This is a genomic window from Tolypothrix sp. PCC 7601, from assembly GCF_025677855.1.
In the GTDB taxonomy this organism is placed as follows: Bacteria; Cyanobacteriota; Cyanobacteriia; order Cyanobacteriales; family Nostocaceae; genus Aulosira; species Aulosira diplosiphon.
This window is the reverse complement of sequence record NZ_CP064879.1, coordinates 8,881,407-8,939,077: the sequence shown is the minus strand read 5'-3', so window position 1 is coordinate 8,939,077 and position 57,671 is coordinate 8,881,407. Positions and strand designations below refer to the sequence as shown.

Here is a 57,671-nt window from a genome sequence, read left to right as displayed (position 1 = left end):
AGTTTGTCATACAAAAAACTTCAGGAATTATTTTGCATTAATCATGAGTAATGTCAACCAGTTGTTACATCATTGGCTAATACAGTCTGTGTCTCAGGAAGCACTGGCTTGGTTAGAACAAAAGCAAATACAGATTGCTAACGGTGCGCCTGAGAGGATATTTTATACTTCTTTTAGTGCTGTACCGCGTTATCTGGGTAAAAAGAATTTACAGCTAACATCCCAGGACTTAGCAGCAGCTAATGAATTAGTTCCTGGCTGGTCGCCTGGTAATTGGACTGTAGATCAAGCTGGTAGAATACTTTTAGTTTTAGCTTTACCCCACGATCGCACTGAAGATTATCTGCGATCGCTCGATAAGGTTTTTAGTGTTGCGGATATGGGGGAGTTGATTTCCCTGTATCAAAGTCTACCTTTACTGCCGCATCCAGAGTTACATCGCCAACGTGCGGCGGAAGGGATTCGCAGTAACATGACTAATGTATTCCAGGCGATCGCACTTAACAACCCCTATCCAGCCAATTATTTAGATAATATTGCTTGGAATCAGATGGTGCTGAAGGCTTTATTTGTGGGTAGTCCTTTGCATCAAATTTGGGGTCTAGACCAACGTGCTAATTCTGAATTAGCAAGGATGTTGGTAAACTATGCCCATGAACGTTGGGCTGCTAAACGTCCAGTATCACCAGAATTGTGGCGGCCAGTAGGAAAATTTGCCGATAATGCAATCATTGCAGATTTAGCCAAAGTATTAGCAGAGGGCAGCATTGCCGAAAAACAAGCAGCAGCCTTAGCTTGTTCGCAATCCCCTTTATTAGAAGCACAAGCACTACTATCTCTTTATCCAGACTTGCACTCAGCCATTGCCGAAGGTGAACTTACTTGGAGTAATTTTAGCCGCGATCGCGTCACAGTCTGCAAATAAAAAGCTTCCCCCTAAAAAATATGGGCACAGGGTAGAGACGCGATGAATCGCGTCTCTGTTACGCCAAGTCTCAGTACAGCGATTAATACTGCGTTATTCATTTTGAATTAGGAATTTTGAACTATTTATGATGTTTATCGATCCCCACATTCATATGTGTTCCCGTACCACCTATGATTACCTGATCATGCGGGAACATGGTATTGTCGCAGTGATTGAGCCATCTTTCTGGTTGGGACAACTCCGCACAACTGCTGGTTCCTTTAAAGATTACTTTAGTAGCTTGGTTGGGTGGGAACGCTTTCGCGCCAGTCAATTTGGGATTCAACATTACTGTACTATCGGACTCAACCCCAAAGAAGCTAACAACGAAGCCTTAGCCGCAGAAGTGATGGAATTGCTACCACTGTTTGCTTGTAAAGAAGGTGTGGTGGCGATTGGGGAAATTGGCTATGACGACATGACAGAAGCAGAAGATAAATACTTTTGCGAACAATTAGCCCTAGCTAAAGAACTGGATATGCTGGTAATGATTCATACCCCTCATCGTAATAAAAAAGCAGGGGCTAGCCGCAGTATGGATCGTTGCATTGAATATGGACTAGATCCATCACAAGTAATTATTGACCACAACAACGAAGAAACCGTTGAAGAAGTTTTAAACCGAGGTTTTTGGGCAGCTTTCACAATTTACCCTAAAACTAAGATGGGTAACGCTAGGATGGCAGACATTGTTCGTCAATATGGAAGTAATCGCATCATTGTAGATAGTAGCGCCGATTGGGGTGTGAGCGATCCCTTAGCAGTTCCGAAAACAGCACAGTTAATGTTAGACACAGGAATACCGGAGAAACACGTACAAGCTGTTTGCTATGAAAATGCCCTAGCAGCTTACGGTCAAACAGGACAAATGAAAGCTTCAGACTGGCTAGATGCGCCATCTGCTGACCAGTGTCAAATGTTCAACGGGAACTCAGTATTGCGGGGACAAGAACCGGGGATTAAGTCTGTTGCAGATTATGTGTTGATTGAGTAGGGATTGGGGATTGGGATTGGGAGAAGAGGAAAATGAGGGGGATGAGGAAGAAGAGGGAGCAGAGGAAGCAGGGGTGCAGGGGAGAATAGCCATTACTCATTACTCATTACTCATTACTCATTACTCGTTACCAATTACCCATTACCAATTACCTAATGACAAACACCAAATAATTAAGGACTCACAAGTGAATATTGTTGCAAGTTTAAATTTACCCAAGTGGCGCGGGTATTTAGAGTTGATGCGCCCGGCGAATATTGTGACTGCTTGGGCTGATATTTTAGTTGGTTTTGCGGCCTGTGGTTCTGGGGTAATTTTTACTCAATTAATTAATGGACAAGCAACGGCTGATGGTTTAATTCCCTTAGCTTGGTTGTTGCTGGCTACAACGGGATTATATGGCGGTGGTATCGTTTTTAACGATGTTTTTGATGCCGAATTAGATCAGCAAGAACGCCCATCAAGAGCGATTCCTAGCGGACGTGTGTCTCGCGAGAATGCGGCTTTATTGGGGATGATATTATTTGCGATCGCAATTTTTGCGGCTGCTCAAGTATCTTTGTTGAGTGTCACCATTGCTATATTCATTACTTTCGCAGCGCTATTGTATGACTCTGTAGGGAAGCATCATCCCTTTTTTGGCCCTTTAAATATGGGTGTGTGCCGTGGTAGTAACTTGTTATTGGGTGTCAGTGCTTTACCTGCTATGGTTGGGGAACGCTGGTATTTAGCGCTCATTCCTGTACTTTACATTGCCGCTATCACCGCAATTAGTCAAGGCGAAGTTCACGGTGGTAAAAGAATTACGGGAATAGTAGCGTTAATTTTAATTGCAATAGTATTGACAGCAGTTTTAAGTTTAGGCTTTTTCGCAGAATATACAGTAATTGCAGCGTTACCATTCGCAGCTTTATTAGCGGTGCGAGTATTACCTAATTTTATCCAAGCTGCGCGTGAGCCAGTACCAGAAAAAATCCGCAATGCGGTGAAAGTTGGTGTGTTGTCTTTAATTATTTTAGATGCAACCATTGCAGCTGGTTTTACTGGTTTAACTTACGGTTTATTAGTATTAATTTTGCTACCAATTTCTATGTCATTCGCCAAAATGTTTGCTGTTACTTGAAGTTGCAGGAGTGTAGCAACGCACCACAAATAAATTAAAAATGCAAGGTGCGTTAGCCTACGGCGTAACACACCCTACGGAAAAAATATTTTTACATAACAATAAAGGTATTTATCTCATGAAAATTCCACGTGTAGGGTGTGTTGTCGCGCAGCGCAACGCACCGCAAATAAATTAAAGATGTTAAAACCTAGGTATTTGTATTATGAAAATTACCGCTAATAGCAACTTTCACCTAACTTATTGCTCAAATATCCATCCTGGTGAAAGTTGGGCAGAAGTTTTCGCCAATTTAAAAAAATATATTCCTGAACTCAAATCTCGTTTATCGCCTGAAGCAGCTTTTGGCATTGGTTTACGGTTAGCAGATACAGCCGCAAAGCAACTTTTAGCAGGTGAAAATTTAGCTCAGTTTCAAGCTTGGCTAACAGAAAAAGATTTATATGTTTTCACTTTAAATGGCTTTCCTTACGGAGGATTTCATCGCCAATTTGTTAAAGACCAAGTTTATGCACCAGATTGGTCAAATCAGGAACGAGTAGAGTATACATTAAATTTGACAGCAATTTTAGCGGCTTTATTACCTGATGGCTTAGATGGGGGAATTTCTACTTTACCTTTATCATATAAACCTTGGTGGTCAGATAAAGAAGAAAAAAAGGAGATAGTTTTCAAGACTAGCTGTCTGAATATTGCAGCAGTTGTTGCTGAAATGATGAGAATTCAGGAAACTACAGGTAAGTTATTGCACATTGATTTAGAACCTGAACCTGATGGGTTAATTGAAAATACTTCAGAAGTAATTGAATTTTATCAAAATTGGTTATTGCCTATAGCTGGTAATTATTTAGCTGAACAATTAGATATTGAGTATAGTTTAGCGGCAAGTAAATTGCTAGACCATGTAAGAATTTGCTATGACACTTGCCATTTTTCAGTAGAATATGAGCAACCTGAGTCTGTATTTGCACGCTTGGCATCAGCAGGAATTAAAATTGGCAAGATGCAAATTAGTGCTGCAATTCAAGTAAAGATACCATCTGAAGTTGAGCAACGCAGTTTAATAGTTGAGCGCTTACAACCTTTTGCTGAATCAACTTATTTGCACCAAGTCATAGAACGTCGTGCTGATGGAACGCTACATCATTATCCTGATTTAATGACGGCTTTACCGCAACTGCAGCAATCGCAAGCTGAAGAATGGCGCACTCATTTTCATGTGCCAATTTTCATTCGTGATTATCAAATTTTGCAGTCTACACAAGATGATATTGTGACAATTTTACATTTGTTGCAGCAAAATCATGCTTGTCAACATCTGGAGATTGAGACTTATACATGGGATGTATTGCCATCAGCAATGAAAATAGATTTGCTCACTTCTATTCAGCGAGAATATGAGTGGGTATTAACAAATTTTTCTGGTAATTAATAGGATATTAAATTTATGCAGAAAACAGTTGTTCTTAATGTTGTCGGCTTAACACCTAGTTTACTGGGAGAAAATACGCCATTTTTATCTGCTTGGGCTGCTAAAGGTCAAGTAGTACCAATTACGCCAGTATTACCTGCTGTAACTTGTTCTGTTCAAGCTACTTATTTAACGGGAAAATTACCTGATGAACATGGCATTGTTGCTAATGGTTGGTATTTTCGTGATGATTGTGAAATTAAATTCTGGCGACAGTCTAATAAATTAGTCCAGTCTCCTAAAATTTGGGAAATGGCTAAATCTATTGACCCTAATTTTACTTGTGCTAACCTTTTTTGGTGGTACAACATGTATTCTGCTGCAGATTATGCGATTACTCCGCGCCCCATGTATCCCGCAGATGGCAGAAAGTTACCTGATATTTATACATATCCTGCCAATATTCGTGAGTCAATTCAATCAGATTTAGGTCAGTTTCCACTGTTTAATTTTTGGGGGCCGAATACATCAATTATTTCTAGTCAATGGATTGCTAATTCTGCTCAGTGGGTTGAGGAACGCTATAGCCCGACATTAACATTAGTATATTTGCCACATTTAGATTATTGTTTACAAAAATTCGGTCAAGATAAACAGCAAATCCAAAAAGATTTACAAGAAATTGATGCTGTTTGTGGTGATTTAATTAATTATTATCAAGCCAGAAATACTCAAGTAATTATTCTTTCAGAATATGGCATTACCCCAGTATCTCAGGCGGTAGATTTGAACCGTATACTCAGGAAACATGGTTTAATTGCTGTTAGAGAAGAGTTAGGGCGAGAATTACTCGATCCAGGTGCTAGTATTGCTTTTGCTGTCGCTGATCATCAGGTAGCTCATGTATATGTTAACGATCCGGCGTATATTCCCAAAGTGCGCGATTTGCTAGAGTCAACTGCAGGGGTAGCGCAGGTATTGGATGAAGAAGGGAAAAAAGCTTACCATCTTAATCATCCTCGTTCTGGGGAGTTAGTTGCGATCGCACAATCTGATGCTTGGTTTACCTATTACTACTGGCTAGATGATGCTAAAGCACCTGATTTTGCTAGAACTGTGGATATTCACCGCAAGCCAGGTTACGATCCTGTAGAGCTTTTCCTTGATCCGCAGCTAAAATTTCCTCAACTCAAAATTGCTTCTAAGCTGTTGCAGAAAAAATTAGGTTTTCGCTACTTGATGGATGTCATTCCTGTTGATGCTTCTTTAGTGCGTGGTTCTCACGGTTGTGTGAGTACTTCTCCCAGCGAGGGGCCGATGTTTATTAGCCATCAAACTCACCTCATGAATGAAAACGTAATTCCTGCAACAGATGTTTGTTCTTTGATTCTCCAGCATTTAACAATGTAAATATCTTGTCAAACCTTTGCGTAGGGCTTCCCACAAGATACCTGAGGCTGGGGTATATGAGATGGTAATGTAAGTTTACGTTGCGGTAGTATTTTGGTGTAACGGTCAGTGAGAAATCGATTGAATTTTCTATCTAATTTTTTCAATAATCTTTTTAGCCGCTTATTCTCATTCCCGAAGCTAACTAAACGTACAAAAGGTTTAATAATTGTCGCTACTCTTCTCACACCTAATTTTTTGTATTTGGTTTGGAAATAGCCATCTTCGGATAAATTCCATTTGCTGCGGAGACGTTGTAAACTGCCTAAAGTCCAAGCATCACTCCACCGCAGCATATAAAAGTGTAAATCACTCCATTCTAGAGGAGGCCCTGGTACATAAGTTACTAAACTTTCAGGTTCAAAATAAATTTTACCACCTGCCTGTCTGACAGTCATACAAAAATCTAGGTGTTCTTTAGTGTTGAGCATCTCTTCATCTAAATAGCCGATTTCTGCAAATATTTCTGTACGAACTAAAGTGCAATGAAACTCTGCCAATTCGGTTTCCGTTCGCCGCAGTTGGGGAAGTAATTCTGGTACTTGATGACCTTGTTTATACATTTTCTCACGCAGATGTCTTCTGCCTTTAATATCAATGACAATGTGACTTTCTCCCCCGGCAAAATGTACTCTTTGATGTATAGGTTGCTTTTCGCACATTAAAGGGCCGACAACGGTTGCGCCTGTGGTTTCTGCACAATTAACTAAGGCTGCTAACCAACCAGGAGAAACGATGACATCATTATCAATGAATACTAAATATTTAGTATCTACATAGCTTAAACCGATATTTCGTGCATGGTTGGGAGAAAGATAATAATCTGTGCTAATTAAGGTAAAATTCTTTTCTTGTGCCTTGGTTTCTAAATATTGATGGACTTTATGTGGCGAATTTCCATCAACATAAACTAATTTAAAAGGAATAGTTGTATTTTCGTAAATGCTTTCTAATGATGCTTGCGTACAGCTAAAACGCTCACGGGGTACAACAACTAAAGTAACGATTGGTGATGGCATTGTTGATGACTCCTTTTGAATAATTAATATTGAGATGTAATTAATGACTTCTCTATCAGATTTTCTGTGGTTAATTCACCTTGTAAAAGCTGTTGATAAATGGCGACTAATTCATCATTTAGCTTATCCATGTCGTATTTTTCTTCTACACGCGCACGTCCAGCTTTACCCATTTTTACCCACAATTCTGGATGCTCAATTAAGTAGGATAATTTAGAGGCGATCGCATTTGCATCTCGTTCGGGAACCAAAAACCCCGAAACCCCATCTGCAACTAACTCTGGAATCCCGCCATGTAGCGTACTAATCACAGGTAAACCCATCGCCATCGCTTCTTTTAACGTATTCACTGGCGCATCTTGATTCCCATCTTTACCCGTGACGCTAGGCGCTACAAAAATATGGCATTGATTGAGAATTTCGACAATTTCTTTTTGCTGTTTCCAGCCTAATAATTTGACAATCTGCTGCAAATTTAATTCAGCAATTAGTTTTTGTAAATCTTCTTTTAATTCCCCATCCCCAATAATATTATATTCAAGATGAGGGTGATATTTAGCTACTTGAGCGATAGCTTTAATTACATATTCAATGCCTTTTTTCTCTACTAAACGTCCAGTAGTAGCAATGCGGATAATTCCATCGTGGGGAATTACACGTTCTTTAAAAAAGAATTTACTACAATCAATTCCTGAACCGTGGACATGAATTTTATTAGCATCACAACCCAAAGCAACTGCTTTATTTTTGAAAAATTCACAGTTAGCTAAAAAGAAATCTGTTTCTTGAAATAATTCCTGATAAACCTGTTCCCCCCATTTAGGGAGAAACTTGCTAATATCTGAACCGCGAAAGGTGGAAATTAATTTACCTTCAATTAAACCTAGCTGGCGAAACCACACACCAAATACGCCTAAGGTGCTAAATTGACAGTGAATGATGTCGTAAGATTTCTTTTCTAAAAATGGTAACGCTCGATAGAGCATTTTTAATGATTTGGCTTGGCTAACATAGCGAGAAGTATTAAGTAACTGGAGACAAACACCAGGATTTTTGTAAAAGTTGAGCAACAGTAAACTTAAACCTTTTACCCAGCGCCATAACTGATTATTTGGGCGAGAGTGAGCGTAAATTGTCCGTTCAATGAGATGATATTTTTCAACTGCTGGGTGTAATTTTGATAAATCTTGAGGAAAACCATCCAGAGAATAAATATCAACATCATGTCCCCGTTCTATTGTGCCAACAATTTGATTTAAAATAAACGGCTCAGATAGCACCGGGAAATGTGCTACAAAAAAGGCAACTTTCATAATTTTATATTAGATGTGAGTTAATTCTTTAGTTGGCTGTTGCAGATTTTGTGGCGGTAATTCTGGCTGCAGCATTTGTTGATAAATGGCGACTAATTCATCATTGAGCTTATTCATATCATATTTTTCTTCCACACGGGCACGTCCAGCTTTACCCATTTTTCCCCATAATTGTGGATGCTCAATTAAATAGGATAATTTAGAAGCGATCGCATCTGCATCTCGTTCGGGAACTAAAAAGCCAGAAACCCCATCTGCAACTAACTCTGGAATCCCGCCATGTAGGGTACTAATCACAGGTAAACCCATCGCCATCGCTTCTTTTAGGGTATTCACTGGCGCATCTTGATTCCCATCAGCAGCCGTTACACTCGGCGCAATAAAAATATGAGCATTATCGAGAATTTCGACAATCTCTTTTTGTTGTTTCCATCCCAACAATTTGACAATATGACCGATATTTAATTCAGCAATTAGTTGTTCAAAATGTGGCTTTAATTCCCCATCCCCAATAATTTGATATTCAATATGAGGGTGAATCTCAGCTATTTTCGCAACTGCACGAATCGCATATTCAATACCTTTCTTTTCTACCAATCTTCCCGTTGTCGCAATCTGCACTTTGCCATTGCTAGGAAAATAACGCGGTTTAAAAGCGAATTTTTTACAATCTAAACCAGAGCCATGCACCACCATTTTATCAGGATTACAGCCTAAATTAATGGCGCGATCGCCAAAAAATTTGCAGTTGGCTAAGAAAAATTCTCCTTCGCGAAACAGTTGATCATAAACATTTGCACCATTCTCCTGCACATACTTACTAATATCAATACCGCGAAAAGTCGTAATTAATTTACCAGAAATTATCCCCGCCTCCCGATACGCCAGGGCAATTGGTGATAAAGTACCAAATTGACAGTGAATAATATCATATTTACCATCTGCCAGAAACGGCACCAGGCGATAAAAGGTTTTTAAATTTGCCACCTCATAGTGATACTTTCCAGGTTGAAAAAACCGCAAACTTTTCCAAGAACCTCGATGCATATTTTGCAGTAGTAACCCAATACCTTGAAAAAATCGCCAAGTAATATTCTCAGGCACAAGCGGAGGAAAATAAGCACAATCCATCAACTTATATTCCTCAACAATGGGATGCATCTTCCCCGTATAATTTTTAGGTAATCCATTCACAGGATAAATATGTACCTCATGCCCCCGATCAATTAACCCCGTAATTTGATTTAAAATAAATGCCTCAGACAAAGCCGGAAATCGCCAAAGAATAAATGCTACCTTCATGATTAAACCTCCGCGCCCCTTAGCGTAAACCTCTGCGATACTTTGCGTTTAAAAACCCTCCTTCTCCCCTCCCTTTCCCAACTCAGATGATGATTCAAATTCATCGCCTCTAATTTTGCTGAACCTAACGAACCATCAGCAAAATTCAGTACACTTATCCCACAATTAGACTGTTGCCAACAATGATAAAACGCCGGACTTATCCCCAAAGCCGTGCTAATTAACGCCCGATTTGTTCCCCCATGCGCTATTACCAATAAAGTTTGCCCGAGATGTTTTGGTAACACTTCCTGCCAAAATTCCTGTACCCGTTGATATAAATCCAACGCCGGATAAAACTTAGTTTCCCCATCTATCTGTATGTAAAATTCATGAGGACGTTGTTTCCAAACTTGATAAGCTTCTGGGAAAGTTGCGCGTACATATGCAAATGCCAAACCTTGCCAAATTGGTAAATCATTTTCGCGTAATTTATCGCTGATCAAAATTTCCCTTGGCTGTACCGCCATAACTGCAAAAATTTCCTTAGCAGTTTCCCGCGCCCGTTTTAAAGAACTAATATAAGCAGCATCAAAGGCAATTTTTTGTAAAAACTTACCTGTAATTCTCGCATCCCTGCGCCCAATTGCTGTTAATACAGATTCATCACTACTTCCTTGATATAAACCCAAAGCATTAAATGTACTTTCTCCGTGGCGTAGCAAAATCACGCGAGTTCCGGTGGATTTTTCAAGTTTAAAATACATGATGGTTGACGGTTGACGGTTAACGGTTGACTGGAAAAAATAGATTTATAGTAAAAATTGGAAAACTCTTTTTCCCCTGCTTCCTGGCATTTATAGGGATGACACCGTATTATTTGGATCTACAATGCTTTGCATTCTATATAAAGTGGAGTAAAAACCACCTAACCTCAAGAGTTCTGCGTGGGTACCTTGTTCTAAAATGCTGCCATCTTCGATATAGAGAATCATATCTGCGTTCTCTACGGCTTTGAGGTTATGGGAAATAATAAAAGTTGTGCATCCTGCAGTTAATTTCGCCAGTGCAGCGTTGACGATATATTCGCTTTTTTTATCTAAACCTGTAGTGGGTTCATCTAGAATTACTATTGGTGCTTGACGAATAGCAGCACGTGCGATCGCAATTCTTTGTCTTTGTCCTCCTGATAGTGTACCACCGCGATCGCCCAAAATTGTATCGTAGCCTTGGGGCAATTTCATAATAAATTCATGGGCATTGGCTAACTTGGCGGCTTGTTCTACTTCTATATCCGTAGCCCCTAATTTACCGTAGGCAATATTTTCTCTAACAGTAACTGCAAATAACACACTATCTTGCAACACCACGCTAACTTGCTGCCGCAGAGAATTTAGAGTATATTCGCGGATATCTTGCCCATCAATTAAAATCCGCCCAATTTCTGGATCATAAAGCCGTAATATTAAACTCAGCAGCGTTGATTTACCACCACCAGAAGCCCCAACTATAGCGATTTGCTGTCCCGGTTGCACAATCAAATTAATATCTTTTAAAATATTTTTTCCTGTGTCGTAGCCAAAGAACACATTTTCAAACCTAACTGCACCAAAGAAAGGATGGGCTGGCTTCGCTTTGGGTAAATCTTGAACATGGGGTTCATAGTCCAAAATTTCTACCACTCTTTCCCCGGAAGCTGTCGCTTTGGCTATTTGTCCGATTTGGTTAGAAAGTTTTCGCAACGGTTCAAAAGCATTTCTTAAATAAGTCATAAATACTAACAATTCCCCTGGGCTAAGTTCCTTGTGTAACACCACATGAGAACCCCGCCACAACACCACAGCCACCACAATCGCCATCAAAATTTGTACAGCCCTTTCTAATGCGGCTGACAGTCTTAAAGATTCAATCGCTTCATCTAAACTCTTTTGGTTTTGGGCTGAAAAAATGCCATGCAATTTTTCTTGTAGAGATAGAACTTGCACAACTTTTATTGCACCCATAGTTTCCCCTGTGGTTGCGGCTAAAACACCTTCAGAATCACGATGTTTTTTAGCAAATTTACGAATCCGGCTAATCATGTTGCGGCTTAACAACATTAATAATGGGAAAATTGTCATAACTACTAATGCCAATTCCCAATTTAGCCAAAACATAATTCCCAACATCCCCACCAGAGAGACTGTATTGGTAAATAAAGGCAAAGCTGTTTTTACCGTAACAGTCCGCATCTTTTCAATATCAGCAGTCACACGGGCGATTAAATCGCCGCTTTTAGATTTTTGGTGAAAGGATAGAGAAAGATTTTGTAAATGATGAAAAATATCACCCCTTACCTGCGACAACACCCGCACTACAGCTAAAGACATGCCATAGGTGCTGAGGTATGCAGCTATGCTACCCACTCCCGCAATTACGACAATCGCTATTACGGAAAAAGTTAATAATAAAGCTGGACTAGATGTATAAGTTTCAGTAAAATTTGCTGAGTTATTGTGAGCAGGTATCAAAATATAATCAAAAACATATTTTAAAGGCCAAGGCTCAAGTAAGCGTAAGCCTGTTTCAATTAAGAGGACTAGAAAAGAACCAGCGATTAAAAGTTTTTGTTGATGAATATAAGGTGAGAATTTATCTAATATCCGCAAGATGCCGGGGATAACTCCTGTTAATTCTTTCTCTTTGGCACGTTGACCCATTAATTATGCCTCTTTATTAGTTATTTTGGAAATTTTGGCTTGTCAATCAATGTGTTTTAGACAGAATAATTAACCGCCGATACACGCCGATGCTATTGTCATCTAGCAACCGCAGAAATTTGCAAAAAGTCTTTGAGGAAACTAGCTGTGTTATCTGCACCTTGCAAATCAAATTTATCAGCACTATCCAAAAGTAAATTTCTATTTAAATTAGTAATAATTGTCTGTGATAAATGAGCATCTGTTAAAGCTTCTGGCAAAACATAATCAACAATTCCCAACTGTTGTAATTTTTGTGTTCTTACTAATTGTTCTTTATCTTCATTTTCATGACCAATTGGCACCACAATAGCCCGCACACCTGTACTCAAAATATTCATAGTTGTGTTATAACCACTTAAGCTGAGAGAAATATCTGCGCTTTGCATATAAGCTAATAGTTGTAACGTATATGTTTCTATCTGAATATTTTCTTGTTGTTCAGCAGCTTTGATTAACTGCTGCACCTTCGATTCTGCCATGAAGGGCCCGGTAAATATTTTGATAATATGTGGTATTCTTGTCTCTAAAATTGGGCTCGCTGCGATTACAGTTTCTAAAAGTTCATAGCCAATTCTCCCACCGCCAACACTTACTAAAATTTTAACAACTTCTGGATTTAACTCACCCCATAGTTGATGCTCATCAATATTCTTTGCTAGAGGTTGAGTAACAAATCCCGTATGAAAAATTTTAGATTTAATATCTCGATGTTTACTAAAGGTTTCAGAAAAAGTCTGAAAATTAGCATCAGCATGAAATAGCAGTAAATCAAAATAGCGATTCATTAAATAGCAAATAGTTTCCTCTTCCTCTGGAAGGCTTTCTTTGCCAATGACATCACGTAAACTGCAAACAATTTTAGTATCAGGACTGGTAAGTTTAATATGTTCAACAAAGGGCAGTAATTCAAACAATAGCTTGTGTCTGCCAAAGGGGAAAAATTCAGTAATTACACAATCAGGCTGGATGCGTTCAAATTCTGCAATCAACAGATTTTTTCTAATTTCCTGCACTGCTTCTACTGATTGGTAGCTATCATCAACGGTGAATTTACCATTCTCTAACCATAGTGCAGGTAATTTAATGACTTCTACTTGTGGTGGAATTTCAAAACCCATGATTTCTGGGCCGCCACAAATAAAATAAACTTGAAAATATTTGACTAAACTCCGCACTATTTCTGTGCTTCTGACTAAATGCCCCATACCACTAAGGTACTGGCAATAAAACAGGATTTTTTTCATAGTTAAATTGGCGTTCGCAGCTTGTTTGAGTTAATAGCAAAAAAATGTAATTTTTTACATTAGACAAACCATTCATGTTTAAACTTGGATTATTCACATCTGACAAATTTTCTAAAGCATTTTGTAATACTTCTGCTTGCAAATTATTGGGATTAATTACTTTGAATAAGCCTAATGCTGCCATTTTTTGAGCGCGAATTAATTGTTCTTGTGAAGGGTGACAGCGTGGTATAATCACCGCAGGTTTATTGGCAGATAAAATCTCACAAACTGTGTTATAACCAGCCATTGATACTATAGTGTCTGCTGCTTGGATATAACTCATTAAATCATCTGTAAATTCTCTAACTGTGACTTGCGGATTATGGTTTGCAGCCTGAATTATCAGTTGCTTTTGGCTGACAGGCATTTCTGGGCCATAAATGATTAAACTTTTGTAGAGGTTTGCTTCAGGTAATAAGTTAATCGCCGCCAGATAAGTATCAACCAATTCGTAACCATCTTCACCACCACCAGGAGTTACTAAAATTAAACGTTCCTGTGGAGATAGTTGCAATTCTTCTCTAATATGTGTTGGTGTTTTTAATCCAGGTTTGCGCTTAATATAGCCACAATAACGAGCTTTTTTAGCAATAATTGCAGAAAAATTGTATTCTTTTACAGTATCAAAAACTTTTGGTGTGCCGACTATTAAAACTTGATGATAATACTTTTCGATGGCGGTGTAATAGCCATGTTTTTGCCAATCATTAATAGTAACTTCTGGAGAATCTAGAATATCGCGCAGTAAAAGTACTAGCTTGGTTGTAGGTAGTTTTTGATGAAAATAATTAATGGTGTCAGCTAACTCGTTTTTCACACCGTAGGGTTTTTTATCTACGAGAAATAAATCTGGTTGAAAGGTAATTGCAGATGAGAGAATTAATTGCGATCGCAATCTTACTGTCTCTTCAATACCCATCCCCAAATACTTGACTGCAACTTCCCCAGTTGCACCTCTATTTAAGCAAGGTAGCTTGATATAATCTAACCCTTTAGGTAAGCGAAACCCTTGCAGCATCGGCGAACCAGATAGCAATAAAATAGATAGTTGAGGTATTTCAGCTAGTAAATGTTCGCAAATCGCCAACATTCTGCGGATGTTACCCAGTCCGTATGCGTCATGGGAATATACCAGCATTCGCATAGTTTTTACCAAGAATTGGGATTATTTATGCCTGAAACATCGCTTGGATGTTCTCTTGCTGATACACATAATTACTTTGTTAGATGAATTCTTAATGAAGGTTTTATGAGAAGGTTCTCATCAAACCTTCATTAAGATGACTTCATCACTCATGAGGTTTGTTGATTGTTGACTGTTGATTGTTGACTGTTGACTGTTGATTGTTGATTGTTGACTGTTGACTGTTGATTGTTGATTGTTGACTGTTGATTGTTGATTGTTGACTGTTGATTGTTGACTGTTGACTGTTGACTGTTGACTGTTGACAGTCAATATCTTAATCCTCATATAAATCTAGTTGGGGATTACCGCTACTATCAAAATATAGTTCTTCTTCGATTTCGCCATCGGTAATATCGACTTCATAGAATAAGCCTTGAGGCGTAATCTCGATTTCGTATTTTGTGATTTTAAATTGAGGACGTTCTTGCTTGATGCGCTTTAAGACAACAGCAGGAAAATCTTTAGCTTGCACATAGTATTCAGTTTCTAACCATTTTCCTGTTTCAGAAAACTCGGCTTCATATTTAATATTATTTTGAATAAAATTTGCCTCGTAACCATAGTGAGTTTTTTGCCAAGTGCGCGGAACATCAGCATACTTGGCTTGAAAAGCTGCTTCTACAGATGGAGGAATTATAATAGCTTGTTGATGATTGTGTAATTGATGACAAGCTACTAATAATGTACTACTAACACTGGCAATAATTGATTTGATAAATATCCCGTTCACTACATAATTACTTTTTGTCTTGAGGTAATTCTAGGGGTAAGATAATGGTAAATTTAGCTCCTGCTCCTAGCTGACTTTCGAGAGTTACTCTTCCGCCATGCGCTTCTGCGATCGCTTGGACAATAGATAAACCTAGCCCAGCACCTTCAGAACGACGACGACTGTTTGCAGCACGAGCAAAACGCTGAAAAATTCTCTTTTGATCAGCTGGTGCAATACCTTCGCCAGTATCACGCACCCAAAAGCTTACTTTACCTTGGTGAATCATTGAACCCAGGAAAATTGTATCAGTATTGTTTGTGTGTTGCGTAGCATTTTGTGCCAAATTTATCACAGCCTGAGTCAAACGTTGACGGTCTGCGATAATTTTACCTTTACCTGTAGCTTGCAGTTGCCAATTGCGATCGCCTATGGTGGGGCGTAGTCCATCACCTAAAGCTTTAAGTTTGGTAAATAATTCTTCTGTGAAGCTTTGAACATCAACTGTTTCTAAGAGTAAGAAGTCGGGACGCTCTGCTTTTGTCAGTAAAATTAAGTCATTGACAAAGCGATTCATCCGTTCTAGTTCATCCATAACTAAAGCTACAGTCTCTTGAACTTCTTGCGGATCGTTACCCATTAATTCCAAATGACCACGAATAATCGTAATCGGTGTTCGCAATTCATGTCCAGCATCATCAATAAAATTTTGCTGACTGATGAAAGCGGCTTGTAACCTATCCATCATTTCGTTAAAGGTAGCTGCTAATTCTGCTAATTCTCCATCACCATTAATATTAATTCGTTGATTTAAATCTGTTTCGCTAATTTGGCGAGCCGTTTGCGTCAGCAACCGCAATGGTGCGAGAATCTTTCCAGAAGCAAACCAAGCTAAAATTAACGCTAAAAATAGCACTCCTATACTCACTTGAATAATCACGGCTACAGCTTCTAAAACCTCTCCACGTTCCCCAGCCGTAGCGTGAGCAATTACAAACACACCCAGAACTTCGCCGTCAATTTTTACAGGTTGTGCTAAATAAATGATAGTATCAACGCTACTACTAGGAATGACTTTTTCTCCTTGCTCTGGTTTTGTTAAACCTGCCCAGTACCTGATAATTTTGGAATCTCGACTTAATTCTTTTGGTCTAGCTCTGGGACTAGATTTATAAAATTTTCCCTTCCATAACATAATCAGAAAGGTGTCATCTTCTGGTAGCTGATTTACCAAAAATGCATCTAAAAATTCTCTTAATTCTTCCGTTGTTTTTGGCTGCTTCAATAGGCGATTATCAGATTCTCTCAACCGATTAATAGTTTCCGGTTCTTCATCAAAGAGAGTATCTTCCGGAATTTTACTGCTACCATTAATTAATTGATTAAATATTTGCATTTTCTCAGTTATTTGCCCATGCACCCGACTATTAATCCTTGCATATAAAACTTGACGAAATGCTGGCACAAAAACCACAAAAATCAAGCCAAAAATTAATGCATACCACAAAAGAATCCGGGTACGCGTAGCCCAAAAGAAACCTCTACCACGTTTGGTATTTGTTGTCTCTACTGATTGTTGTGCTTTTTTATTTATCCACATTAATTAAGTAGCTCAGTGTTAAAAATGAGGGAGATGAGGGGGATGAGGCAATACTGCTCGGTTAAGGATTTTCAACTCTTAATTTGGTTTGGGGAAAAGGTGAAAGGGTAAGGGTTAAAGGTTTTTCTTGCCCCTTTTCCCCTTCGCCTTTTGCCCTTAACCGACAAGTATTAGGGGATGAGGGGGATGAGGAAGAAAGAATCAATACTAAATTACCAATTACCCATGCCCCATGCCCATTAATTTAATTCCTCAACCGATAACCCATCCCCCTTACAGTTTCTATTAAATCGCTACCTAATTTTTTACGTAAATAACCCACATAAACATCAACAATATTAGAACCAGGATCGTAATCGTAACCCCAGACTCTATCTAACAATTGTTCGCGACTTAAAACTTGCCCAGGATGGCGAAAGAAAGTTTCTGCTAAAGTAAATTCTCGTGCTGGTAAGTCTACTGTATTTTTACCTACTTTTACTTTACGCGATCGCAAATCTAAAGCGACATCCCCGACTTTGAGTAGCATCTCTTCTCTGGTTGCAGTGCTACCACTGTTACGCAACCTAGCTTTTACCCGTACTAATAATTCTTCAAACCGGAAAGGCTTGGTTACATAGTCATCTGCACCCGCCTCAAACCCTGCAACTTTATCTTTGATATCATCACGTGCGGTTAAAATAATTACTGGTAAGGTTTCACCCTGTCCTCGTAGTTCTTCTAATATCTCCAAACCATCTTTACCAGGAAGCCCTAAATCCAAAATTATCAAGTCAAAACTGCTACTTAATGCCATATTAGTAGCGGCGTGGGCATCACCTGCTACAGTCGTGATAAAACCATGAGAACGTAGTCCCTTCTCTATAAAAGCTGCTATGCGGGGTTCATCTTCAACGATGAGAATACGATTCATGGGATGCAACCTCGTTCGTGGTTCTTAAAAGAAGACAACCATCTAAGCAAAACCTGTTCCCAATTTACTTTTTAATGGGTTATGTCGCAAAAAATCTCACTATGAGACAAGACCTGTTGCAATAATTTTAGTATTCATAAATTTTGCTGAAGTAATTACATAAAAATCTAAGCAGTTATCGCAAAATAGACCTCAATTGCGGTTTCGGACACTACAATTGCTCTTTCGGATACTACAATTGCTGCTTTTGATACTACAATTGCTACTTTTGATACTACAATTGCTGCTTTTGATACTACAATTGCTGCTTTTGATACTACAATTGCTGCTTTTGATACTACAATTGCTGCTTTTGATACTACAATTGCTGCTTTTGATACTACAATTGCTACTTTTGATACTACAATTGCTGCTTTTGATACTACAATTGCTGCTTTTGATACTACAATTGCTATTTTCGAGAACTCATTTGCAAATTGTAGAGTGAACTCCTCAAGGAGGCGGCTTGTCTGTACCTATGTTCCTTCTCTAGAGAAATTAACAAAGAAACAATATAATCATCTCTCCCAAAATCCAAAATTGGTATAAGCTGGTACGAAGTTGAATAGCAAAGAATAGCGCCTTATGTCAATTATTGCGCTCAGAGCATGGTATATACAAGATTATGAGCCGATCGCGGAACTAGAAAAGCGTCAGCCAGACATTCGCCTCAGTAAAAAAAGTTTACTGCGATCGGGTTTACGTGCGGATTTTTTGGAAGACAGTGACGATGTCAAGCAGTCAACTTGGTTTGGGCGCTATTTAGAAGGCGAAAATATTGAATTTTATATTGAAGGTAGCGGTGGCTATGCGGTAGCCAATATTGACTTGATTAGTCATGAAATCTATTTCACCAAACAAGCGCTGTTAGCACAGTTAGATCCGACAATTTTTTTATGCTATCAAACCGAGTATGCCGACGCGAGTGAGGCTTTGCGCGCTGGGTTGCAAACTAGTCTAGAAAATTTGAATAAGCGATCGCGTCTACCTTTAACTTTAGTAGAATCCTACCGTCCAAGTAACGGCCCCTTACGCCTTTCTACTGGTATTCTGCGAAAAATCCGCAAAAGTTTATTGTTTATTGCAGATACTACACCCATTGCTAACATCGCTGGTAAAGAAACTACACAACTAATCCCCAGCCCCAATGTCTGTATTGAACTTGGCTATGCGATGCAAAGTAAGCGTTCAGAACAAATTTTACTAGCACAAATGCAACGCCCAGATTTAGAAGGCGAGTTTCCTTTCGATTTACCAAAACAGCAAATTCTGCAATTTCAAGATGGTAAAGAACTGAATAAAGTTCTTACAGTCGCGATTACAGCCCAGTTAGCAAGATTTAAGTTGTTTTTTTAATGAAGTCAACGGATTTTAGATTTTGGATTTTGGATTTTGGATTGTTTTTGATTAACCAAAAAATCTAAAATTGATTTACTCAAGAGCCAAAATTAATTAATCATCTCCCCAATTACCAATTACCAAATTTTCTGCAAATTTAAGATAAATCCCGGTAATACATCTTCTCCAAAAACAGTCAAAGGTGCTTTGAAAATCTCTACTGGTTGTTGAGGACGATAAATTTCTAACTCTTGTTGTTTACGATTAATCAAAAAACCTAACCGACAGCCATTAGCAAGATATTCTTGCATTTTTTCTTGAACTTTTTGCAGTCTATCTGATGGTGAAAGTATTTCAATAACAAAATCAGGACATAGAGGAATAAATTTTTCTCTTTGTTCTGGAGTCAAAGCATTCCAGCGACTTTTTTCTACCCAAGACACATCAGGAGAACGATCAGCACCATTTGGTAATGTAAATCCTGTAGAAGAGTCAAACACTTCTCCTAGTTGATTTTGTTCGTTCCATTGTGCTACTTGCAATATTAAATTAACATTGCGTTTCCCTGTTTCTCCTCCTGTAGGTGGCATGATAATTAATTCTCCTTCACCATTACGTTCTAACTTCAAATCGGGGTTATCTTGACATAGTTGATAAAACTCTTCTGAAGTTAGTTTAATTACAGAATCGAGCTTTAATGTAAGTGATGTCACGTCGCTTTGCTCCTAGTTCAAAATTTAAAATTCTCAATTTACTCCATGATTGCCATATTATTTCTATTTCTATGGGATGATGACCGATTAAAAACAGAAGGAGTACATTAATTCGGGATGTTGTTATGCACTGGATTTATATAGAGTTTGGTGATGAGCCAAACCTTTTTTTTATTTAAAATGAAGGTGCAGGGGAATATAGAGTTGTCGAGCGAGTTCTGGGAATCGGTCACGATCCGCAACGATGAAAAAACCCCATTCCCCATTTTCGTGATAACCCATGCCAAAGCGGAAGGCTTGCTCTCGTCGGTTGAGTCTGTCCATTAACTGATTGAAGTGATTAATTACTGCCTCGACATCCATCCAAGTGCCACTGCAATCTGCTAGAAACTGATACGTTTCGCCATTGAGCATGTACTGCACAACCCAATGGGAATCCTGATCGCTGAAGATGCCAATTCCTTCGGCGCGTTGATCGGAGATTAAGTATTTCACCGTTGTTCCGTCATGATTTCGTATGGAGAGTTCAGTTGTTTCGCTCACATCCTTAAACCGCTCTTCTGTTTCGATACCTTGTGAAATGCTGTTCAAAGAAATGGGAGGAATTGCTGAGGTAGCAAGATCCCTGAAAAGCTCATCATGCCGAGGTTCAAAACCTATATCACGCAGATTTGCGAAGGCCACCCGTGGCCCAAATAGTTCAAAAATAATGCTGATATGGTCATCCAGTATAAAGGCTGGGTTCTGAATCCACGAGTTGATTTTTTCGATAGACTCTGGTGGTAATTGCTCAACAATTCCAGCTTCTTGCAGCATTTGCGAAACATGAGTAGCCGTATGTCCCTCTTCATGCCATATAAACATAAGATGATGCCAGGGATGCGATCGCGCTAATGTTTCTGGTCTTCTACAACCATATTTCAGTAGTGTGTAGGCTAGAAAGTGTGCAGCATAGTCAGTGGAATGATCCACTAAAGCTTCTCTCAAAGCATCGACAAGATCTTGGTCTGCTGTCCAGGTACCATGCTTGTAAATTTCTTCGCTATGTTCTTTGTACGCGCGATTTGAAAGCTCTATGCACACCTCATAAACGCGGGAAACTTCATCATTTTCATCTCGAAAATGCTGTCGGTCATACCATCCAAGCAATTTGAAAAGCTCTTTGGTACTGGGTTTAAAATCGTTGGGCATTGGTCAGTGTTGCCTTCTGTCGGGAGTTAAGCCTACTATACATACCTTCAAAAAAGTGACTGGTATTGGCTGATTTTAACGCAGGAACCACTTTTTTGACTTTACCATCGCTTTTGGATGTCAGATAGATTTCGCCGCCCTTTTTAATGAAATGAGCTAATGTTTATCTAGGTCATCATTTTCTGGTTTTTATGAAGTTCCCACCTTGGTAAGCCGCTAGAAAGTTATCGCACCAGCGGTTCCTTTTACAACCTGTACAGTTTTGTTCGTGGATTCCCCCGCCAACAGCCAACGCTGTAAAGAGTTTGCGTTGGTAATCAAATGTTGAAGACGGGAGAATTAAATCATGCCATTGCATGGTAGCAACAGAACTGCAAACAATGTAATTTTATTAACCATCATCTTTTTCGCGATTGAATTCTTAGATGAGGTGATTGATGGCTTGTGTGGTGCGGCTTGGCCGTTAATTCGCCATGACCTAAATCTTGATTACGTGCAAGTAGGAATGTTACTGACAATACCCAATACTATCAGTAGCTTAATTGAGCCGATAGTAGGTATATGGGGAGATATTGGGAAGCGGCGACAATTAATTTTGGGTGGAGGAGTGAGTTTTGCGATCGCACTCCTCCTTTTAAGCCAGAGCTATAATTTTTCATTATTATTAGCAGCCTTTGTGCTGTTTTATCCCGCATCTGGTTGCTTTGTCAGTCTTTCTCAAGCCACTCTCATGGATATTGAACCGACGCGCCACGAACAAAATATGGCACGTTGGGCATTAGCTGGTTCTGTGGGAAATGTAATTGGCCCCTTAATTTTAGGTGGCGCTGTCGCATTAAATCAAAGTTGGCGAAGTGCGTTTTTGGCATTGGCGCTGTTGACGCTGTTACTTGTAGGAATGCTAAGGCAATTTCCTATCAAAACTGTACCTTCCCACATTGATGAACCACTGCATAGCTTCCAGGATGGAATAGCTAATACCCTGACAGCATTAAAACGGCGTAAAGTTCTCCTGTGGTTAACTTTATTGCAATTTTCAGATTTAATGCTAGATATTTTGCGTAGCTTTTTAGCACTGTACTTTGTTGATATAGTTGGTGCAGATAATACGCAAGCAAGTTTTGCTGTCACTGTTTGGTTAGGGTTTGGCTTGCTGGGAGATTTCTTACTCATCCCTTTACTAGAAAAATTGAAGGGATTGCATTATTTAAAACTCAGCGCCACAATTGTTTTGTGTCTTTACCCAATTTTTTTGCTGGTACCAAACACAAATATCAAATTAGTCATTCTTGGTTTATTGGGTTTCTGTAATGCTGGTTGGTATTCAATTCTGCAAGGACAATTATACACAGCCATGCCAGGACAAAGTGGTACAGTCATGACGCTAAATAATTTATTTGGTTTAGTTGGTGGTTTAATACCGTTGGTGTTGGGTTTAGTTGCTCAATATTATGGTTTACAAACCACTATGTGGTTGTTACTCGCCGCACCTATCACCTTACTCATTGCACTATTTACCGTTTAATTTTAAATACCAAAAACAAATGTTTGCGACACATCAATATATTCTAGAGGGCAAGGCAGTGCCCAGTGGTGTCAACTTAACGCGAAACCCGCTTGGTTGAAAGGTTTCCGCCCTCACCCCCAGCCCCTCTCCCACAGGGAGAAGGGAGCAAGAGATTTAGTTCCCCTTCTCCAGGGGGAGAAGGGGTTAGGGGATGAGGGCGCGAGGTATTTGTACAACGCCCGCCCTATATCGCTTTTAGCTTAAGTTGACACCACTATGCAGTGCCTTGCCCCTACAATCTGTCGCATTCTTTTTTCAAATTGGTATTACTTTATAAATAACCTCTAAAGGCATAACATTGTTGTGCCTTTAGCTATATATTTCATTTACCTAAACAACAGTGTATGGGTAAGCTGATTATCTAAAATTTGCCCAGCCAACCGCCAAACACTGCTAAACCATAGTATTTCCAAGGTACTGCGACTGTTAAAAACCCTGCTTGTCTGAGCATTTGTAAATGAGCATCCACAGAAGCTAATTGGTCTTGGCTTGAGTAGCCCTGTGTAGTAGTTGTACCCACCTTAGCACGAACCTCCGCCAGGGTTTTCCCCTGTTGATTAGCCCATTCCTCTCGCGCTGCTTTGTATACTTCCACCAAGGCAGGTGATTCCGGTAGGATAGGATCAGCATTCCAAAAACAACCATTAGGACTCAAGCTAGCAGCAATTTGCTGAAATAACTTAAATTTCATCTCATCTTGGAGATGATGAATTGCTAGAGAAGAAACACAGGCATCAAATTCCTTACCTGCAGCAAATTTTTCTGGATTATTTGCCCATTCGCCAAAATCAGCTTGTACACAACTCCACCGATTTTGATATCCGGCTGTGACAATTTTACTTTGAGCAAATTGCAACATCCGAGGTGAGTAATCTAGGGCAATAACTTGAGCATTAGGGCAACGTTGAAGTATTTTTAAACTCAGTTCCCCTGTGCCACAGCCTAATTCTAAGACGCGAAGAGTAGTAGAAGGCAGACAACGGGTAATTACCTCCAGCATTTCGTCATAGCGCGGTAATAGCTGACGAATCCCTGTATCAAAATCAGCAGTGTTGGCAAATACTTCACCGGGAAATAGTTGTTGCATATCGCTGGTGTCAGATGTTGCATCTATGCATCAATATTAAAGCATGATGACCTGATTAGCTTGTTTCCTAAAAATCGCGAATCCTTTACACCACAATGATAATATTTGCGATCGCACTTCTTTGAGTTTATTAGGGTGCGTTAACGCAGTGTGACGCACCCTACGAGGATGGAAAAATTTATTTGGAGTCTTCCCTAAATAATTCCAAATACTGAGCCGACAGTAGACTTAATTGAATCTCTGGCATCCTTTAAAGTTTGGGCTATAGGATGTTTAGTTTGTAAGAATACCCGCGCACAATTACGTCCCGGCATACCAGAAATTGAACCACCTGGATGTGTACCAGCACCAGTTAAAAAGAGATTATCAATTGGTGTTTTGTAGTTGGCTATTTCTGGCAAGGGGCGGAAAAATACCATTTGATCTAATGTCATATCAATGTGGTAATAATTTCCTTTATAAGCACCTAATCTTTCGCCTAATTCTGCAGGACTTTCAACACGACGGGCGATAGTTGCTGTTTTGACGTTTGGTGCATAGGTTGCTAACTTATCAACTACCCTATCTGCTACTTGATTTTTTAATTCATCTGTCCAACCTGTACCTTTTAAGCCTGTACCTTCTGCACCAGCAATTTGATAGGGAGCAAAAAATTCAATCCATACTGTATGCTTACCTGGTGGTGCTAATGTGGGATCTAAAGCGCTAGGCATGACTACATACATTGAGGGATCGGAATCTGGGATTTCTCCTAAAGTACATTTGCTATGCGCTTGTTCAACGTGAGCTACAGAATCAGCAATTAAGATAGAACCGATGAGATATTCATCTTTGTGTTGATGGTAAGGAAAACGCAGGGGTTCATCTAAGGCTAAATCTATTTTGAGAATAGTTTCATTATTGTTAACAATGCGGCGTTCTAATCTTTCCCACAAATCTGGATCGACTGCATCAATATCAGTTTTATCAGTCATTTGCAAGAATAAACGCTTGGCATCAATATTAGAAATTACTCCATATTTAGCGCGATATTCTTTGCCGCCAGCAACGCGTACCCCTACTGCTTTTTTATCATCAATCAACACTTTTTCTACGTGCTGGTCTGTGAGAATTACGCCGCCTTTACTTGTAACTAAATTCACCAAAGCTTTGACAAGTGCGCCAGTACCACCGCGAGGTCTAGCCATACCAGGATTGTGACGCATTGCCATCATAATTGCACCAATCGCAATGGTTTTTTGGGATGGTGGCGCACCCAGTTCTGCTGCTAGCCTCGCTAAGGGTGCTTTGAGAAACTCTTCATCAAACCATTCGTTAAGTAAATCTTCTGCGCTAGTCATCATGTTGCGAATAAAGTCCAGCGTTTTATTCGGAGAACCAATGACAGAAAATAAATCTTTGATTTTCGTGATGTCGTAATTACCAACAATATCAATAATCGACTTTGGAGGAGCATTAAACATGGGAATCATGGCACCTAATGCTCGTTGCCAATAGTCGGTAAATTCGGCGTATTTTTTAGCATCACGTTCGTTATAACGCGCGATTTCTGCACAGGTTTTTTCGAGAGATTTGTGCGCTAAAAAATATTTACCATCTGGATGGGGACAGAATACTACTGGATCGCATTCCAGATATTCCAAACCATATTTTTCTAATTCTAATTCTTCAACAACTGGCCCTAAATGTATAAATTCGTGGTCAATAGCACACAAATTAAATTTAAATCCAGGTGCTTCTTGGGGTAAACATTCTTCAGTGGTAGCTGCACCACCAGGAACAGAACGCTTTTCTAATAGCAGGACACTATAGCCAGCTTTTAGTAAATATGCAGCACATACTAAACCGTTATGTCCTGCACCAATAATCACAACATCGTACTCTTGCATATTTGTAATTTAGAAATGGTGTAGCTTGAATAAATTTACAACACTAATAGTGAAAAAAACCTCGGTTAGCAGCTTTCTTTTTATTGAGGAGAAAGCAGAGAATCTGTTGAGGGAATTTGATTGACATGGGCTTTGACTAGCATAATGATATTATCTGCCTGTACTTTCATATCTTTAATGCTTAATAGCATATTTTGCCATTCAAAATATGGTAATTGCAGCATTTCTTTTACCTTTTGCATTAATGCTGCTATGAGATTGACTGACAAACCATCTCCCTGATTACAGTTGAAGCTCTCTAAGAGTAAAGGTTGTGAATGGGTGAATGGCTTAAGTCTCGCGGTAAAATCTAGTAAGCGGCTGTTTCCCAGTTCATTGAGCAGCACTTTTCCCCTGAATTCTATTTTACCGCTACCAGGTAGCAATAATTGCATTTCTTGCAGATTAAAATTGACAATTTCGCCATCTACATTCAAATCCCAATTTTGTGATTGACTGCGAATTAAGTCAGAAGATAAAGCATGATTAATATCTGCTTCTGTCATGACAATTCGAGCGATCGCATTTACTGGCTCGTTTAGTTCAATTTGTCCAAAAATTGCATTTAAAGGATTGACAGCAACGTTATCTGTTTTGACTTTTATTTCCTGTACACGGATGTCTTTTTGGAACACCAGACCTTGACCAGTTAGGGAAACTTCATCTACCTGTCCCTGAACAATTTTAAGTAGATCGGTTCGCACATCTACATCTATTTGTTCTACTTCGTCCAACTGGTTGGATAGAGTATTTTCTGCCGCCTGTGATAATATATGCTCCTCCAACCTTTCCTTGTCTGGCATGAGTTCTTATACTCCTACTATCCTCTTACCTACTCAATTTAATATTTGCAGAGTCAGGAAGGTATCTATAGTATGGTATATGCATCTAGGAAGATAGAAAACAATCTATCAAAATCAGATTTGTGTTGTAAAATTACTTGCACATAAATGAAATAGTCAATTATCGTCAGCAAATTATATATGAATTACCAAAAAAATCTGTTTTCTTGCAATAGAATATATCATTAGTATGAAGATAAATCATTAATATATCTACAATTTGATAGATATTTTAAGTCAAAAATTATTTCTTTATAACAATCCTATTTTAGTTGTGAAAAATATCGGTTTTGGCTGTTGACTGTTAACCGTTAACAGTCAATATGCCAGATGATTTGATTTTTTCAAGCTTTAAGTGTAAATATTCATCAGCAGTTGAGCGTGTAGCTATACCAAAAATTTTGGGGTCTTTGTCAGCATCCCTATATTCCCCCATATTCAACAATAAGCAAAAAGTGAACAATTTTTGACCTGGAAGATGAGCAATAGGACAAGACAGACTACAACTATCGATTCAGAAAACAGTAGTTTGTCAAGTACAAAGAGGTCAAAAATGATTCGTCACATTTCGATTCCTGCTGCTAATCCCCGTCACGTTGCGGAAGCGATCGCTGAACTTTGGGGAGGACGTGTTGTACCATTCCCTAGTCATGGCGATAGTTATATGGCTATGGCTTGGGATGCTAGAGGAACAATGATTGAGGTTTATCCACTAGGTACAGAATTGGTTCCTGGTAATGGTAATGCTGAAGTGGAGTTTCGAGACACTAATTCTTCTAGCCAGTTTCAAGCAGTACACGCAGCTATTGATGTACCTACAAGCCAAGAACAAATTTTTGCAATTGCAGCACGTGAAGGTTGGCGTGTGGTACGTTGCGATCGCGGCGGATTTTTTGAAGTCATAGAATTATGGGTTGAAAACCGTCTGTTATTAGAATTGTTAACCCCAGAACTAGCGGCTAAATACACCAATTTTATGCAACCACAGTCATTAGAACAGCTTGTTGCGGCTATGGGTGTGGGTTAAAGAGATGGGGAATGGGGAATGGGGAAGGGGGAAAGGGGAAGGGGGAAAGGGGAAGGGGGAAAGGTGAAAGGGGAAAGGGGAAATACCAAATCTTTCTCTCTTTTACCGACTTCTGCAAGAATTCGAGGGTTTCGCATTGCGAAACCCCTACGAAAAAAATATTTTTGCTGGAATTTTCATCAATTGATATCAGCACTTAGCTTTATTTTGCAGCTTGGTGGTAATTAATCTGCGCCTACACAGATCCAAGCGCAATGAATCAACGTATATAACTTTAGCCTGGGAAGGAAACATATCATATGAGTCTTGGCGATTGTGTAATCAATGCTAGTAACTTATACTCTGATAAAATAGCGATTCTGTTTGAGGATCAAGCTTGGAACTATCAAGACTTGAATGAGATTACAGACAAAATCGCTGCTTCCTTGATGAAAATGGGTGTTTCTCAAGGCGATCGCATTGCTATTCATCTATCAAATTGTCCAGAAATTGTCTTTTGTTACTACGCTTGCTTTAAAATTGGTGCGATCGCAGTTCCTCTCAACAATCGTTTGAAAGCACCGGAACTCGAATATATCCTCAATCACTGTCAAGCTAAAATCTGTATCAGCCAAGGAGATTTATTTGGGGAAATTCAGGCGATCCAAGAAAGTATTACGAGTGTAGAAGCATACTTTGTATTGCGTAATAATTCTAGATTTCCTGATGTGCGTAATTTTGAGGAAATGTTACAACCACATAGAGGTAAGATAGAGTTTCCTAAGTTAGATGAAAGTGCGATCGCGGCAATTTTATACACTTCTGGTACCACAGCACGTCCTAAAGGCGTTACCCACACCCATAAATCTTTACTGATTACAGCCGCATATCACAGCCAACAAACCAACTTAAGCAATGCAGATATTAGTGGTGTGATGTTACCTCTGTGTCATATCTTTGGTTTTGCCTTGCAAATGATTGCATCTGTGAGTGTTGGTGCAACATTAGTAATTATCCCTCGTTTTGAGCCAGGATTAGTCTTGCAAAATCTCCAGCAACATGGTGTTACCAAACTTTACGGACTACCAGTCATGTATAACGCTTTGGTGAACTATCCAGAAGTAGCTGCTTACCGTCTAGATAGTTTGCAACTTTGTTTTGCTGGTGGTGATGCAGTTCCCGCAACGTTACAACAAGGTTTTACCCGAATGGCACTAAGATAACGGCAAACCCATTACCTATAAGGCTTTTGGGTGTGGGGTGTCGGGTGTCGGGTGTAGTGAGTTGAAGATTTATTTATGTTGGCACTGATTTCTAGAAACTCTTTATTCTTCCCTACACCCTGCACCCTACCCCCAACACCCAGTCCAGGCAAGGATTTCACTTTTTCTTAGTGCCATTCGGTTTTACCCAAATATTTGGTGTAGAAATTCTTGAAGGATGCGGGATGACAGAGGTAATTCCTTATAGCATGAACCCTAACGATGCTAAACGCCTTGGTTCTATTGGGAAAGCTACAGAGGGAATGATGCTGCGAATAGTCAATGAAAACGGGGAAGATGTTCCTCAAGGTGAAATTGGCGAAATTATTGTCAAAAGTGAAGCAATGATGCTTGGCTATTGGAATCAGCCAGAAGCTACCGCCGCTGTATTACAAGATGGCTGGTTATATACAGGTGATTTGGCTTGGATGGATGCAGATAATTATTACTGGTTTGTGAGCCGTAGAAAAGAAATTATCGTTCGGGGTGGTTCTAATATTTCGCCTTTAGAAGTGGAAGCAGTTTTATATCAACATCCATCTGTGAAAGAAGCCGCAGTTATTGGTGTACCCAATGCAAATTGTGGTGAAATTGTGCAAGCATTTGTCGTACTGAAAGCAGGATATGCCATTAGCAAAATAGAATTAAAGGAATTTATGAGCGACAGAATAGCAGCATTGTATCGCGTCATTCATCGCACTTATTTACAACCCGCACCCACCCAAGAAACCGCCGCCGAGTTATTAGATTTACCCTTCAGCACCTACCGCCGTCATCTCAAAGCCGGAATGACGCGCATAGCAGAGATACTTTGGCAAAGGGAAATTAGTTAATTGGGGTTTGTCATTTGTCATTTGTCATTTGTCATTTGGTAATGGGTAATTGGTAATTGGTAATGAGTAATGAGTAATGAGTAATGGCTATTCTTCCCTACACCTCTGCTTCCTCTGCTCCCTCTTCTTCCTCATCCCCCTCATCTCCCTCTTCTCCCAATCCCCAATCCCCAATCCAAATGAACAAAAACTGAGCAGATTTTGAACTGGTGAGTAAACAACGAAGAAAGAGAAACTATGACTATCTAAAAGCAGATTTGCCAGGAGAAATTAAACCATGATCAAGAAACACCACGCTGTAATTGTAACTGCGATCGCAACTCTAGGAATCTTTACTAGCAGCACTTTACCTCTAAAAGCTTCCGCCCAAGAAGTTAGCGACAATGATGTTCAGGAACTCAATCAAGCGCTAGAAGAATTAAACCAAGCGTTACAGGAACTCAATCAATCTCTGGAAGTTAGCCAAAAACCTTCTCAACCACCTACTAATATCAATGCCAATCAATCAGCACCAAATCAACAAAATACAGCAAAAGGTAAACAATGCCGCACTGTATTGCAACCACGTACATTTTTTGGTAATGGCGGATTGTATGGTGTGCCATCTGTCACTGTCCAGACATATACAGTTCCAGTCACAGTTTGCAACTAGTACCGCAAGGCGGAATTCAAAATTCAAAATTCAAAATTCAAAATGAATACAGCGTAAGCGTTTCGTGAGTTTAGAATGGTCTGCTTATTTACGCCGATTTGTACTAGCACTTAATTCTCATTCTTTCTCTCTCTGCGCCTCTGCGTGAGACTATTTTATACTTTCTCTTAACAGATAAAACAAAATCTATGACTACCCAACTCACACCTCCCCAGTCACAAACCACAATTCGCACCTACCAAAATTTCATCAATGGTAAATATATTTCGCCCTTATCTGGTGTTAACTACGAACGAAAAAGCCCGTTAACTGGTGAAACTATCGTTCAAATTCCTTGGAGTAATCAAGCTGATACTGATGTTGCCATTCAAGCTGCAAGACAAGTATTTGATGATGGTACATGGTCAACATCCCACGCTCGCGTGCGTCATGATATTCTAAGAAAAACTGCCGAATTATTAACAACAAAAACCTCAGAAATAGCTGCAGTTATTTGTCAAGAAGTAGGTAGACCAATAGGAATGTGTATTGGTGAAGTGCAAATGACAGCACAAGTATTTGACTACTTTGCGGCTTTAACACTGAACCTACAAGGAGAATCTACTACTCAATACGATCGCAATGCTATTGGTTTAACAGTACATGAGCCTGTGGGTGTTGTGGGCATTATCACCCCGTGGAACTTCCCCCTACTATTGGTGGCGTGGAAAATTGCACCTGCGATCGCAGCTGGTTGCACAATGGTAGTTAAACCTAGCGAATTTACTCCCTCCACCGCCTTTATGCTGGCGGAAATTCTCAGCGAGGCTGGTTTACCTGATGGTGTCATTAATATTGTCACAGGTGACGGCCCAGTGGTCGGAGAACATTTAGTTGAATCACCCTTAGTTGATAAAATCGCCTTTACAGGTTCCACTGCTGTTGGTAGACGCATCATGGCTAAAGGCGCACCCACCCTGAAACGAATGAGTTTAGAGTTAGGCGGTAAAAGTCCTAATATAGTCTTTGGTGATGCAGATTTATCTCAAGCAATTCCCGGGGCATTATTTGGCATCTATATTAATAGTGGTCAAGTCTGCCAAGCAGGTTCTCGATTGTTATTGCATGAGTCCATTAAAGATGTATTTATTGAGCAATTTCTTGCCGCTACCCAAACTTTTCAAATAGGCAACCCCACAGATAATACAACGATGATGGGGCCAGTGATTAACGAAATCCAGTTTGAACGCATTCAAAACTATATTCAACTGGGGGAAAAAGAAGGTGCAAAACTCTTAATTGGTGGTAGCGGACGTTATCTTGTACCTGGATTTGAGCAAGGTTTATTTATTAAACCCACCGTTTTTGATCATGTTACCAATGAAATGGCGATCGCTCAAGAAGAAATCTTTGGCCCGGTGCTGTCAATTATGACATTTAAAGATAAAGCGGAAGCATTACAAATCGCCAATCAAACCATGTACGGTTTAACAGCAGCCATCTGGACTAAAAATCTCGATACCGCCTTCAAAATGGCTAAAGGAATTCGTGCTGGTACAGTTTGGGTGAACTCTTATCATACTTCTGGCTTAGAACCAACTATGCCTTATGGTGGTTACAAACAAAGCGGAATTGGTCGCGAAGTAGGCAAGAATGGTTTAGAAGAGTATTTAGAAACAAAAGCCATTCACATCAAATTAGCTTAATTCGTAATTCTCGCTTCTAGTCAAGGGTGCGTTAGGCTAAAGACATCACAATACTTGTCGGTTAAGGGGAAAAAGGGGAATGGGAAAAGGGAAATAAAAAACCTTTAACCTTTTCCCCAAAACCAATTTTGAGTTCAAAACACTTAACCGAGTAGTATTGCAAGTCATAACGCGCCCTCTTTTGATCATGATGTTCTCTACATATCAAATAATTTTACCTTGGCTGGCAATAATACTGAGTGTTACCAGTTTATTTCTCAGTTCTTGGATTATAATTCCGGCTCCGAATCGTTTGTTGCAGCCTTTAGGAGTAGGAGCGCCAGAAGTTAGCCCTTGGTTATTTATCTTGAATATCATCTCTTTGGTAACAGCTATTTTATGTATTTATCAACCGCAAATACAAATTACTACTTGCATTTTGAGCTTAATTGGATTACTGCTGTGTACTTCAGTTTTAAGCAAAATTGTACCAACTCAAATGCAAATGTCGGCAGCAATCCAACAAGAATTAGGCGAGAATTATTTAGCACAAATCCCACCTCAAATAAGTGCTAAAATGCAACCTCAACCCTTCTCGTTAGTGAACAGCTTCCGAGGTATTACCCTAGAAAAAATCCGTCACAGAAAAGATATTTTATTCGCTACACCTGGGGGAGTTCCTTTAAAAATGGAAGTTTACCAACCAGAAGAAATAGGAAAATATCCAGCATTAGTAGTAATTTATGGTGGAGCTTGGCAAAATGGTAATCCTCACGCCAATTATAAATTCAATCAATATTTAGCAGCTCGCGGATATACAGTATTTGCCATTGATTACCGACACGCGCCCAAATATCAGTTTCCCGCACAGTTGGATGATGTGCGTACAGCGCTCAATTTTATTCGCCAACAAGCTGCAGAATATGAAGCTGACCCCGAAAACATGATACTTTTAGGTCGTTCTTCTGGCGCACATCTCGCCATGTTAGCGGCTTATCAACCAGATGCGCCACAGATTCGTGCTGTAGTAAGTTATTACGGGCCTGTGAACTTAACTGAAGGCTATAATGATCCGCCACAACCAGATCCGCTAAATACTCGTGCGATTCTCAAAACTTTTCTTGGTGGTTCCCCGGAAGAATTACCTGATGAGTATAAAATTGCTTCCCCAATTAATTACGTAACTCGCCCTTTACCACCAACATTATTAATTTACGGTAGTCGCGACCATGTCGTCCAAGCAAAATTTGGTAAGCGAATGTATGAAACTTTACACAAAGCTGGCGAAACTGCGGTTTTTTTAGAAATACCTTGGGCGGAACACGCTTTTGATGCTGTTTTCAACGGTGTCAGCAATCAATTAGCCCTATATTACACCGAGAGGTTTTTGGCTTGGGCGTTGTTTAGGCCTTAGTCTGAATAGAATCTGAGAAGATATCAGATTTTGGCACTAATCCCCCTGATTTGCGTCTATTATCTTACTCAGCTTAACCTGCATCAGTTTTACTGGTGCGGTAATTTTATGTTTGTATTATATGGAATGTTATAAATTAACCTCAATTTTCAGCATAAATATTTAGGGAGCAATGGCAATTCAATTGATGTTCAAAAGTATAAAAATTAAAATTATGCTCACTAAATTATTATCCATATTTAGACAATTTCCTTTATATAATCAGGGTTTACGCTCAATTAAGCACCTTTTCTCCTTACTATTTGCAATATCATTTGCTACAGTCTTACTCTTACATAACCTCATCCCTGCAACCGCTCAGGTATCACAAGTACCTGCTACAGAAATTCGCGGGGTTTGGATGACGAATAATGACTTTGAGATTTTGAGCGATCGCGCTAAACTTCAAGAGACTATTGGTCAACTCCGCAGCCTGAACTTTAACACCATTTATCCCCTAGTCTGGAATGATGGCTATACCAAATATCCCAGCGCTGTAGCACAACGCGCTGGTATCCCCTTTTACTTCAAAGGAAAAGAAGGCCAAGACATCATTGCAGACATCGTGGCTCAAGCCCGTCGTCAAGGGGTACTGGCTATACCTTGGTTTGAGTTTGGCTTTATGGCTCCCCTCACTTCCGAACTCGCATCCAACCATCCCGATTGGCTGACGCAAAAACAGGATGGAACCCAAACTTCTATTAGCGCTGCGGGTGAAGTGGCTTGGCTGAATCCCTTTCACCCAGAAGTACAAAAGTTTATTACTGACCTCGTCTTAGAAATCATCACTCAATATGACGCTGATGGCATTCAATTTGACGACCACATGAGTTTACCGGTTGATTTTGGCTACGACAAGTACACAATTAACCTATATACTCAAGAAACTGGCAGCCCTCCACCACCCAATCCTCACGCTCAAGCATGGAAGCAATGGCGCACAGATAAAATCACAGCCTTTATGTTCCAGCTCAACCGAGCTGTGAAAGCCAAAAAACCCAATGCGATTTTCTCTGTATCTCCCAATTACTACGATTTTGCTTACAAATATCAATTGCAAGACTGGCTCACCTGGGTACGCTTGGGTGCGGTAGACGAGTTGATTGTCCAGCTTTACCGGAGTGATTTGGAAAGTTTTAACAGTAAACTCACCAGCCCAGAACTAATCGAAACCAAACAAATTATACCCACAGGTGTGGGGATCATGACTGGGTTGAGAAATCGCCCAGTTTCCATCCAACAAATTCAATCCCAAGTGCGGGCGGCTCAACAACAGGGTTTAGGTGTGACTTTCTTCTACTACGAAAGCCTGTGGGACTATGGACAAGAACCAGCCGCACAGCGCCAAGCTGGATTTCAAGAAGTGTTTGCTAATCCGGCTGTGCGCGATCGCTTCCAATTTACAGCCCGTAAGCCTAGTTTTAATACTATATCAGTTCCTTTATATGCTAAAGGTTCAGTCGGTCAGCGATCGCGCGGCTATTTTATGGAATTAGCGATCGCAGGTGGTCAGCCAAAACGGGTTTTATTAGACACAGGCTCGGCTGGGTTAAGAGTTCCAAAAGAATTTTTAGGTAATGCTCCTATCAACAGAACAGGTCAAATTATCAAAGAAGTTTTAAGTGATGGTACTGTTCTGGAAGGAGAATTAGTTTACACTAATATGCAGCTTGGTCTGCTTTCCACAGACGAACCTGTTCCGGTACAGATTGTTACCAGCCGTCAATGTCTTCCCCAAAAGCCTAACTGCTCTGCAAAAAGTGGTACACCGTTCTCCGGTATTATTGGTGTCAATTATTCAGAAAAATCACTTCCTTATAACCCTTTGCGAAAACTACCAGGAAATCTGAGTAATGGCTTGATTATTACTGGTAGCAACAACAAAGCTAGCCTCATTCTGGGTTTAACAGCCAATAATCAAAATGGTTTTAAGATGGTTTCCTTAAGCCCACAACCTGCGATTAATGATATACCCGGTAACAGATGGGATTCTGGGCTTAACGGCGTTTGTGTAACTATCTCTGGTACTTCCTTGAAAAATACCTGTAACGGAAAAATGGTCGTTGATAGTGGAAGCAACAGAGGTCTTACCGAAGTTAAATCTGCTGCTTTAATAGGTAAACTCAAACCTGGCAGGTTACGCCCAGAAAATGCACTGAAATTAGGAATCCCTGGAGTTTTTGACTACAGCGTCACACCAGGAAACCGGGATGGAATTAATGTATGGAACCTTAATGTCTCTGCAAAAGCAGAAAATCCTGTATTGGTAAATAGTGGGATGGGATTTTTTGATAAATACGATGTCCTACTCGATCCAGTTAACGGACAACAGGGTTTTCGTAGTCGTACTTGACAGACTCTCCATCCAGGATACTGCTCGGTTCAGGATTTTCAACTCGGAATTTGGTTTGGGGAAAAGGTGCAAGGGTAAGGGTTAAAGGTTTTTTCTTACCCCTTTTGCCCTTCCCCAACAAATATTGAGTTCGCTGTTGGTTAAGATGTTTTAAATTTAGAGGCTCGTGATTCAGTATTGAGGCAGGATTTTCATGATTCTTGCTTGTTCTCTGCTTTATGCTATTTACTTGGCATATAGCCATTTACTAAACAAACGGCTAACTCTCGGCATCACAACGTAAGTCAACAGTAAAACCATAGTTACGGTGATCACCAGCGAAATCATCAACGGTGGTAAGCCGCGAATCAGGGGGACTAAGAAAGTATTCAACAAGTTAATCAACACAAATACAGATGCCCAAGTCAGCAATGCCATTTTATAGCGAGGTGGAGTTTTTAATGGTTGACCAGGTAGAGAAAACCAAGCTTCCAAACCACAAATTTCTTGAACATGAGGTTCAGATTCTACTAAATGTTTGCCTTTCTTTAACCAATATTCGCGATCGCGTGATGTCATCCAGGCTTTTAAGTTTTCATAGTTGTTAAACCGCAGGATAATTACATATTCTGCTCTTCCACCTGGTTGGGGACGAATCACATTTGTACCCAAGTGACCAAAATAGGTTTTGGCAGCACCGATAATTTCTTTCATCCAAATCTCGTAATCTTGTTCGCATCCTGGCTTGACTAGTTGTGAAATGACTACGGTGACAAATTGCTCTTCTTGTTGTACTTGCATTTTTAACCCAAGGGATAACCAACTTTTCCGACTTCCAAGCGCACAACATTTGCCGATACAACCCCTGTAGGCAGAGGTAAAAACATTCCACCGTTCATCACCACATAGATGGCGGTGCTGTCGCTTTCCTGTTGACCAAAAGCAACAGCCGTACTACCAATTACCCCCTGTTCAGCTTGAGCAATGATGGTTGTACTCCCATCTGGTGAAATTCGCACGACGCTGTTGTATATGTGCGTTGCTCCGTAAAGGTTACCTTCTACGTCAAAGGCAAAATCATCAAGATTGGTCTGTTGCACAAAGATTTCTGGTTCACCTGGTTGATTTGCAGCAGTAATTGGAATCCGCAACAGCAACATTCTTTCTGTGTTGGAAACATAGAGGTTATTCCCAAACCGCTTCAAACCATTGGCAGCCGGAAGAATATTTTCAGGGTTGCTGCGAGCTAGCATTGGATGTTCTAGCCAAATTGAGCTGCTACGTTGGGCAATATCTACTAACCAAATTGCACCTCGGTAGGAATCGGCAGTTAAATACTGAGTGCCAGAAAGTGGGGTAATGCCGTTGAGAAATATTGCATCTGGCATATTTAGCAAGGTTTCTACCTTACCATCTACGGTCACTAATGAGACTATTGGTATAGAATCTGCACTCCATCCGGTTGTGACTAAATCTGCATTTGTGGTAAAAGCTAGACCACTGACTTTACCTTCAAGGCTAGCATGGATTTGCTGATTGCCATCTGGTGTGATGCGAACAATGGTACCAATTTCGTGATTACTTACAAATATTGTGCCATCAGCTGCGATCGCTATATTTTCAAGAAAAGTATTAACAGGAAACGAGGTAATGACTTTGGCTGGCGCTAATTCTATCGGCGTATCCGCGTAAATAAGGGGTAAACCTGCTGAATTTTCCATACTGACCTAAAGATAGGTGGAATTCTCGTAGCCATAGAAATTTTACTTTACAATGGCCTGTTTACTCCCACTCTCAATACTGCTCGGTTAAGGATTTTCAACTCGGAATTTGGTTTGGGGAAAAGGTGAAAGGGTAAGGGTTAAAGGTTTTTTCTTACCCCTTTTCCCCTTCCCCTTTTGCCCTTAACCAACAAGTATTACTCCCACTCCCTAAAAATTGCAGAATTTCCACCTGAACAGCAAAAATCGGGGCTGAGATTTACATCTCAGCCCCGATAAAAAAGCGGGCTAACCGCTAGGAACATGGTTAACCCGTTCAGCTTTGGGAACGCGCAGAGAAATTGTTATTGCAATACCAACTTCACATTGGCGTTTTGTAGACCGCGCTGTTTTACTTCAGCCAAGGTCTTGTTAACGGCATACTTTTGGTTAATGGAGTTGATTAACTCAGTTTGGTTGTGCTTCTTAGCAACACCCCACAAGTCAGCGATGAGGTCAAAGGAACCATCACTGTTGCGAGACCAACCTAGGTCATATTCGCCTTCCAGCACAGCAACGATGTCGGAACGGACGCGCTGACCGTTATAACCACGAACATCAGCTTCAGTCTTTACGCTGATACCCAGGTCGCGCAAGGATGCTTTGAGGATTTCTGCATCGGTGATCTTGGTGCGAAGAGTGCTAAAGTGAGACATTTGGGTTTCCTCCAATAGAGAAGATTGAGAACAACGACAACGGTTTGTTTTTGGGGAAGCCGCACTTAAATGAGAAGCGGCTTTTTTTCTATCAACTGCTAGCATTTACTGCTAGCCTTTCCCCCTGGGTTAGCAGGAGAAAGCTTTTAGAACTCCATTCGCTGATATTCAGCAACGGAGGATGCTGCGGGTCTGGCGCGCTGTCTGGCCCAGTCTCTCAACGCTGTGACCTGTTCTTGCATAGTACGAGACAGCGGCAGGGTTGCCTTCAGTGCAGCAATAATATCTAGTTGGGTGAACTCGCGTTCTTGGGCAAAAGCTTCGTACATTGCCGCTACAATCGCTTGTTCAATTTCTGCCCCAGAAAAGCCGTCGGACATCTTAGCTAGTTGTCCTAGATCAAATCTAGTGATGTCTTCACGACGCTTTGTCAGGTGAATATTATATATGTCTTCCCGTTCTTCAGGTGTGGGCAGATCCACAAAGAAAATTTCATCAAAACGACCTTTTCTTAAGAACTCTCCAGGCAATCTTTCCACTCTGTTAGCGGTTGCCATCACGAACACAGGAGATTTCTTTTCTTGCATCCAGGTCAAGAATGAGCCAAAGATCCGGCTAGAAGTACCACCGTCTGAATCACCAGAACCAGCACTACCAGCAAAGGATTTATCTAACTCGTCAATGAACAGAATCGTGGGAGAAATTGATTCTGCTGTTTTGAGGGCATTACGCAGGTTGGCTTCACTTCGACCCACCATTGAGCCGTCGTAAACTCTACCCATATCTAAGCGTAATATTGGTAACCCCCAAAGTCTGGAAGTAGTTTTAGCAATTAACGACTTTCCACAACCAGGAACACCTAGAATTAACATCCCTTTAGGTTGAGGTAGACCATACTCTCTAGCTTTTTCTGTGAAAGCATTAGAGCGTTGCTTGAGCCACTTTTTCAACTCTTCTAAGCCACCTACAGCCTCAATGGTTTCATCTTCCTCGATGTATTCTAATATACCATTGCGCCGAATTAGTTGCTTCTTCTCCGATAAAACTATATCTACTTCATCTTCCGTCAAACGCCCTGTAGTTACCTGTGCCTTGCGATAGACTTTTTCGGCTTCATCTTTGGTTAAACCCAAGGCGGCTCTAAGAAGCTTTTCTCTCGCCTCTGTTGTTAGTCTGCGCCCACGATTTTGATCTAAATGGTGAGTTAAAACTTTGTTCAGCTCGGCCATGTCTGGTAATTGGAAGTCGAGAACTACCACTTCTTTTTCCAGTTCGATAGGCACTTGCTGGACTGGCGACATTAAAATAATGTTTTTCGGTATATTGTGCGCGCCTTTAAAACTTGCGATCGCATCTCTTAACGATCTAGTTGTTGCAGGCGCATCTATAAAAGGATGTAAATCTTTAAGAATAAAAATACCAGGTTCTTTATGCCGGATAATCCACTCAATTGCTGCTTCAGGAGAAACAGTATTATGTTGGGTGACATTCCGGGGTTGACCATACTCCACGATGCCGTGAGTTACTGTCCAAACAAATACTCGGCGTTGAGGCTTTAACAACTGGGCGATGGTGGAGATTGATTGCTCGGCCCGCTCTTCCTCGGAGGTCACAAGGTAGATTAAAGGGTATTGAGCTTGAATTAGAATATTGAGCTCTTCTTTCATACATCGACCTACTTGAGACCTAAGTACAGTACAGACATCGTTTTTTTGGTGACGACAACCGAAGGAATTATGAATATTCAGTTATTCATAATTCGTATCTAACAAGGGACTAACTCTTCCTCATCCTGGGGATGGGTTTTAGCTTCATCCATTTCATCAATGGAGATAGATTCTTGACCAATTACTCCTGGTTGACTTCCTAAAGTAATCAGTTCTCCATCACGTAGCACCAGCGAACTTTCACAGTTGGGACAAGAATATACTCTGTGAGTTCTGCCATAAACAGAAGCTTCTACTTCTTCAACTAATTCAGAATTAGATAAGTAGAAAAATAAAGCACGTTCGGCAAGTTCTGACATTGGTTCAGAATCTACTGCTGATCGAATCTTCAATTTCCTGTGCAGTTCTGGCGACAAATATAAAGTAACCTTTTGCTTAGTTTGCATAACTCTTTGGCGGCCTTACCCGGGTATGTATATAACGTTATCGGTTCTCTTTGGGGTTGTCAAGACAGCAAAACGTTTTGACGGCAATATTGTTACATTGCTTAATAATGGGCGTGGGGGATGGGGCATTGGGCATAGGGGATAACTGTTGACGGTTGACTGTTGACTGTTGACTGTTGAAACTGCATTGAAGGGAAATCCCACCCTTGGTTAAGAGTGGGATGAAATGAGAAAAGAGGAATTTTGTGTAAAGCAGGGGCTGCTTAATATTTATTGGGCAGTACCTCAATCAAGTTGGGCGAAGGGGTAAAGGTTAAAAACAACCTTTCACCTTTACCCTTTACCCCTTTCCCCTTACGCCTCTTGCAATACGGCTGACTTTTGGCTGTTGGCTAGTTGCTGTTGCAAGTCTTGCCAGCTGACTTTTTCTAGGCTGGGTAAAACTACATTAGCTATACCTAATCTTTCTACTGGCCCTAATCCTACAGACCACATTCCAGCAGATTTAGCGGCTTCAATACCAGCGCTGGCATCTTCTACAACTAAACATTTGGCTGGTGCAACACCAATTTGTTCGGCAGCAAACAAAAAGAGGTCTGGTGCGGGTTTGGGTTGGGAGACGCTGTAACCATCGGCTATGGCATCAAATTTATTGCCAATACCCAAACGTTGAATGACGGTTTGAGCATTTTTGCTGGATGAACCTAAAGCAACTTTAATCCCGGCTGCACGTAGTTCCTTTAAGAGGTTTTCGACTCCAGGAAGTAAATCGGCGGCGGTGATTTCCTCGATTAATTGCAAAAAGTAGTTGTTTTTGCGCTCCATCATTTCCTGAATTTTGGTTTCAGTCACGGGGCGATCGCCTAAAATTTGCATGAGGGTTTCTCTTCTGGGCAATCCTCTGATTGCGTCGTTAGCTTCTCTATCAAAGGGAATGCCTTCTTCATCGGCTACTCGCTTCCAGCCTAAATAGTGTAGTTCTGACGTATCAGTTAACACTCCATCTAAATCAAAGATTACGCCTTGAATTTCTGGCTGGGAACTGGGCAAATTCTCATCTGCTGGTTGGTTAGCAATTTCCATGTCTGTTTCTTGTCGCAGGTCGAAGTCGTACCACTGATTGCGCCATTGCAGCCTAAATTTTAAACGTTGCCAAGTGGGAGGTAAATGTGGCGAAGCAACTGGGCCAAATTCCGTCATTTTAATGCCGGCAAACCCAAATACCACTGCTTGCCAAACTCCTCCCGCACTGGCGGCGTGAATTCCTTCGGCTGCATTCCGCCTGACATCTTCCAAGTCTACCAAGGCTGAACGGAGAAAATGTGTGTAGGCGTGGGTGGGTTGGTTGAGGTCGCAAGCTAAGATGGCATGAATTGCTGGGCCTAGGGAGGAACCATAGGTATGGTCGGTGCGCTTGGTGTAGTAATCCCAGTTGGTTGCTAAGGTTTTATAGTCATACTGTTCCCTTAACAAATAAATCAGCATCAAGACATCTGGCTGTTTGAGAATTTGCTTTTGGCTGGTGGCTTCAATTCCCAATAAACCTTGTAGGGATGTGGTGCGGGGTTCGTAATCGGCAAAGTTGATTTCTTCGAGTTGGTAAAATCCTTCAAATTGCTCAATTAAACCAGTTGAATGCTCCTGATTGACAAATATACGCTCTTGGATATCAGTCCACTTATGCAACCGCTCTGTGGTTAAGTTGAGTTGTTGGGCTAATTGTGCAGATTTTTCGGGATAAGCTTGCTTCATCCAATCCCAAAGCGCTAAGGCTGATTGTAAATGCCAGCGCACCATTAAATTGGTGAAGGCGTTATTATCGACGCGATCGTGATTTTCATCAGGGCCAATCACATCTAAAATATCGTAGGATTGACGCTCGGCATTCCAATGAACTCGGCTTTCCCAGAATACGGCTGTATCTAAGATAATTTCTGCACCGTAATCATGCATCCAATCATCATCGGCTGTGGTTTGCCAATAATGCCAAACTGCATAAGCGACATCAGTGTTGATATGTACTTCGATATCACCACACCAAATTCTGACTAACTCACCGTTACCGCTTGCATGGGGTACCCAGCGGGGTGTAACTTCATCACCAGTATCGGCACTTTCCCAAGCATACATAGCGCCTTGATAGCCTGCTTCTTGGGCTTTGCGTCGCGCACCTGGTAATGTGTGGTAGCGATAGGTCAGCAAGTTCCGGGCTAGGGCTGGTTGCGTTAAGGTTAAGAAGGGAAGAATAAAAATTTCTGTATCCCAAAATATATGTCCACGATAGGCAAAACCAGAGAGGGTTTTGGGTGGAATACTTACGCGGTCATCGTGGCGGGGTGCGACAGCTAAGATTTGAAAAAGATTGTAGCGGACAACTAACTGAGCATAGCGATCGCCTTCAATGATGATGTCACTGTCTTGCCATACTTGCTCCCATGCGGCGATATGTGCTGCTAACAGAGTTGCGTAACGGGGTTCATCTGCTAAACGTTGTAAGGCTGCGGCGATGGGAATTTCTGTCTCCCGGGAGGTAAAGATGGTGACAATCTTTTCGACAGTAGCAGCTTTACCGGGTGTCGCTTGAAAGGTTGTGGTTAAAGTTGGAGAAGTATTCGCATTCTCTAAGCATACAGGTGGTGCATTTTCGCCTTCTACCACCAACTTAGTCGCCATTCCTAATTGAATTTCTGAGTGGCGAGTTTGGTTATACAACCAGATAATTTGCTCGATACCACCTTGATTCACAACTTTCCAGTGTGGGACACCTTGGGTTTGGGGTTCTGAATCTAAGCCCACGCTAAAAGAAATTTCGCCTGTAAAATCAATGGATGTTACCTGGGCGCGAATCGCTAACACATGTTGATCGGCTAAACTAGCGAAGCGCTCAAAGTGGAAATCTAATGTATGTCCTTTGGGGGAACGCCAGCGCACATCGCGGCTAAGTATCCCCAAACGCAAATCTAGGCGGCGTTCGTAGTTGAGAATCTCGCCACTGTCCATACTAAAGCGATCGCCTGCCACTTTCACCTCTAAAGGCAACCAGCTGGGACAATTAACTAATTCTGTATGGGAAATTACAACCTTATCGTATAGGCCATTAATTAATGTAGCCGTGGAATCTCCGGGATAGCCTTCCTCAAAAGTACCCCTCGTTCCTAAATAACCATTACTAATAGTAAAAACAGTTTCTTTATGATGCAGTTGGGCGGGATCAAAGACTGTTTCAATAACGTTCCAGTCTGTAGCTTCAGTCAGTGTCTGATTTTGTTGGGAATCGCGAACGGATAAGTTGACCATGAGTAATCATACCTAATTTTTTTAGAGGTTAGGTTGGGGCAGGATGAAATGCAATTTTCAAGAGTTCAATGAGCAATTGCGCTCTAGCTTTATTGCCTAGACTTGGTTGTAGCCTTAACGGGCGGATTGACGTTGTTGCTAATAGCAACGTTCCCAATTTCATCTGTCTATAGTTAGGTGTTTTTAATAACTCATGTTATGAGTCATTAATAATACAAATTTCACGAATCTATAGATTTGGTTGAATAGCGTAACACAACAATATAAATATGCAACTTTAACTCAAGAAAATGCTCACTGAGTAATCATACTAAAAAGCTCACTTAGTAGCCTGGACATCAAAAAAGGTAATAATTATTAAATTTTAGATATCATAGCGAACTGGTGAGTTTTTTTAATTGCTGTTCATTTCAGCAATTTTTATCTAAAACCTTATTAATAAAGGGTTTCAAGCCGCTATTGACTAACCACAAAATTATATATTTGTTTATTTTATATAAAATGAACTAACTAAAATATATTTAAAAGTCCATTTTGGGCGGCTAGGAGTAAAAATAGCTGGAAACGTTATCTAAGCTGTGTATTATAAGTTCGTCTTGAACTTTTGGGTTAGTGGTCTTGTGACAGTTCAGGAGATGGCTCTCTGCTAGATAATTTACCTTTTTAACTGTAAGGTTATATAGATATTCATGATTGATTGACAAGATAAATAATTTTGGGTTTTAGTTTATATTTTCTACCGAGAAAATGTGATCCCAGCCTCCTCGTTAATTCATTGATAATTTATTAGAATATTTGCCAAATATTAGGGCGATGATTAAAGCAATACAACAGTAATATTGACTAGGTAACAAAAATATTTTTGACTCCTAATATCTAATAATACATATTAATGTAAATTAACCTTATATTCTCAATTCTCAACAGCAAAATAGCTGGAAATTATCATAGTTTTCAGGTTTAGCTTTTGAATGGTGCGTAGGAGTAAAATCTATACTCATTAAAGCAGTTTGAAACTACTGAAATGAGTATAGAATAGCCATTCTCTACCTTTCAATTGCAGATGATTATGATGTTGTGGGCAATGCCCACACTACTACTACTAGTTGCGATCGCTCAATTACGGATTACTTCAACAATCTTAAACCACTTAAAGTTACTAATACTGTAGAGCCTTCATGCCCAATCACGCCGATGGGTAAGTTAATATTGCCGAGAAAGTTACCGATGAGTAGCAGCAGAATAAAACCTAAGGCGACAACGATATTTTGTTTAACTATACTTTGCGATCGCCTACCTAAATGCATAGCTACAGCAATTTTTTCTAGTTTATCGGCCATGAGGACAACATCGGCTGTTTCTAGTGCCACATCGCTACCAGCCACACCCATTGCAATACCCACGGAAGCCTGGGCGAGGGCTGGTGCATCATTGATCCCATCGCCTACCATTGCCACTGTTTGATATTTTTTCTGTAAATCGCTAATTACAGATAACTTGTCTTCTGGTAACAGTTCAGCATACACGCGATCAATACCCACAGTTTGAGCGACACTATGGGCAGTTCGCTGGTTATCGCCAGTAATCATCACAATTTCAGCAACACCCAACTTTCTTAAGCGTTTAATTGTTTCGGCTGCTTCTGCACGTACCATATCTGCAATAGCGAGGGTACCGACAATTTCATAACCATCTTCTCTTCTGGTTTGGGCTACCCACACAACTGTCTTGCCTTCTTGTTCCCAAAATTGAGTCAAATTCTGCAAATCCTGGGGAAATTCTGGCACATACTCGCTAATAAAAGCCGCATTCCCCACCATTACCTGTTGCTCTTGAATAATACCGCTAATTCCCTTTCCAGGGATAGCTTGCACCTCCAGCGCGCCCACCCAATCTATGTTAGCGGCTGCCTGCACAATAGCTTTACCAATGGGATGTTCTGAGTATGATTCTAGAGATGCAGCGGCTGTTAACACATCAGTTTGCGAGTATTTACCATAAGGTATTACTTCACAGACTTGCAACTCCCCTGTTGTCAAAGTACCAGTTTTATCGAATGCGATCGCTCTTACTTGCCCTATCTTTTCCAACTGGGCACCGTTTTTAAATAAAATCCCCTGTCTGGCACCATTGGCAATTGCTGACAGCAGTGTAGGCATAATAGCAGCCATCAAAGCGCAGGGGGAGGCTACTACCAAAAATGTCAGCGCCCGGTAAATTGTGGTTTCCCAATCCCAACCCCAAAGAAATGGCGGCATAATTGCCAGCAATAAGCCCAAAGTGACAATTATTAGGGCATATTTCCGTTCAAATTGTTCAATAAATTCTTGGGAAGGCGGTGCTTCTGTTTGCGCTTGTTCGACTAACCGAATCACCCGTTGAATCAAACTGCTGCTGGCTGGTTTATGTAACTTGAGCTTTAGCGCCCCATAGCCGTTGATTGTCCCCGCAAAAACTTCATCGTTGACTGTCTTCTCCATAGGTAAAGACTCGCCTGTAATCGCCGCTTGGTTGAGGGTGCTGTAACCAGAGACAATTAAAGCATCAGTAGGAATTAACTCTCCTGGCTTGACAATAATTTCATCCCCTACCTGTAACTGGTGAATCGGAACTAACTCTTCTTTTCCTTGACGTAAAATCCTGGCTGTATCTGGAGTTAGACTCATCAAACTGCGAATACTGCGTTCAGTTCGCCGCATCGCATAGCCTTCGAGTGCGCCACTAATCGCAAAAATCAAAATTAAAATAGCCCCATCAATAATTAAGTGGTATTCCCTGCGCCATAAGCCCAAGCTAGCAGCACCAAGCGCTGCCACAATCATCAGCAAATCTACATCCAGTTGTTTTTCCTTGACGAGGGTAGTTAACCCCTCACGGGCGCTTTCATAACCACCAATTACATAAGCTGCGGTTAATAACAACATTGCCCATCCCAGCCAGCCAAGATGCAAGGTGAACCAGCCCAGAAATAACAGCACTCCACAAACTAAGGCTGCTAAGGTATCTCCATGTTCTTTGGTGAATTTGGTTAAATGCTGTGGGTAGAGCATGAGATTGAGAAACTAAGCGGACTATCTCACACTAAACGTTGACATTAATGTTAATGTCAACGGTGTAGGAGTTAAAAATGGAGACATGAAAACTGGTTGCTTAACTATTAAAGAACTTACTGATGCTGTGGGTGGGGGAATTACTCCGCGCATGGTACGCCATTACCATCAATTAGGATTACTACCGCAACCAGTGCGATCGCCTAGCAATTATCGCCTTTATACTGAGAAGGATGTGATTAGGCTGCAACGGATTGTGGCTTTGAAGCAGCAAGGGTTTCAACTCAACCACATCCAGCAAATTCTGGAAGTAGAACCAGAAGCAGACACCACAAAAACCTTGATGGCGCAATTGCAAAAGCAGTATCGTGCAGTCATGCAGCAAATTTCCCAACTGCGACAAACAGCATCAGCATTGGAAGGATTATTAGGAAGGGATCAACATTGTCAAAATACCCAAGCGGAAGTTTTAGCACAACTGAAGTTACTAGAAGTGGAAACGCAAACAGGATTAGGCGGATTAGAACAACTGTGGAGTGGTTTAGATGCGGAAATCCATACTCATCCAGAAGCTTTTGCAGAATCTTTGCATCGATTGTTACCCGACTTATCTGAACGTTCCGAGATTGAACAACACCTAATTTCCCAACTAGTATTAGCTTGTGGTGATGTCAGTTTGGTATCATTTGTCAAGCTCAGTCGAGATGCGATCGCAGCTAGTCGTCATGCTCTCTCTGCAAATTGTCAAATTGTTGTCGATATCCCTACAGTGGCTGCTGCTCTAGATAATCCGAGATTAGTCCATTTAGGTTGTCCAGTAAAAACATTAATTGATAATCCCCATATTACAACAGCCACAGAAGCAGAACTGGCTTTTTGGCAACAGCAGCAATGGCGAGAGAAATTACAGCAAATTCCTACAGGTTGTATTGTGGTGATTGGTTATGCGCCTTCAGTGCTGGTGGAAGTATGCAAAGCTATAAATAAGCAACAAATTCAGCCTGCATTAGTGATTGGAATGCCTATTGGCTTTAGTCATGCTCCCGCAGCCAAGCGGCTTTTGCTGCAACAACCGATACCTTTCATCACCATAGAAAGCACTGTAGGCGGTGGCTTGTTAGCGGCTACAGCCCTTAATGCTCTGGTAGAATCGCTAATTGAGAAGCCAGATTGTCATTGTTATCTTAGTCGCTAAGGGGCAGGGATCAGGGAGAGAATTATCCGTAGCCTGGATTTAGAGAAATGGTATTAGCTTGAGCGTCACGCATCACGAATTATATATGCTGTATTTGGTGCGTTGTGCTGTGCGACAACACACCCTGAAGATTTACTTTATAAATTGTCTTGGATCATCATTGCGGGCAATTTTTATAGTCTTGGCTCTTGCTATAACCTAATAATCAGAATTTCAGCGAAAATTAGCCAGCAAGATTCGCAACCTGAATTAGCAATAGTTTCAGGGATTCCGGGAATACTGAGGGAGAGGCAAATCAAGACTTTAAGAAATTTTACTTTTATGAATTGGTATTGTGCTGTTAGTATTGCGGGAATATTTAGTATTTACAATCTCACATTTGCACACACTTGTGATGCTCAGATTGCAGCCGATGGTACTTTACCTACAATAGTTAAATCTAGGGATCGCCTCAATTTCACGATTAATGGTGGTAGCCAAGTTGGAGGCAATCTTTTTCATAGTTTTAGCCAATTTTCTGTACCAACTGGTGGGTCTGCTAATTTTAATAATAATCTCTCAATTCAAAATATTATTAGTCGTGTTACTAGTATGGAGCCTTCTTTAATCGATGGCAGAATTCGTACTCTTGGTAAAGCTAATCTCTTTTTAATTAATCCTAATGGAATCATCTTTGGTTCCCATGCCAAATTAGACATAGGTGGTTCATTTTTCGCAACTACAGCCAATAGTATAAAATTTGCGGATGGCAAAGAATTTCATACTTCAACTGATGGAAATTCGCCATTACTAACTGTCAGCGTCCCTATGGGATTACAGTATGGCAGTAAATCCTCATCTATTGAAGTCAATGGCGCTAATCTGACAACTTCAAAATATCAAATGCTAGCTTTAATAGGTGGCAATCTGACTATCAATAACAGTAAATTAATTGCCAATAGCGGTCATATTGAATTAGGTGGAGTAGCAGATTCAGGAATGGTTGAGCTTTCATGGATAGGAAGCCAGCCAAAATTGAGTTATCCTCAAGATTTGACGAGGGCTAATATATTAATTAGTAATAATAGTTTAGTCACAACTAGCGGCAGTGGCGGCGGTATTATTCAACTCACAGGAAAAAATTTAACTATTGAGAACTCTCGCATATCTACTTTTACATTAGGTGAAATTTCAGGCGCAAACTTGCTTTTAAATGCTTCAGATGCGGTGATTGTGAAAAGCGATCGCACTACTCAAACCTTTACAGATGGCTTGTTTGCAGAAAACAATGGCAGTGGTGATAGCTTAGGAATCACCATCAATACTAACAAACTTCGGGTTGAAGGCGAAGCTCGAATATCGACAGTAACTTTACCTAACTCCCTAGGTAAGGGAGGAGATATCACTATTAATGCTGCGGATACAATTGAACTGAGTGGTGTTGATTCATTAGATGAAGCTGTCGCTACTGGGTTAGTAACAGATACATTCGGTCATGGCGCAGGCGGGAATTTAACTGTTAATACTGGCAAGTTAACTGTTAAAAACGGAGCACAACTCTCTGCTGCAACTTTGAGTAATGCCAAAGGTGGCAATTTAACAGTAAATGCCACAAAATCTGTAGAATTATTAGGTGTTTCACCTGCTGATATCCTCGCTAGTGGTTTGTATACTTCAGTTCAAGAAGGTAGCGGACAAGCAGGAGATTTAATAGTTAATACTAGACAGCTAATAATCAGTGATGGAGCGCAAATTTTTTCTGGAACATTGGCTGCAGGAAATGGTGGAAATATCATTATTAATGCTAGTAATTATATCAATGTCAATGGGGTTTCTCCTATCAAGAGATATACTGGAGGTGTGTTTAGTAGTGGGGATATTCATTCTACAGGCGATGCCGGAAATTTAACAATTAATACCAATGATTTAACCGTCCAAAATGGAGCCAAAATTAGTGTAGGTACAGAGGGTTTGGGTAAGGTAGGCACAATAAATATTAACGCAAATAACTTGATTCAGTTATTAGGTAACAGACTGGCTGAAAATGAACCATTAGACCCTGCAACTGATGTCACTTTTATATTTAGTAGTCTATTTGCTAATGTTCTAAATATTAATAATAAAAACGATGCTGGCAACGTAGAAATCAATACAGGCAAATTCTTAGTTCAAGCAGGAGCTAGAGTAAGTGTTGATAATGAAGGATTGGGTAAAGGCGGCAACATTAACATTAATGCCAACTCAATCTTGCTTGATAATGCAGGTAACTCGCTACATGATGCAGGTGGAATTCAAGCCACAACTAAATCAGGTGAAGGAGGCAATATCACTTTACAAATAAAAGATATTCTATTAATGCGTAACGGTAGCAAAATCACTACTGATGCTACAGGTGGTAATGGCAATGGTGGCAATATTACTATTAGTGCCAATTTATTAGCATCTGCTGAAAATAGCGACATCACAGCTAATGCAATTCAAGGTCAAGGGGGGAACGTTCAAATTACAACTCAAGGTATCTTTGGTATCGAATTCCGCCAACAACTCACTACTCAAAGCGATATTACAGCTAGTTCTCAGTTTGGGTTAAATGGTGCTGTAGAAATTAAAACTTTAGCCGTTGATCCTAGCAAAGGGATTGTTATCTTACCAGTGCAGCCAAATGATGCTTCATCATTAATTACTCAAGGCTGTGGTCAGAATCAACCAAGTCAATCTAGCCGTTTTGTTGTGACTGGAAGGGGTGGTTTACCCCAAAATCCAGAGGTAGCATTGGGGAGTGACACAGTTTTAGAAGATATCCAAACAGTTCCGATTTTAACAAACAGCGATCGCTCTGGGTTGATTGCCACTTCTATAAATTTACCATCGCAGACTGCCAATGAGATTGTAGAAGCTCAGGGACTCGTGATTACTCCTCAAGGGGAAATGTTATTAACAGCAAAAGCACCAGCCACTACTCCTCATAGTTCTGGACTCAACTCAGCTAGCTGTTCTAGCAATTAGATATTCATCAAAATAGTTGGTGTTGCTGATTGATTGACAGTAGATAGCAACTTCTCAAACTGAGATTTTACGCCAATTTGAGGTACAGATGATTGATGTGTTGCAAAGTTTTTTTGAATTAATATCAGAATAAATTTTTAGAGATTCCGTAAAGTCATCAAGCCCATAAATCAGTATTTTCACTATTGAATTCTTGCTATCAAATTAAATTAATCATTGTTTTTATATAAATGCTGAGATTTTTGAGTTTTTAATCCAGTTAAAGTCTAGCAAATAACCTGATAAAATCTCATCTTTGCAAAAATTTCTTTGATTAATTACTTTTTATAAGTAATTTTTATTAAAAATTAGATGAATTAATTAAACCCTAATTTGCGTACTATTACTATATATTTTTTAAAAGTAATTTTTTAGGATGTAATTTACATTGAGGCGATTTTAGCAAACAATGTAATTACAAGATAAGTTGACTAATTGTCAGAGTATTTAGCCTGAATAAGCAACTATATGAGCTAAATATTTGACTCCTAGTAAATAATTTTGTGATGTATCTTTACAGATACATCAGTTAGCTGTTGATCCAAATGTAATTTATACATGAGTGATGAATAATATGGATGTGACCCCTGAAAATTTGAGCGTAACAGCATCTTTGCTTGAAGATTTAAGTGATGAGCAATTAGCAGATTGTGTTGGTGGCTGTGATATTCAGATTACTTCTAGCAACTATCGAGTTGCACAAGTGCCGTTGTATGAACTGCCAATATTAGGAGAAACCAAAATCAAAATCGCCTTTTTAGGCATCTCTTACGATCCTAATGGCTCAAAGCGCTATATAAGCGATCGCAATGTCAAAGAAGCTGTAGTTGAGGCTGATGTCCACAGCATTCTTCAGGGTATTGCCAGTTTACCAATTACCACTTGGCAATACAAAGACCAAGACGAGACAATTCGCCATATTGGCCCGATGGCTCAAGACTTTGCAGCTACTTTCAATGTTGGAGAGAGCGATCGCACTATCAATGTTGTTGATGCTCATGGTGTAGCTTTAGCAGCCATTCAAGCACTTTACCAAGTAATTCAAAAACAAGATGCTCAAATTAATCAATTGCAAACACAGTTACTGGAGTTAAAGCAACAGATTATTCAGTAGTTCCATTGATTTTTTTGTATTTCTCAGTAATATACCAGCACTTTTTTGATTTTAAATAAAGGCTTCATGCCTTTTAAACCAGCATTATAGCTTTGTTTGATATTCGTCAAAATAAATTAGTAAAAAATAGAAAATATTATATTTTTTTAACAAGTCGTTCATCGATAGGAGCTAATAAATCATGGATAGGAAAAATCAAGCATCACTGATTCAGGATAGTTTGATTGCCGAATTAACTGATACTGATTTAGCCGATTGTGTTGGAGGTTGCGGCTATATTAATCCAGCTGGTCAGGAAATTATTGCTAACAATGGTACGCTCAACGCTCTGGGGCTGCAAAACAATCCAAATATTGTGTATGACCCCAATGGTTCTATCCGCTATAGAAGCGATCGCCATCTCAAAGAATCTATAGCAGAGGTTGATATCTACGCCATTCTTCAAGGTATTGCTAAGTTACCGATTACAACTTGGCAATACAAAGACCAAGACCAGACAATTCGCCATATTGGCCCAATGGCTCAAGACTTTGCAGCCACTTTCAATCTTGGGGAGAGCGATCGCACTATCAATTTTGTTGATGCTCATGGTGTATCTTTGGCAGCGATTCAAGCACTTTACCATGTAGTGCAAAAGCAAGAATCTCAAATCAATGAATTGCAAACACAATTACTTGAGTTAAAACAACAACAGCAATTTTAAATTGTTTGTGAAAATATTTATGATGTTTTTTTGGCTATTCTACAGATAATCCTTCTTTACTTCAATTTGAGATAGGAAAGATATAACTTCTAGGGTAGCCATTCCGTGTCTTTACTGTTCTGAATTATCCTTTCTGCTACATAATTTATCTGAAATTGCTGAAATAATTGCAAAATTGATGGCATTTATTCAGTAATATCCTAGTCAATATTTAAGTTTAAATAAAGCCCAAAATGATTTTTTTAGACAAACACTACAACTATTTTTAAAAGTTATGTTAATTATTAGAGATTAACAAAGATTTTTTTACATATTAATCAAATTCAGGTTTTTTTAACATTATGTCTATGAGCCATCAACAAACAGTTACCACAGCCAGTTTAATTAAAGAATTATTTCACTACCAGAATTATGCTTAGTCAGCCGAAGTTTAAAGCACACTTCCATGTGGAAATATCTCCTCCTAAAACTGTATTTCTATTAAGTGAGAAAGGGCATTTTGTTTTAAATGGGCGTTTATATTGCCTACTAGCACCATTACTCAACGGGCTTTACTCTGTGGCTGAAATTACTCAACAGCTGCAAGGAAAAGCTACGGCTGATGAGATTATCTATGCACTACAACAGCTGGAACGTAAAGGATATATTACCAATGCAAATCATATCCCACAGGGAGCATCAGCTTTTTGGGAACTGCTAAATCAAGATGCTAGCGTTGTTAGCCAACACTTCCAAGAATCGAAAGTTAGCATTACCACATTTGGTAATGTCACATCTGAACCATTGCATAATATCTTGGAATCCCTCAATATTCCCATTGGGGATTTTGGTAAGTTTGCTGTTGTAGTCACAGATGATTATCTCCAGCCTGACTTGGCAAGTTTTAACCGAGAAGCTTTACAAGAAAAGCGTTCTTGGTTGCTAGTCAAGCCAGTCGGTGGCGTAATTTGGATTGGCCCCATCTTTAAACCTGGACATACAGGATGTTGGGAATGTTTAGCACAACGTCTTAGGATGAATCGTGAGGTTGAGTCTTTTTTACAAGCGCAACAAAAAACTCTCAACTCGTTTCCAATTTCCCGTGCGGCTTTACCTTCAACTGTCAACACTGGGTTAAATCTTGCAGCTACAGAAATAGCCAAATGGTTAAGCAACCTAAAACCGCATCCTTTAGAAGGAACTCTGTTAACTTTCGATTTGCTGCATCTTAACTTGCAACGCCATACCTTAGTTCGTCGGCCGCAATGTCATTGTTGTGGTGAGCCGACTTATCTAAGTCAATACCAAACTCAACCATTAGTACTAAATCATCGCCAGCCATTGAGTGATGACGGCGGGTATCGCAGCTGTGCGGCTGAAAAAGCCTTACAAAAATACGAACATCATATTAGCCCGATTACGGGAATTATCAGCAATTTATTTCAACCTTTTTCCCAGAACGATTTAATTCACGCTTATGTTGTAGAGCATAGTTTTCCTAGAGAAGGTAGACAATTAGAAGATTTACGCCAGACAGCACGCCTGAAAAGCTTTGGTAAAGGAACAACAGCCGCCCAGGCGAAAATGAGTGCTGTAGGGGAAGCAATTGAGCGTTACTGTGGAACCTATACGGGAGAAGAACCCAGGGTTAAAGCTGCTTACAGCAATCTTGGTGAACAGGCTATTCATCCCTACAATTTTATGCACTATAGCGCAAATCAATATTGCGATCGCCAAACCTGGAATCAGCACCATGAGATTATTCAATGGGTACCTGTGCCATTTGATGAGAATCAAGAAATTGAATGGACTCCGATTTGGTCACTCAACAATCAGCAATTCAAATATCTACCCACAGCATATTGTTATTATGGCTATCCTTTAGCGGCAGATGCTTGCTTTTGTTATGCAGATACTAATGGAACGGCTGCGGGTACTTGCAAAGAAGAAGCTATTCTCCAAGGATTTATGGAGTTGGTAGAGCGAGATGCAGTAGCAATTTGGTGGTATAACCGTTTACAAAGACCTGCTGTTGATTTAAATAGTTTTGACGAGCCTTATCTAGATCAATTAAAAAGCTACTATCAATTGATTGGACGCGATTTTTGGGTATTAGACCTTACTACTGATTTAAATATTCCCACCTTTGCTGCTATTTCTCGCCGGATCAATCACCAACCAGAAGATATTCTTTTTGGCTTTGGGACTCACTTTCATCCCAAAGTTGCCCTATTACGTGCTGTCACTGAAATGAATCAAATGATATTTCTTTCTAATGGGGCAAATCCAAATTCTTCTGCCAAATTTACTCGTCAGGATATACAAAGTTGGTGCCAAACAGCAACATTAAATAACCAAGTTTATCTTGCTCCTGATGCCAATGTAATTCCTAAAATTTACGGAGACTATCCTGTTTACCACAGTCAAGATTTGCAATTAGATGTGCTGACTTGTGTTGATATAGCCGCTAAACATGGATTAGAAGTATTGGTTCTCGAGCAAACACGTCCAGATATTGGAATGGCTGTGGTTAAGGTTGTAGTTCCTGGTTTACGCCATTTTTGGGCACAGTTTGCCCCTGGTCGGCTTTACGATGTACCCGTCCAACTGGGATGGTTAAAAGCAAAATTAACAGAAGAGCAACTAAATCCAATTCCTATGTTTCTTTAGACTTTTGTGGCTGTTATAAATTAAACACATTATGAGGAATTGCTTTTTAGCATATATTTAACCTATGGAATCTATTGATACTAGTTGTAAAGCTGGTATAATTCAAGATAATAAAAAGCCTAAAAAAAATTATAAGTCTGACAAATTATCAGATAATTATTTTAAATTTATCGATTACTTTCCTGATTTAATAATCATCACTACACGCAGTCAAGGTTATTGTGTAGAGATTAATCAGTCATTTCTCAATGTCACAGGCTACAGTCGCGAGAATGTGATTGGCTACCCGATTACAGTCTTAGATATGGGATTTACTACAGCAACATACTCAAAAATTCAAAAAAAGCTCACAAATCAACAAACCATTGAGAATTGGGAAATTGAATTCTGTCTCAAAAATGGTGAAAAACGTATAGGCTTATTATCGGTAAAACTTTTAGAATGGCAAGGAAAAACTTATTTACTAAATATTATTCGTGATATCACAGAGCGGAAAGCGCTGGAAGAAAATTTACGCCGAATTGCGATGCACGATCCGCTAACAGGATTACCCAATCGCGCTTACTTTATGCAGCAATTAGACTATGCGATCGCCTGTCAGCAACATTATGATAACTATTTTTATTCGATATTATTTTTAGACTTAGATGAATTTAAAGCAATTAATGATAACTTTGGTCATGATACCGGAGATAAATTCTTAATTGAAATTAGCAAAAAGCTCAAAGCTAAACTGCGATGGGGAGATTTTATCGCCCGTCTGGGTGGAGATGAATTTGTAATTTTGTTGGAAGATATCAAAGATTTTCGTGATGCAGCTCGGATAGCTAATCAAGTAATTACATCCCTAAAACAACCTGTTTTAGTCAACGGTCATTACCTCTCTTGCTCCGTTAGCATTGGCATATCAACAATCTCAAAAAACGATAAATTACCTGAAGAATTACTACGCAAGGCAGATGCGGCAATGTATCAGGCAAAAGCCTTTGGGAAGAATCGTTATCATATTAGTTAATGGGAATGGGGCATAGCGCATTGGGCAATCAAGATGTTCTGATAAAAAACTCCTCACTATGATGGCATAACTCAAATTGAGCTATTCCCAAAATTAAGTGAATAAATGGATTTCCAATTGCATCTGGACAATGCATCGCTTGTTCAAGTACATCAGACGCATTTCTTGATTATCTTCTATGGTCATAAACAAGAAGGGAAAACACTAAAACTTAAATATATCAAGAGTTTTCAGACCATCTTGCAGGTTTAAACCCGTCAAAAAAAGTTGCCGAAAATCACCATAAATGGTCTTTGAGTTGGAATCTCAAGAGAGCATAATCTACTGCAAAAGGAATAGATACTGCATCTAATGTATGCGGTATCTATATCCTTTTTATATAAGTAATATTTATATTTACTATAAATTTTTTTGATGTTATGTACTATTGACTGATTGTAACAATCCAGTTAAATTTATTTACATAAGTTAATATTTATAAAAAATTTTATGTATACCAACAGTAATGGAGAAAACATTCTAAATAAATACAATGCTGACTACGATCCAGAAAAACAACGCCGCTACGCATTAACAGCAGGATTCGCTACATTGCTTGTCAGTACCTTAATATTGGTGGCTTTGGGTATCAGCTAAGATTTTTTGACATCGGTAGCAGAATCTCTCATCGTTATTTGGTTTTCTCCCCATCACCTCAGCTTGGTAGCTGAGGTTTTTTTTATGATTTATAGAAGTTTCCCAGGGTTAACCAGCCCCTTCTCCTGCGGAGAGGCTACGCCAACGGGGCGGGAACAGGCAAGAGGGAACAGGGAACAGAAGAAAAAAGTAGCCCGGATCTTGGTTTTAAGCCGAGTGGAATTGTGGGCGAAATAATCCTTGTATCGCGCTTGTTGGTTGAAACCCCAACGCCAGTTCTCTCAAGTCGAGCCAGCCGCTTGCGGGGGTTCCCCCCGTTGTGCGGACTGGCGTGGGAAACCCGCCCACGAGACTGGCTCCCCCTTGTGGGTGGCTTAGTTTTAAGAGTTGCCCGTTGCCTATTCCCTGTTCCCTTTCATTAATCATTAAATATTACTTAAGGCACAGTTTTATGGTGTCTTAATTGGGCATAAAATAATTAGCTCACTTTGTGGCTACTGAGATTTAATGAGAATTGCTGACTTAATTACTTGGTTTGAAGAATGGGCAAATCCGGCTTG

At 40.1% G+C, this 57,671-nt stretch carries 45 protein-coding genes (1 of these 45 only partly in view); 22 read left to right on the top strand and 23 right to left on the bottom strand.

The genetic code is table 11. The features are described from left to right. Positions 1-43: 43 nt before the first annotated feature. The 5 genes from HG267_RS36230 (at position 44) to HG267_RS36210 (ending at position 5,905) form a co-directional block, all read left to right on the top strand. Positions 44-925 carry an EboA family metabolite traffic protein gene (locus tag HG267_RS36230; RefSeq protein WP_045873980.1) on the top strand — a complete coding sequence of 294 codons (882 nt, stop codon included), beginning with the start codon at positions 44-46 and terminating at the stop codon, positions 923-925. A gap of 127 nt (positions 926-1,052) precedes the next feature. After that, positions 1,053-1,961: a TatD family hydrolase gene (locus tag HG267_RS36225; protein WP_071989474.1), complete on the top strand. Its 909-nt coding sequence runs from the start codon at positions 1,053-1,055 to the stop codon at positions 1,959-1,961. A 16-nt stretch (positions 1,962-1,977) separates the two neighbouring features. Then, positions 1,978-3,084, top strand: a complete 1,107-nt coding sequence (gene eboC, locus HG267_RS36220; protein ID WP_317891622.1) for a UbiA-like protein EboC — start codon at positions 1,978-1,980, stop codon at positions 3,082-3,084. Positions 3,085-3,289: 205 nt separating this feature from the next. After that, a complete protein-coding gene (gene eboE, locus HG267_RS36215; protein ID WP_096621662.1) occupies positions 3,290-4,516 on the top strand; it encodes a metabolite traffic protein EboE in 1,227 nt (408 codons plus the stop codon). A 15-nt stretch (positions 4,517-4,531) separates the two neighbouring features. Further along, on the top strand, positions 4,532-5,905 hold the full coding sequence (locus HG267_RS36210; RefSeq protein ID WP_045873885.1) for an alkaline phosphatase family protein: 1,374 nt from the start codon (positions 4,532-4,534) through the stop codon (positions 5,903-5,905). Positions 5,906-5,913: 8 nt separating this feature from the next. On the opposite strand, the gene HG267_RS36205 is transcribed toward HG267_RS36210, so the two are convergent. The 11 genes from HG267_RS36205 to HG267_RS36155 all read right to left on the bottom strand — a co-directional run bounded on the left by HG267_RS36205 (position 5,914) and on the right by HG267_RS36155 (position 17,992). Beyond that, positions 5,914-6,963 carry a glycosyltransferase family 2 protein gene (locus HG267_RS36205; RefSeq protein ID WP_045873886.1) on the bottom strand — a complete coding sequence of 350 codons (1,050 nt, stop codon included), beginning with the start codon at positions 6,961-6,963 and terminating at the stop codon, positions 5,914-5,916. Between the two features lie 23 nt (positions 6,964-6,986). Further along, complete coding sequence (locus HG267_RS36200; RefSeq protein WP_045873887.1) at positions 6,987-8,276, bottom strand: glycosyltransferase; 1,290 nt, start codon at positions 8,274-8,276, stop codon at positions 6,987-6,989. Between the two features lie 9 nt (positions 8,277-8,285). Beyond that, the gene (locus HG267_RS36195) at positions 8,286-9,578 is read right to left on the bottom strand and encodes a colanic acid biosynthesis glycosyltransferase WcaL (protein WP_045873888.1); all 1,293 of its coding nucleotides are present in this window, start codon (positions 9,576-9,578) and stop codon (positions 8,286-8,288) included. Positions 9,579-9,580: 2 nt separating this feature from the next. After that, positions 9,581-10,324: a histidine phosphatase family protein gene (locus HG267_RS36190; RefSeq protein ID WP_052335400.1), complete on the bottom strand. Its 744-nt coding sequence runs from the start codon at positions 10,322-10,324 to the stop codon at positions 9,581-9,583. A 90-nt stretch (positions 10,325-10,414) separates the two neighbouring features. Continuing rightward, positions 10,415-12,256 (bottom strand): ABC transporter ATP-binding protein, encoded by a 1,842-nt coding sequence (locus HG267_RS36185; protein ID WP_045873889.1) that lies wholly within the window; start codon positions 12,254-12,256, stop codon positions 10,415-10,417. Positions 12,257-12,354: 98 nt separating this feature from the next. Then, positions 12,355-13,542, bottom strand: coding sequence for a glycosyltransferase family protein (locus HG267_RS36180; protein ID WP_045873890.1), 1,188 nt, complete (start codon positions 13,540-13,542; stop codon positions 12,355-12,357). After that, positions 13,508-14,728: a glycosyltransferase family protein gene (locus HG267_RS36175; RefSeq protein ID WP_045873891.1), complete on the bottom strand. Its 1,221-nt coding sequence runs from the start codon at positions 14,726-14,728 to the stop codon at positions 13,508-13,510. The genes HG267_RS36180 and HG267_RS36175 overlap by 35 nt, the downstream gene beginning before the upstream one ends. Positions 14,729-14,848: 120 nt before the next feature. Beyond that, positions 14,849-15,055 carry a hypothetical protein gene (locus HG267_RS36170; protein ID WP_052335401.1) on the bottom strand — a complete coding sequence of 69 codons (207 nt, stop codon included), beginning with the start codon at positions 15,053-15,055 and terminating at the stop codon, positions 14,849-14,851. After that, positions 15,045-15,500, bottom strand: a complete 456-nt coding sequence (locus tag HG267_RS36165) for a PepSY-like domain-containing protein (RefSeq protein WP_096621664.1) — start codon at positions 15,498-15,500, stop codon at positions 15,045-15,047. The genes HG267_RS36170 and HG267_RS36165 overlap by 11 nt, the downstream gene beginning before the upstream one ends. A 7-nt stretch (positions 15,501-15,507) precedes the next feature. Beyond that, positions 15,508-17,079, bottom strand: a complete 1,572-nt coding sequence (locus HG267_RS36160) for a sensor histidine kinase (RefSeq protein WP_045873892.1) — start codon at positions 17,077-17,079, stop codon at positions 15,508-15,510. 244 nt (positions 17,080-17,323) lie between these two features. After that, positions 17,324-17,992 carry a response regulator transcription factor gene (locus HG267_RS36155; protein ID WP_045873893.1) on the bottom strand — a complete coding sequence of 223 codons (669 nt, stop codon included), beginning with the start codon at positions 17,990-17,992 and terminating at the stop codon, positions 17,324-17,326. Positions 17,993-18,616: 624 nt separating this feature from the next. Between HG267_RS36155 and HG267_RS36150 the strand changes: the two genes are divergently transcribed. Next, positions 18,617-19,387 carry a hypothetical protein gene (locus HG267_RS36150; RefSeq protein WP_045873894.1) on the top strand — a complete coding sequence of 257 codons (771 nt, stop codon included), beginning with the start codon at positions 18,617-18,619 and terminating at the stop codon, positions 19,385-19,387. Between the two features lie 119 nt (positions 19,388-19,506). Here HG267_RS36150 and HG267_RS36145 read toward each other — a convergent pair whose 3' ends face one another. Next, entirely contained in the window at positions 19,507-20,082 is a 576-nt protein-coding gene (locus HG267_RS36145; RefSeq protein WP_045873895.1) for a Uma2 family endonuclease, read from the bottom strand. Positions 20,083-20,253: 171 nt separating this feature from the next. After that, on the bottom strand, positions 20,254-21,273 hold the full coding sequence (locus HG267_RS36140) for a hypothetical protein (protein WP_045873896.1): 1,020 nt from the start codon (positions 21,271-21,273) through the stop codon (positions 20,254-20,256). Positions 21,274-21,619: 346 nt separating this feature from the next. On the opposite strand from HG267_RS36140, the gene HG267_RS36135 reads away from it, so the two are divergent. Then, positions 21,620-22,798 (top strand): MFS transporter, encoded by a 1,179-nt coding sequence (locus HG267_RS36135; RefSeq protein ID WP_045873897.1) that lies wholly within the window; start codon positions 21,620-21,622, stop codon positions 22,796-22,798. 403 nt (positions 22,799-23,201) lie between these two features. Here HG267_RS36135 and HG267_RS36130 read toward each other — a convergent pair whose 3' ends face one another. The 3 genes from HG267_RS36130 to HG267_RS36120 all read right to left on the bottom strand — a co-directional run bounded on the left by HG267_RS36130 (position 23,202) and on the right by HG267_RS36120 (position 26,658). Continuing rightward, the gene (locus HG267_RS36130) at positions 23,202-23,927 is read right to left on the bottom strand and encodes a class I SAM-dependent methyltransferase (protein ID WP_045873898.1); all 726 of its coding nucleotides are present in this window, start codon (positions 23,925-23,927) and stop codon (positions 23,202-23,204) included. A gap of 194 nt (positions 23,928-24,121) precedes the next feature. Then, positions 24,122-25,816, bottom strand: coding sequence for a beta-carotene ketolase CrtO (gene crtO, locus HG267_RS36125; RefSeq protein WP_045873899.1), 1,695 nt, complete (start codon positions 25,814-25,816; stop codon positions 24,122-24,124). A gap of 80 nt (positions 25,817-25,896) precedes the next feature. Then, complete coding sequence (locus HG267_RS36120; RefSeq protein WP_045873900.1) at positions 25,897-26,658, bottom strand: DUF2993 domain-containing protein; 762 nt, start codon at positions 26,656-26,658, stop codon at positions 25,897-25,899. 592 nt (positions 26,659-27,250) lie between these two features. On the opposite strand from HG267_RS36120, the gene HG267_RS36115 reads away from it, so the two are divergent. The 7 genes from HG267_RS36115 (at position 27,251) to HG267_RS36085 (ending at position 35,920) form a co-directional block, all read left to right on the top strand. Further along, positions 27,251-27,724, top strand: coding sequence for a hypothetical protein (locus tag HG267_RS36115; RefSeq protein ID WP_045873901.1), 474 nt, complete (start codon positions 27,251-27,253; stop codon positions 27,722-27,724). Between the two features lie 299 nt (positions 27,725-28,023). Then, positions 28,024-28,926 (top strand): AMP-binding protein, encoded by a 903-nt coding sequence (locus HG267_RS36110; RefSeq protein WP_045873903.1) that lies wholly within the window; start codon positions 28,024-28,026, stop codon positions 28,924-28,926. A gap of 170 nt (positions 28,927-29,096) precedes the next feature. Continuing rightward, entirely contained in the window at positions 29,097-29,798 is a 702-nt protein-coding gene (locus HG267_RS36105; protein ID WP_052335402.1) for a class I adenylate-forming enzyme family protein, read from the top strand. 277 nt (positions 29,799-30,075) lie between these two features. Next, positions 30,076-30,450, top strand: a complete 375-nt coding sequence (locus HG267_RS36100; RefSeq protein WP_045873904.1) for a hypothetical protein — start codon at positions 30,076-30,078, stop codon at positions 30,448-30,450. Positions 30,451-30,638: 188 nt separating this feature from the next. Continuing rightward, the gene (locus tag HG267_RS36095) at positions 30,639-32,135 is read left to right on the top strand and encodes an aldehyde dehydrogenase family protein (protein ID WP_045873905.1); all 1,497 of its coding nucleotides are present in this window, start codon (positions 30,639-30,641) and stop codon (positions 32,133-32,135) included. A 190-nt stretch (positions 32,136-32,325) separates the two neighbouring features. Further along, positions 32,326-33,528, top strand: a complete 1,203-nt coding sequence (locus tag HG267_RS36090; protein ID WP_045873906.1) for an alpha/beta hydrolase — start codon at positions 32,326-32,328, stop codon at positions 33,526-33,528. 214 nt (positions 33,529-33,742) lie between these two features. Then, positions 33,743-35,920 (top strand): glycoside hydrolase family 10 protein, encoded by a 2,178-nt coding sequence (locus HG267_RS36085; RefSeq protein ID WP_228045527.1) that lies wholly within the window; start codon positions 33,743-33,745, stop codon positions 35,918-35,920. Positions 35,921-36,145: 225 nt separating this feature from the next. Here the strand turns inward: HG267_RS36085 and HG267_RS36080 are convergent, their stop codons facing one another. The 7 genes from HG267_RS36080 to HG267_RS36050 form a co-directional block, all read right to left on the bottom strand. Continuing rightward, positions 36,146-36,700, bottom strand: a complete 555-nt coding sequence (locus tag HG267_RS36080; RefSeq protein ID WP_045873907.1) for an antibiotic biosynthesis monooxygenase — start codon at positions 36,698-36,700, stop codon at positions 36,146-36,148. 2 nt (positions 36,701-36,702) lie between these two features. Continuing rightward, positions 36,703-37,620 (bottom strand): SMP-30/gluconolactonase/LRE family protein, encoded by a 918-nt coding sequence (locus HG267_RS36075; RefSeq protein ID WP_045873908.1) that lies wholly within the window; start codon positions 37,618-37,620, stop codon positions 36,703-36,705. A 344-nt stretch (positions 37,621-37,964) separates the two neighbouring features. Next, a complete protein-coding gene (locus HG267_RS36070; protein WP_015136553.1) occupies positions 37,965-38,315 on the bottom strand; it encodes a DUF1257 domain-containing protein in 351 nt (116 codons plus the stop codon). 146 nt (positions 38,316-38,461) lie between these two features. Next, on the bottom strand, positions 38,462-39,982 hold the full coding sequence (locus tag HG267_RS36065; RefSeq protein WP_045873909.1) for an AAA family ATPase: 1,521 nt from the start codon (positions 39,980-39,982) through the stop codon (positions 38,462-38,464). Positions 39,983-40,080: 98 nt separating this feature from the next. After that, a complete protein-coding gene (locus HG267_RS36060; RefSeq protein ID WP_045873910.1) occupies positions 40,081-40,428 on the bottom strand; it encodes a hypothetical protein in 348 nt (115 codons plus the stop codon). A gap of 354 nt (positions 40,429-40,782) precedes the next feature. Beyond that, positions 40,783-43,725 (bottom strand): beta-phosphoglucomutase, encoded by a 2,943-nt coding sequence (gene pgmB, locus HG267_RS36055; RefSeq protein ID WP_096621667.1) that lies wholly within the window; start codon positions 43,723-43,725, stop codon positions 40,783-40,785. A gap of 1,127 nt (positions 43,726-44,852) precedes the next feature. After that, positions 44,853-46,775, bottom strand: a complete 1,923-nt coding sequence (locus tag HG267_RS36050) for a heavy metal translocating P-type ATPase (protein WP_045873912.1) — start codon at positions 46,773-46,775, stop codon at positions 44,853-44,855. Between the two features lie 85 nt (positions 46,776-46,860). Between HG267_RS36050 and HG267_RS36045 the strand changes: the two genes are divergently transcribed. From HG267_RS36045 to HG267_RS36010, 8 genes are all read left to right on the top strand, one after another. After that, complete coding sequence (locus HG267_RS36045) at positions 46,861-47,970, top strand: precorrin-8X methylmutase (protein WP_045873913.1); 1,110 nt, start codon at positions 46,861-46,863, stop codon at positions 47,968-47,970. 321 nt (positions 47,971-48,291) lie between these two features. Then, positions 48,292-50,955 carry a filamentous hemagglutinin N-terminal domain-containing protein gene (locus tag HG267_RS36040; RefSeq protein ID WP_045873914.1) on the top strand — a complete coding sequence of 888 codons (2,664 nt, stop codon included), beginning with the start codon at positions 48,292-48,294 and terminating at the stop codon, positions 50,953-50,955. A 613-nt stretch (positions 50,956-51,568) separates the two neighbouring features. Further along, complete coding sequence (locus tag HG267_RS36035; protein WP_052335403.1) at positions 51,569-52,108, top strand: tail fiber domain-containing protein; 540 nt, start codon at positions 51,569-51,571, stop codon at positions 52,106-52,108. Positions 52,109-52,289: 181 nt separating this feature from the next. Continuing rightward, the gene (locus HG267_RS36030) at positions 52,290-52,811 is read left to right on the top strand and encodes a tail fiber domain-containing protein (RefSeq protein ID WP_052335404.1); all 522 of its coding nucleotides are present in this window, start codon (positions 52,290-52,292) and stop codon (positions 52,809-52,811) included. A 411-nt stretch (positions 52,812-53,222) separates the two neighbouring features. Then, positions 53,223-55,460, top strand: a complete 2,238-nt coding sequence (locus HG267_RS36025) for a TOMM precursor leader peptide-binding protein (RefSeq protein ID WP_045873915.1) — start codon at positions 53,223-53,225, stop codon at positions 55,458-55,460. A gap of 64 nt (positions 55,461-55,524) precedes the next feature. Then, positions 55,525-56,475 carry a diguanylate cyclase domain-containing protein gene (locus HG267_RS36020; protein ID WP_045873916.1) on the top strand — a complete coding sequence of 317 codons (951 nt, stop codon included), beginning with the start codon at positions 55,525-55,527 and terminating at the stop codon, positions 56,473-56,475. A gap of 489 nt (positions 56,476-56,964) precedes the next feature. Continuing rightward, positions 56,965-57,111, top strand: coding sequence for a hypothetical protein (locus HG267_RS36015; protein ID WP_168161039.1), 147 nt, complete (start codon positions 56,965-56,967; stop codon positions 57,109-57,111). Between the two features lie 507 nt (positions 57,112-57,618). Continuing rightward, positions 57,619-57,671: the 5' portion of a Nif3-like dinuclear metal center hexameric protein gene (locus HG267_RS36010; RefSeq protein ID WP_045873917.1), read on the top strand. 739 nt of this gene lie beyond the right edge of the window; 53 of the gene's 792 nt are visible here — the first part of the coding sequence; its start codon is at positions 57,619-57,621; its stop codon lies off the right edge, out of view.

Coding starts and splice junctions, on each gene's coding strand:
- HG267_RS36025 (WP_045873915.1), top strand. CDS start 53,223: ATGCTTAGTCAGCCGAAGTTTAAAGCACACTTCCATGTGGAAATATCT.
- HG267_RS36020 (WP_045873916.1), top strand. CDS start 55,525: ATGGAATCTATTGATACTAGTTGTAAAGCTGGTATAATTCAAGATAAT.
- HG267_RS36110 (WP_045873903.1), top strand. CDS start 28,024: ATGAGTCTTGGCGATTGTGTAATCAATGCTAGTAACTTATACTCTGAT.
- HG267_RS36045 (WP_045873913.1), top strand. CDS start 46,861: ATGAAAACTGGTTGCTTAACTATTAAAGAACTTACTGATGCTGTGGGT.
- HG267_RS36150 (WP_045873894.1), top strand. CDS start 18,617: ATGTCAATTATTGCGCTCAGAGCATGGTATATACAAGATTATGAGCCG.
- HG267_RS36075 (WP_045873908.1), bottom strand. CDS start 37,620: ATGGAAAATTCAGCAGGTTTACCCCTTATTTACGCGGATACGCCGATA.
- HG267_RS36115 (WP_045873901.1), top strand. CDS start 27,251: ATGATTCGTCACATTTCGATTCCTGCTGCTAATCCCCGTCACGTTGCG.
- HG267_RS36175 (WP_045873891.1), bottom strand. CDS start 14,728: ATGCGAATGCTGGTATATTCCCATGACGCATACGGACTGGGTAACATC.
- eboE (WP_096621662.1), top strand. CDS start 3,290: ATGAAAATTACCGCTAATAGCAACTTTCACCTAACTTATTGCTCAAAT.
- HG267_RS36120 (WP_045873900.1), bottom strand. CDS start 26,658: ATGCCAGACAAGGAAAGGTTGGAGGAGCATATATTATCACAGGCGGCA.
- HG267_RS36225 (WP_071989474.1), top strand. CDS start 1,053: ATGATGTTTATCGATCCCCACATTCATATGTGTTCCCGTACCACCTAT.
- HG267_RS36100 (WP_045873904.1), top strand. CDS start 30,076: ATGATCAAGAAACACCACGCTGTAATTGTAACTGCGATCGCAACTCTA.
- pgmB (WP_096621667.1), bottom strand. CDS start 43,725: ATGGTCAACTTATCCGTTCGCGATTCCCAACAAAATCAGACACTGACT.
- HG267_RS36080 (WP_045873907.1), bottom strand. CDS start 36,700: ATGCAAGTACAACAAGAAGAGCAATTTGTCACCGTAGTCATTTCACAA.
- HG267_RS36015 (WP_168161039.1), top strand. CDS start 56,965: ATGTATACCAACAGTAATGGAGAAAACATTCTAAATAAATACAATGCT.
- HG267_RS36205 (WP_045873886.1), bottom strand. CDS start 6,963: ATGCCATCACCAATCGTTACTTTAGTTGTTGTACCCCGTGAGCGTTTT.
- HG267_RS36035 (WP_052335403.1), top strand. CDS start 51,569: ATGGATGTGACCCCTGAAAATTTGAGCGTAACAGCATCTTTGCTTGAA.
- HG267_RS36160 (WP_045873892.1), bottom strand. CDS start 17,079: ATGTGGATAAATAAAAAAGCACAACAATCAGTAGAGACAACAAATACC.
- HG267_RS36060 (WP_045873910.1), bottom strand. CDS start 40,428: ATGCAAACTAAGCAAAAGGTTACTTTATATTTGTCGCCAGAACTGCAC.
- HG267_RS36030 (WP_052335404.1), top strand. CDS start 52,290: ATGGATAGGAAAAATCAAGCATCACTGATTCAGGATAGTTTGATTGCC.
- HG267_RS36180 (WP_045873890.1), bottom strand. CDS start 13,542: ATGAAAAAAATCCTGTTTTATTGCCAGTACCTTAGTGGTATGGGGCAT.
- HG267_RS36070 (WP_015136553.1), bottom strand. CDS start 38,315: ATGTCTCACTTTAGCACTCTTCGCACCAAGATCACCGATGCAGAAATC.
- HG267_RS36090 (WP_045873906.1), top strand. CDS start 32,326: ATGTTCTCTACATATCAAATAATTTTACCTTGGCTGGCAATAATACTG.
- HG267_RS36095 (WP_045873905.1), top strand. CDS start 30,639: ATGACTACCCAACTCACACCTCCCCAGTCACAAACCACAATTCGCACC.
- HG267_RS36170 (WP_052335401.1), bottom strand. CDS start 15,055: ATGAGGATTAAGATATTGACTGTCAACAGTCAACAGTCAACAGTCAAC.
- HG267_RS36140 (WP_045873896.1), bottom strand. CDS start 21,273: ATGCCCAACGATTTTAAACCCAGTACCAAAGAGCTTTTCAAATTGCTT.
- HG267_RS36200 (WP_045873887.1), bottom strand. CDS start 8,276: ATGAAAGTTGCCTTTTTTGTAGCACATTTCCCGGTGCTATCTGAGCCG.
- HG267_RS36065 (WP_045873909.1), bottom strand. CDS start 39,982: ATGAAAGAAGAGCTCAATATTCTAATTCAAGCTCAATACCCTTTAATC.
- HG267_RS36130 (WP_045873898.1), bottom strand. CDS start 23,927: ATGCAACAACTATTTCCCGGTGAAGTATTTGCCAACACTGCTGATTTT.
- HG267_RS36040 (WP_045873914.1), top strand. CDS start 48,292: ATGAATTGGTATTGTGCTGTTAGTATTGCGGGAATATTTAGTATTTAC.
- HG267_RS36210 (WP_045873885.1), top strand. CDS start 4,532: ATGCAGAAAACAGTTGTTCTTAATGTTGTCGGCTTAACACCTAGTTTA.
- HG267_RS36050 (WP_045873912.1), bottom strand. CDS start 46,775: ATGCTCTACCCACAGCATTTAACCAAATTCACCAAAGAACATGGAGAT.
- HG267_RS36085 (WP_228045527.1), top strand. CDS start 33,743: ATGCTCACTAAATTATTATCCATATTTAGACAATTTCCTTTATATAAT.
- HG267_RS36230 (WP_045873980.1), top strand. CDS start 44: ATGAGTAATGTCAACCAGTTGTTACATCATTGGCTAATACAGTCTGTG.
- crtO (WP_045873899.1), bottom strand. CDS start 25,816: ATGCAAGAGTACGATGTTGTGATTATTGGTGCAGGACATAACGGTTTA.
- HG267_RS36185 (WP_045873889.1), bottom strand. CDS start 12,256: ATGGGTCAACGTGCCAAAGAGAAAGAATTAACAGGAGTTATCCCCGGC.
- HG267_RS36195 (WP_045873888.1), bottom strand. CDS start 9,578: ATGAAGGTAGCATTTATTCTTTGGCGATTTCCGGCTTTGTCTGAGGCA.
- HG267_RS36190 (WP_052335400.1), bottom strand. CDS start 10,324: ATGTATTTTAAACTTGAAAAATCCACCGGAACTCGCGTGATTTTGCTA.
- HG267_RS36135 (WP_045873897.1), top strand. CDS start 21,620: ATGCCATTGCATGGTAGCAACAGAACTGCAAACAATGTAATTTTATTA.
- HG267_RS36155 (WP_045873893.1), bottom strand. CDS start 17,992: ATGAATCGTATTCTCATCGTTGAAGATGAACCCCGCATAGCAGCTTTT.